The following is a 57,671-nucleotide window of genomic DNA, read 5'->3' as shown; positions in this document are numbered from 1 at the left end:
GGCCGGTCTCGGCGCTCGGCCGCGCCGCGCCGGTGCGTACACCTCGGGTTTGGGCAACCGCAACAGCCTACTGAAACGACCGTCCTGTCCGGCGTGCAGCGCCGCCACCGCCTCCGGCTCGTGCCTGGCCGCGTTCGCGATGATGCCGAACATGAACAGCGTGATGGCCAGCGACGATCCACCCGCGGAGACCAGCGGCAGCTGCAGTCCGGTTACCGGGAGCAGGCCGACGACGTAACCGATGTTGATCAGCGCCTGCGCCGTGATCCAGGTCGTCGCGGTGGCGGTGAGCAACCGCAGGAAGGGATCCACCGAGCGAGCCGCGATACGCAGGCCGGTGTAGACGAACAGCGCGAACAGGCCGAGCACCAGCGCGCAGCCGAGATACCCGAGTTCTTCTCCGATGATCGCGAAGATGAAGTCGTTGTGCGAGTTGGGCAGGTAACTCCATTTGGCCCGGCTCTGGCCCAGCCCGCGCCCCCAGATGCCGCCGTCGGCCAGCGAGTACAACGCCTGGCGCGCCTGGTAGTTGATGCCCTGCGGGTCGTCGCCGGGGTTGAAGAACGCGCGCATGCGATCGGAGCGATAGCCCGCCGACAGCGCGAGCACCCCGGCGGCGATCACACCGGACAGCGCGATCGTCACGAACAGTCGCACCGGCAGCCCACCGAACCACAGCAGCGCCGCGAGCACCACGCCCAGCGCGATCGTGGTGGACAGGTTCGGTTGCAGCACGACGAGCAGGCACACCAGCAGACCGGCGGGCACCAGCGGGACCAGGACGTCCTTGAGGCTCGCGTGCTCGGCGCGGCGTGAGGCCAGCAAGTGCGCCCCCCACACCACCAGCGTCACCTTCACGACCTCCGACGGCTGCACCGAGACCGGGCCGAGCACCAGCCAGCGGCGCGCGCCCTGCACCTGCGAGCCGATGCCGGGAATGAGCACCAGCAGCAGCGCGAGCACCGAGAGCGCGAACAACGGGAACGACCACTGCCGCAACCTGCGCAGCGGGATGCGCAGCGCCAGATAGAACAGCACCGTTCCGATCACGGCGAACATGGCCTGCTGGATGAACAGCGAGTAGGCCGATCCGCCGTCGGCGTACGCCTCGACGCTGGAGGCCGACAGCACCATCACCAGCCCGAGCACGGTGAGCAGGGTGGCGATGGTGACCACCAGATGGAACGACGCGAGCGGCCGCGCCAGCCAGGCCCAGAATCGAGGCACCGACTCGCGCTTGCGCCGCGCCGCTTCCGTCATAGCCGCCGTCCGATGTCACCGTCTTCCAGGGCGTGCACCGCCGCGGCGAAGCTGCGGCCCCGGTGCGTGTAATCGGCGAACATGTCCAGAGACGCGGCGGCGGGAGCCAGCAGCACGGTGTCGCCGGGACGGGCGAATCCGGCCGCCGCACGCACGGCGCGCGCCATCACCGCGTCGGCCGCGGCGCTCCGCGACGCTTCGTCACCCATCCCTGCATCGTCTCCCGTGACCAGCTCGACGACCGGGACCTCGGGCGCGTGTCGCGCCAGCGCGGCCGCGATCACCGGCGCGTCGGCGCCGATCAGCACGGCCGCGACCAAGCGGTCGGCGACCTCCTCGATCAGGTCCTCGACGTGCGCGCCCTTGAGCTGGCCGCCGGCCACCCAGATCACCTGCGGATGCGCGAGGATCGACGATCGCGCGGCATGCGGGTTGGTGGCCTTGGAGTCGTCGACGAATCCCACCCCGGCCAGCTCGCGCACGAACGCCGCGCGGTGCGGGCCGACCTTGTGCTCGATCAACCCCTCCCGGACGAACTGCGGCGCGACGTCGATCGCCCTGGTCAGCGCGGAGGCGGCGAGCGCATCGGCCACACCGGCGGGGCCGGGCGGGCTGATGTCGGCGACCTCGGCCAGGATCGCTGCCTTGGTGAACGCACGGTCGAGCAGTTTGCCGTCGACCACGCCGAGTTCGCCGTCGGCGGGCACCCCGACCCGGAACCCAACGGTCCGGCGGGCTTTGGACTTGCGGGCAAGCGAAGCAGCCACGGGGTCGTCCAAGCCGACCACGCCGACCCGGCCGACCAGCGCTCGCGCCTTCGCCGCGGCGTAGGCGTCCAGGCCGCCGTGCCAATCCAGGTGGTCCTCGGCCACGTTGAGCACCACGCCCGCCTCCGGGCGCACCGACGGCGCCCAGTGCAGCTGGAACGAGGAGAGCTCGACCGCGAGCACCTGGGGACCGGGATTGCGCCGCAACGCGTCCAGGATCGGAAGGCCGATGTTGCCGCAGGCCACGCTGGCGACACCCGCGGCGCGCAGGATCGAGTGGGTCATCTGCGTGGTCGTGGTCTTGCCGTTGGTGCCGGTGATGACCAGCCACTTGCGGACCGGGCCGTAGATCCTGGCCTGGTCGACCCACCAGGCGAACTCGACGTCACCCCACACCGGCGTGCCCTCGGCCACCGCGGAGGCCAGCACCGGCGAGTCCGGCCGCCAGCCCGGGCTGGTGATCACCAGCGCGAACCGGCTCCAGTCCGCGGATTCCAGCTCCGTGCAGGTGGCCACGTCCAAGCCGAGCCCGGCGGCCTCGGCCAGCGCGGCCGCGCCGCCGTCGGTGACCACCGGCCGCGCACCGATGTCGCGCAGCGGCTCGACCAGCGAGCGCCCGGACACGCCCCAGCCCGCGACCAGGACGTCCCGGCCGCGCAGGAATTCCAGCATGGGCCCCGGTGTGCGCAGGGCCCGCGGAGAATGTTCGACCATCTCGTTCACCCGACCGCGGAGAGGTATTCGCTGTAGAACAGACCGAGCCCGACGGCGGAGGCCATCGCGGCCAGCAGCCAGAATCTGATGATCACCGTGGTCTCGGCCCATTTGCTGAGCTCGAAGTGATGGTGGAACGGCGCCATCTTGAACAGCCGGTTGCGGGTCGTGCGGAAGACCGCGACCTGCAGCACCACCGACGCCGTCTCGGCGACGAACAGCGCGCCGATGACGATCATCAGCAGTTCGGTCCGGGTGGTGATGGACAGGCCGGCCAGCAGGCCGCCGAGCGCAAGTGAACCGGTGTCCCCCATGAAGATCTTGGCCGGGGCGGCGTTCCACCACAGGAACCCGACGCACGCCGCTGCGCCCGCGGCGCAGACCAGGGCGAGATCCAGCGGATCGCGCACGTTGTAGCAACCGGTCTCCGGCTTGGTCTCGCAGGCGTGGTAGTACTGCCAGAAGGTGATGATCACGTATCCGCCGAGCACCAGGCTCATCGATCCGGCGGCCAGCCCGTCCAAGCCGTCGGTGAGGTTCACCGCGTTGGACCAGGCGACCACCACGAAGCACACGAACACCAGGAAGACGACCACGCCCATGGTCACCGTGCTGATGTCGCGCACGTAGGACAGATGCCTGCTGGCCGGTGTGAGCCCGCTGCCGCCCTTGAACTGCAAGGCGAGCACGCCGAAGAGCACGGCCGCGGATAGCTGGCCGAGGTATTTGCCCGCCGCGGTCAAGCCGAGGTTGCGTTGCTTGCGGATCTTGATGAAGTCGTCGATGAAGCCCACCGCGCCGAGCGCCGTGGCCAGGCCGAGCACCAGCATCGCCGACGCCGACGGCCCGTCGGCGTTGTAGCCGATGCCGATCAGGTGGGAGCCCAGGTACCCGGCCCACATGCCCACCAGGATCGCGACGCCGCCCATGGTCGGGGTGCCGCGCTTGGCCTGGTGGCTGGCGGGGCCGTCGACCCGGATCTCCTGTCCGAAACCCTGCTTGGCGAACAATCGGATCAACAGCGGCGTGAGCAGGATCGAGACCGTCAGCGCGATCGCCGCGGCGAAGAGAATCTGTCTCATCCTGCTGCCTCCGTGTCCTGTCCCGCCCCGCTGTTCGCCGGGGCGCCGCGGCGTGCGGCCACGGCGCCCGGGGCGGTCAGATGCTCGGCGACCTCCCACAGGCCGACCGACTTCGATGCCTTGACCAGCACGACGTCGCCCGCCGCGAGTTCCTCGTCGAGCAGGGCGATCGCCGCCTCGATGTCCGGCACGAGGACCGATTCCTCGCCCCACGACCCTTCCATCACGGCTCCCTGATGCAGCGCGCGGGAGGGCCTTCCGGTGCCGACGACGACCACACGGCTGACGTCCAATCGCACGGCGAGCCGCCCGATGGCGTCGTGTTCGATGACCGACTCCGCTCCGAGCTCGGCCATCTCGCCCAGCACCGCCCAGCTGCGCCGCGGCGTATCGCCCGAGCGCGCCATGCTCACCAATGCCTTGAGGGCGGCGCGGACCGAATCCGGGTTGGCGTTGTAGGAGTCGTTGACGACCGTGATCCCGTCGGCGGTGGTTCGCACGTCCATCCGGCGGGCCGAAGCCGCGCGTGCACCGGAGAGCGCCGCCACCGCGGTATCCAGATCCGCGCCGCATTCCAGCGCGACCGCGATCGCCGACAGCGCGTTGCCGACCTGGTGCTCGCCATGGACCGCCAGACGCACCGGGGCGCTGCCCGCGGGCGTGTGCACGGTGAACTCGGCGCGGGCTTGGTCGTCGAGGCGGATGTCGGTGGCACGGATGTCGGCGGTAGTGGCCTGACCGACCGTCACCACCCGCGCGGGCGTGCGCGCGGCCATGGCCGCGACCTGCGGATCGTCGGCATTGAGCACGGCGAGCCCGGTCGGCGGCAGCGCCTCGACCAGCTCGCCTTTGGTCTTCGCGATGGCCTCGCGGCTGCCGAACTCGCCGAGATGCGCGGTGCCGACGTTGAGCACCACGCCGATGCTCGGTGGCGCGACCTCGGCCAGTGCGGCGATATGGCCCGGCCCGCGTGCGGACAGCTCGAGCACGAGGAAACGGGTGCCCGCGTCGGCGCGCAGCGCGGTCCACGGGTGACCGAGTTCGTTGTTGAACGAACCCGGCGGCGCCACCACCGGACCCAGCGGAGCCAGCACGGCGGCCAGCAGATCCTTGGTCGAGGTCTTGCCGGACGAGCCGGTGACGCCCACGACGGTCAGCCCGCCCTCAGCGAGGCGCGACACGCTCGCGCGCGCCAGCGCCGCGAGCGCGGTGAGCACGGCGGCGCCGGAGCCGTCCGAATCATGCGTCAGGGCTACCGAATTCGACGGCAGAGCAGCACGGCCCGGCGTGACCACGATGGCGGGCACGCCCACCGGCCGCGCCGCCAGCACCGCCACCGCGCCCGCGGCGACGGCCGCACCGGCGTAGTCGTGGCCGTCGGCGCGCTCGCCCGGCAGCGCCAGGAACAGGTCGCCGGAACCGATTCGGCGCGAATCGAATTCGACCGCGCCGGTCACTCGCACCTCCGGGTCTGCGACGTCGTGCAGCGTGCCGCCGACGACGTCCGCGATCTCCCGCAGTGTCATCTCGATCATGAAACCGTCAAGTCCTCCGCGTGGTTACCTTGCGGACTGCGTCTTTCCAATGCGGCCGCGAGGACGTCGCGGTCGTCGAACGGGTGCTTCACGCCCTGGATCTCCTGCCCTGCCTCATGTCCCTTGCCCGCGACCAGCACCACGTCACCGGGGTGCGCCCAGTCCACCGCGGCTGCGATCGCGTCCGCCCGATCACCGATCTCGCGCACTTCGCCGCGCTCGGCCTCGGGCACCTCGAGCGCACCCGAGCGCACGGCGGCGCGGATCGCCGCCGGGTCCTCGGTGCGCGGATTGTCGTCGGTGATGATCAGCAGGTCTGCCCCCCGTGCGCCCGCCGCGCCCATCAGCGGCCGCTTGGCCGCGTCGCGGTCGCCGCCCGCGCCGACGACCACCGCGAGACGCCCCCCGGTGTCCGCCGCGAGATGACCACGCAGCGTGGCGATCACGGATTCCAGCGCGGCCGGCTTGTGCGCGTAGTCGACGATCGCCAGGAAGTCCTGTCCGCGCTCCACCCGCTGCATCCGGCCGGGCACGTCCACGGTCGCCAGCGCGGGCGCGGCGACCGACGGCTCGACACCCGCGGCCGCGCACACGGCGAGAGCGAGCAAGCCGTTGGCGATGTTGTAGTGGCCCGGAAGCCGAAGGCGCACAGCGACATCCCCCTGCGGACCGGACGCGACGAAGTCCTGTTCGCCGCCGTGCGCCGACACCGCGCCGGTGACGCTCCACGCGGCGGAACGGGTGGTCGACACGGTGACCGGGCGCGTGAGCCCAGCGGCCAGCCGTCGTCCCCACTCGTCGTCCACGCAGATCACGGCGGTGCGCGCGGCTACCGGCGAATCCGGCTCGAACAGTTTGCGTTTCGCGGCGAAGTAGTCCTCGAAGTCGGCGTGGAAGTCCAGATGGTCTTGCGACAGATTGGTGAACGCGCCGACCGCGAACCGCACCCCGTCCACCCGGCCCAGCGCCAGCGCGTGGCTGGAAACTTCCATCACGACCGCGTCCACGCCCTGCTCGACCATGAGCGCGAACATCGCGTGCAACTGCGGCGCCTCGGGGGTGGTCAGCGCGCTCGGCACCCGCCTGCCGCCGATCCTGGTCTCGATGGTGCCGATCAGCGCGGTGGACAACCCCGCGGCCGCCAGTCCCGCCTCGACCAGATAGGAGGTCGTCGTCTTGCCGGAGGTGCCGGTGATCCCGACGATGCGCAGCCGCTCGGACGGGTTGCCGTAGATCGTCGCGGACAGCTCGCCCAGTACCGCCCTCGGGTTCTCCCGGATCAAGACCGGCACGTCGAGGGGACCCGCCAGCTCCGCGCCCGCCGCGTCGGTCAGCACCGCTACCGCGCCTCGCGCGACGGCGTCTCGCGCGAAACGCGCGCCGTGCGAGCGGGCGCCGGGCAGCGCCGCGAACAGATCGCCGGGCAGCACGGCATCGGAACGTTGCTCGATGCCGGTGACCGAGACGCCGCGCGCAGCGGTTCCTGGGCTCGTCACCGCCCCGGTGGCGGCGGCCAGCGACGCCAGCGGCGTCGATGGCGAATGCTCTGGCCGCAATGCGCGCGGTTGACCGGACTGCACAGAAACCAGGCTCCTTTCGGGGGCATCGATCGACGTGTCAGGTTACCGGCGACGTGTCACAGCGGGACCATGCGCCCCACCGCAAGGTCGGGTACCTCGCCCACCGCACCCTACGGGTTCGCGCCGCCGGTCCGGAGCACGCCACGCGCCGGTCGGACGCCGCCGGGCGAGACCGCGACGGGCACGGCCGATCGCCGACGCCCGCCGCGTCTCGAACACGTCGCTCACCTGCTGTTTCCTGTGCACAGTGCTGAAGCCTTCCTACCGATCACGCAGGCCGCACGCCGAGGGAGCGGTCGGATCACCCTGCCTGCAGCACGAATCGCCGGGACGGTTGCGGCGACGGCGGAACGCGGTCCCGCTGCAGCGCCCAGGAGGCGATGTTGTGGAACAGCGGAGCCACCGACACGCCACCGCTGCCGTCCGAGCTGCGGACCGGCGCGTCCAGCATGAGACCGATCACGTAGCGCGGATTGTCCGCGGGAACCATGCCCGCGAACGTGATCCAGAACGACGACGTGGAATAGCACCGGCAGTTCGGGTCCACCTTCTGCGCGGTACCGGTCTTGCCCGCCACCTGGTAGCCCGTGATGGCCGCGGGCCATCCGGTGCCGTTCTGGTTGGCGTTCATCGGGTCGCGCTGCACGACCGCCTGGAACATCGTCCGCAACGCGGCCGCGGTCTGCGGGCTCACCACCCGCACCCCGTCCGGCTGGGTCTCCTCGGCGCGGGTGCCGTCCGGCGCGATCTCGGCGCGGACGATGCGGGGCGGGATGCGGACGCCGTCATTGGCGATCGCCTGGTACATACTGGCCATCTGCAAGGTCGTCATCGAAAGTCCTTGCCCGATGGGAAGATTCGCGAACGTGCCGCCGGACCATTGGTCGCGGTCGGGCATCAGTCCCGCGCTCTCTCCCGGCAGGCCGATCCCCGTGCGCTGGCCGAGCCCGAACCGGTGCGCCATGTCGGCGAAGCGGTTCTCCCCCACCCGCTGTGCCAGCAGGAGCGTGCCGACGTTCGAGGATCGGCCGAAGATCCCCGTGGTGGTGTAGGGCTCGACGTCGTGCGACCACGCGTCGTTCACCGTGACCCCCGCCATCTGGATGGCGCTGGGCACCTGCACGACCTCGTCGGGATCGGTCAAGCCGTACTCGACGGCCGCGGCCGCGGTGACGATCTTGTTCACCGAACCCGGTTCGAACACGTCCGTGACCGACGGATTGCTCAGTTCGGCGCCGGCCCACTTCTGCGGTCCCAGCGCCGGGTTGAAGGTGTTGTCGTTGGCCATCGCCAGGACCTGTCCGGTCTTGGCGTCCAGGACGACAGCCGACGCGGAGCCCGCACCGGAGACGTCCTTCGCCTGCTGGACCTGTTGCTGCACGTAGTACTGCAGGTCCGAGTCCAGGGTCAGCTCGACGGCCGACCCGTTGACCGCGGGCTGTTCGTCCCGCCAGCTGCCTGGGATGACCGCGCCGTCGGAGCCGCGATCGTAGGTGTGCGACCCGTCGGTACCGGCCAGCACCGAGTCCAGCGACGATTCCAACCCGACCTGTCCGTGGCCGTCCCAGCCGGTGGCGCCGACGACGTTCGCCGCCAGCGAGCCGCCGGGGTACACCCGGATGCTCTGCTGCTCCGAGCCGACTTGGGAGAACTGCTCGGTGATCTCACCCGCGATACGCGGATCGACGTTGCGCGCCAAGTACACGAACGGCTCATCGCTGCGCAACTTCGCCAGCAGGTCCGCCTCCGCGGGCGCGTCCTTGCCCACCTTTTCGTGGATCGTGCGCGCGATGGCGCGCAGCCGCTCGTCCGGGTCGGGCGCCTTGTCGTTCTCGGCCTTGGCGTCCGCCAGCTCCTGCCGAACCCGGACCGGTTGGAAGGTCAAGGCTTTCGCGGAGATGGTGAACGCCAGCGACTTCCCATTGCGGTCGGTGATCGGTCCGCGGATCGCCGGGTCCGGTTGATGGGTGGTGCGCTGGCTGGCTGCCTGCGCCGACAGCCCCGGCGCCGCGACGCTCTGCACCCACAGCAGTTGCAGCGCGACCACGGCGAGCGCGACCAGCATGACCACCCGTCCGACGCCGAGGCGCAGCCGGAGGGGACCGTCCGAGACGGAAACCGTGGCCTGGCGGGGCCTGCCCGTGGCCCTGGGTGCCGAGGGGCCGCGGCGGCTGCGCTGCGCTTGCCTCGGGTGCGTCACCGCGGCACTCCGCCGGGTACGCCCTGCTGCTGCGGTGCCTCCACCTGCCGCTGCGGGGCCTGCGGCTGTGGCGCGCCGGCCGGTGGCGCCGCGGGTTCGTCCGACGGACCGGCCTGCGGCGGGCTGACCGGCGAAGGAGACACCGGTGCCGGGTTCCCCGGTGTGGGCGTCGCGTTCGCCTGAGCGCTGCTCTGCGGGCCGGTGCTCGGACGTCCCTGCGCCGGAGCGCCAGGCGTGGTGGTGACCGGGACCACCCGTTCGCCCATGGCCGCGCGCGACGGAGTGGGCGATGCGTTCAGCGGCGGCACCGGAGCGCCCTGCGCCGGGGTCGGCTTGCCGATCACCGTGACCGAACCGTCCGGGCCGACCAGCAGGCGGGCCGGGTCCTTGGCCGGGATCATGCCGAGTTCCCGTGCTCGAGCGGCCAGCTCGGGTGCCGAATCGGCGGCCTCCACCTCGCGCTGCAGCGCGGCGCGCTCGTCGGCCAGCCGCCGGTTGGTGGCCCGTGCGTCGCCGAGCTGGTAGCTGTCTTCGGCGGCGCGGGTGGTCAGCAGCAGGGTGAGCGCGAGGCCGCAGCCGAGCAGCGCGATGAGCGCGGTGACGAACGGGATGCGCGCGGCCATCGCCGAGCGCCGCACGGCAGGCAAAAAGGCCAGTTCCGAGCCATTCTCGGCGCGCATTCGCCGCCGCGCGTAGGCACGCTGCGCCGCACCTGATTTCACCCGCTCGGCATCCTGGACCCGTCGGGCGACCCGGCCCGGCGCTTCGATGGTCCGTGTCCGCACGCTCATCGGTTCCCCTCCTCCGCGCGATGGTTCGTCATCGCGCCTCCTGGATCCGCTCCGCGGCGCGCATCCGGACCGGTGCGGCCCGCGGGTTGTCCTCGATCTCCTGTTCGGTCGCTTTCTCCGCGCCGCGGGTCAGCAGCCGGAACTCCGGTCCCATGCCGGGCAGTTCGACCGGCAGGCCCACCGGGGTCCTGGACGTGGTGTGCGCGGCGAGCTCGTGCTTGACCACTTTGTCCTCCAGCGATTGGTAGGACATGACGACGATGCGTCCGCCGACACGCAGCGCGGCGAGCGCCGCGGGCAGCGCGACCCGCAGCGAATCGAGTTCTCGGTTGACCTCCACCCGCAGCGCTTGAAAGGTGCGCTTGGCCGGATGCCCACCGGTGCGGCGGGTGGCCGCGGGAATCGTGGCGTACAGCAGTTCCACCAGCTCGGCGCTGGTGGTGAACGGCTTGATCTGGCGACGCCGGACCACCTCGGCGGCGATCCGGCTCGCGAACCGCTCCTCGCCGTAGGTTTTCAGCACCCGGGCCAGGTCGCCGTGGCTGTAGGTGTTGAGCACGTCAGCGGCGGTGGGCCCGCTGGTCGGGTCCATCCGCATGTCCAGCGGGGCGTCGACAGAGTAGGCGAAGCCACGGTCGGCCTCGTCCAACTGCATCGACGAGACGCCCAAGTCCATCAGGATGGCCGAGACCGATCCGGTGGCGGGTAGTCCCGCCTCGGTCAGCGCGTCGGCGATGCCGTCATAGCGGGTGTGCACCAATGTGATTCGGTCCGCGAACGGCTCGAGCCGCTCGCCGGCCAGCTTCAACGCGGTGGTGTCGCGGTCCAGCCCGACCAGACGGATGTGCGGGTAGGTGCGCAGAAAGTGTTCGGCGTGACCACCGAGGCCGAGGGTGGCATCGACGTAGACCGCGCCGGGCTCGGACAGAGCCGGACCGAGCAACGCGTCGGCTCGTTCGAGCAGAACCGGAACATGGCGGGGGCCGCGCTGTTCACGGTTCACCTCGACCTCCCGGAGTCCTGCCTCGCGTCGTCGCGCACCGCACACGGGTCGCCTTGATACACAGTGATTTCTGATACCGAGCGCTTTCGATACGGATACGAATGCCCCGTGGTCTCTGACCGAACTTCGGCACCTGGCGTCGGGGAAGTACGTCAGGGTCCGCGTCCGGGCAGAGACCGCGCGGCACTCGTTCGCCCGCGGCTAGAAGATTCCGCCCAGCGACTCGTCTCTGGCTTGTGAGAAGTCCTCCTCGTGCTCGGCGAGGTAGGACTCCCACGCCTGCTTGTCCCATATCTCCAGGAAGTCGACCGAGCCGATCACCACGCAATCCCGTTTCAGGTTGGCGTAGCGACGATGGTCGGCCGACAACACGATCCGGCCCTGCGCGTCCGGACGCTGCTCGTCAGTTCCGGCCGCGAGTGCCCGGACGAACGCCCGAGCCTGCGGGTTGCTTCGAGACGCGGCCGCGGCCCGCCGGGCGAGCGCGGTGAACTCTTCCTTCGGGTACACGGCAAGGCTATGGTCCTGACCCTTCGTGACCATCAACCCTCCCGCCAGATCGTCTCGAAACTTCGCAGGCAACGTGAGTCGCCCCTTGTCGTCCAAGCGAGGTGTGTAGGTACCGAGAAACATCTCGATACCTCCCTGGTCGATCACCTCGATGGTCGGTTCTTCAGTACTGCGCGCTCCACATTACCCCACTTTCCCCCACTTTCAATCGAAACAGCCGGTGATCTGGCTCCCGACCCAGACGATTCCGCAGGTCATTCCAGCTATCACCGGCGTGGAGAACTTTTCGCGAGTTCTGCCGACACGCGCCGACCCCGGGGACAAACGCCCGAAAACACCCAGCAAACGCTCTGATCTGCCCCACCCGGGCCGCTCTGGGGGGCATGGTGGGGGAAGTTTGTGGGGAGGTGTGGGGGAAGCGGGAAGCCCCGCAGGAAGATCATCCGCGCGGCCGGTGTCCGCACGCACGAGCCAGCGACGCCGCACCACTGCGATGCGGCGTCGCCGGCTGTGCTGAAGCTGTCAGGCTACGGGCGAGCTACTCCTGCTCGAACCGTCGCCGGAAGCGGTCCTCCATGCGCTCGGAGAAGCCACCGGACTTGCGCTGGCGTCCACGTCCGCCCGAGCCGCCGCTCGCGGAGGCGTCACCGCCGCCGGACCGGTCGTTCTTGGCGACGCTCTTGGAGGTTCCGAGTAGCAGGAGCACACCTGCACCGAACATGACGATGAACCCGATCAGGCTGATGATCGGGAAGCCGCCGGGCTTCACGGGCGCTGCGATCCCTGCGACGAGGAGAAAAAGGCCGAGGACGAACAACGCCGCGGCCTGGAGTCTGCGACGACTCGAGGTCGAACGAAGCCGTCCGCCGCGGACGGACGAGGCGAACTTGGGATCCTCAGCATAGAGAGCGCTCTCGATCTGTTCGAGCATGCGCTGCTCGTGCTCGGAGAGTGGCACGGTACCTCCCCCGGCACTAGGACGTGGCTGTCGCCTCCGGGTAGGCGACAGATAGCCGACCTTGGCGGCTATCTGACACCAATGATACGAGTTCGATCAGGGCCAGACCACCTAATGGGCACAGTCGGACGTAGTCCGTCTTCAGCCCGCACGCGCGGCCGCTAAGCGCTCATGCCGCCGGTCCAGCCCGGCGCGGGCCGAAGCCGAGCCGACGCCGAGAGGAGATCTTCCACGTCGTGAAGGAATGCTCCGACCCGGGAAGCGAACTCGTCCGCCTCGTGATCGTCGACATTCCGATCCAGGCCGGCCTCCAACGCGGCCCGGATCTCCGAGCGGGCGCTGAAGTAGTCGGCCCACATCACGAACTCGGGCGCGGCGCGCTGCATGAGCACCCACGCGTTGCGCGAACGCGAACGCGGCGCGGCGTCGGCGCCCGTGAGCGCGAGCACAGCGCCAGCACCACGCAGCGCGGCCAGGTAGGCGGTGCGAAACCGCTCCCGCGGATCACGTTCCCCCGCCGCTTGCATGAGCAAACCGTCCGCTCGCTCCAGCAGCTTGCCGGCCCGGCCTGGCTGCCCCGGGTGTTCCACTCGACCAGACATCGCCGTCCCTCCACCTCGCACACCCTGGTCCGGGCATGCACTGGAGGCGGCGTGCCACACTGCATTCCAGCACCACTCGGACCGAACAGGTATTCGAACGTTTGAATTGAGCTTGAATATAGAGACGCCCACCGACAAACTTCCGCGTCCGCGCGACCGACGAGAGCCATGACCGCCGTCAAGCCCAATCACACTCCCGCACCTGCCGTCGTCGACCTCTCGGTGGCGGCGCTGCGCTCCCGGCTGCACGATGCGCTGGCGGTCTACGTCGCGGCGATGGACTATCCGCGCGGCACGGAACACCATCGCGCGCCGATGTGGACCGAGCACACCACCCGTCCCGGCTGGCAGGCCGTCGCCGCGGTGGTGCCCGACGACTCGGGCCGGATCGATCTGCGCAGCGCACCCATCGTGGCGATCGCCTACGGCTACCGCGGCGCTGCCCACCAGTGGTGGCACCAGCAGGTGCACAGCGGAATGCGGCGCTCGGGCTGGCCGGAAAACTCCACGCGCGAACTGCTCTCGGACTATTTCGAGCTGACCGAACTGCATGTGCATCCCACCGCGCAGGGCCGCGGCATCGGCGCCACGCTGCTGGAGCGATTGCTGCGCGACCGGACCGAGCGCGCCGTGCTGCTGTCGACCCCCGAGGTCGACGGCGAGGACAACCGCGCCTGGCGGCTGTACCGCAGGGAGGGATTCACCGACGTGGTCCGCAACTTCGTGTTCGCAGGCGACAACCGGCCGTTCGCGATCCTCGGCCGGCGGTTGCCGCTATGAGGGTGACGTGTCGGTAGTCGTCGTCGGCTCCGGGCACAACGCCCTGGTCGCCGCGTGCTATCTGGCCCGCGCGGGGAACGCGGTCGACGTGCTGGAACGCGACGACGTGCTCGGCGGCGCGGTGTCGACGGTCGAGCGCTTCCCCGGCCACCGGGTCGATCGCGGCTCGTCGGCGCACATCATGATCCGCCACACCGGCATCATCGAGGAGCTGGAGCTCGACCGCTTCGGGCTGCGCTACATCGACTGCGACCCATGGGGATTCACGCCCGCTCAGGCCGGCCGCCCGGCCATCGTGTTCCACCGCGACCTGGACGCGACGTGCGCGTCGATCGCGGCGGCCTGCGGCCCGCGGGACGCGGCGGCGTACCGCCGGTTCGTCCAGGTGTGGGGGCCACGCAGCGCCCGCGTGATGCGGGCCTTCGGCGGCGGGCCGACGCCGGGCAGGCTGGTGCGGTCGTTCTGGGGGCTTGACGCGGGCGGCGGCGGGAGCGCGCTGTCGCGGGAATTCCTGCAATCCGGAGACGCGTTGCTGGACACCTTCTTCGAGGACGAACGGCTGAAAGCGTCGCTGGCCTGGTTCGGCGCGCAATCCGGTCCGCCGATGTCGGAGCCGGGCACCGCGCCGATGGCCGGCTTCGCCGCGCTCATGCATACGCTGCCGCCGGGTCGTGCGGTCGGCGGCAGCGGCGCGCTCACCGAGGCCTTGGTGGCGCGGCTGCGCTCCGATGGCGGTGTGGTGCACGCGAGCGACGCGGTGACCGCCTTGCAGCGCGCGGGCGACGGCTGGCGGGTGCGCACCGCGTCGGGGCGAGAACTGCGCGCCGACATCGTGATCGCGGGCACCCACGTGCTCACCACGCTGGATCTGCTGCGCGACGGCGGGTTCGACGCCGCACCGCTGGACGACTGGCGGCGGCGCATCCGGGTCGGTCCAGGTATCGGGATGGTCGTGCGGGTCGCGGCCACGGCGCTGCCGCACTACCCGGGTAGCCCGACCGATCACTCCGCTCGCGGCCTGCAATTCCTCGTGTCCGATCGGGCGCAACTGCGCCGCGCGCACGGCGCGGCGCTGGCCGGGGAGCTGCCGCCGCGGCCGGTGGTGCTGGCGATGAGCTTCACCGCGCTGGACCCGACCATCGCGCCGCCGGGCGAGCACCAGCTGTCGCTGTGGGCGCAGTGGCATCCGTACCGGCTGGCCGACGGCCGCGACTGGGCCACGATCGCGCAGCGGGAGGGCGACCGGATCGTCGCCGAAGTCGACTCCTACGCACCCGGTTTCGCCGACGCGGTACTGCGCCGGTACGTGCAGACGCCGGTGGACCTGGAGCGCGAACTCGGGCTCGTCGGCGGCAACGTGATGCACGTGGAGATGTCGCTGGACCAGATGATGCTGTGGCGTCCGCTGCCGGAACTGTCCCGGCAGCGGGTTCCCGGCGCGCCGGGCCTGTATCTGACCGGCGCGTCCACTCATCCCGGTGGCGGCGTCTCCGGGGCGAGCGGCCGCACCGCCGCCCGGCTCGCGCTGCGCGACCTGCGGCGGCACCGACGTCCACGGTGGTTCGGGCGATGACGGGCGACGCGCCGCACGTGGCGGCGGGCCGGACCGACACGCGAACACCGCGCACAACCGGCCCCGACGCCCACGGCGGTTCGGCGATGAGACCCCGAAGACCCGCCGCGCGCGGCGGCGGGCCGAACCGAACCGGCACGCGAACACCCCCTGGAATCCGTGCCGGCATCCGTGGTGATTCGGCGATGACACGCACGGAAGACCCTCCGCACACAGCGGCAGACCGGACCGAACCGGCACGCGAACATCCCGCGGAAACCGCTGAGCATCTCGCACGCCGGTTCCGCTCCGCGCGATTTCTCCTTCCGGTGATCCTCGTCGTGCTGACGGTGGTCACGCAGGTCGGTTATCCGCTCACCGCGGGTGACGCGCGCGACCGGATCACGGCTGCGGTCGTGCTGCTCTCCGCCGGTGCCGCGCTGGCGCATGCGACCGCGACCAGGGGAATCCGGTACGCCCTCGGCTTTCTGGTGCTCGTCTCCGGCATCGGGCTGCTGGCCGAGGTGATCGGCACGACGACGGGCCTGCCGTTCGGCTGCTACGGCTACGCGAGCGACCGGCTCGGTCCCGCTCTGCTGGGCGTGCCGTTGATCGTCGCGCTGGCCTGGACCGGCGGGGTGTATCCGGTGTGGGTGGTGGCCGGGATGGTGTCACGGTGTACGGCGTCGCGGATCGCGCTCACCGCGATCGGCGCGGTGGGCTGGGACCTGTTCCTGGATCCGCAGATGGTCGCCGACGGGCAGTGGACCTGGTGCGACGCCGGCTCCGGCCTGCCCGGGCTGACGCACATTCCATACACGAACTATCTGGGGTGGTTCGGTGTCGCGCTCGTGATGGCGGCTTTGCTGGCGGCCTGGGAACACGCGGCGCCCGGTCCTGTCCCGGCGCGGCCGGCCAGCGGCCGCGCGGCCGAGCTCGCCGTGCCGGTCACCCTGTTCCTGTGGACCTGGCTGGGGTCGGCGCTGGCCCACGCAGTCTTCCTCGACCTGCCGTCGTCCGCGGGTTACGGCCTGGTCGGGATGGGTGTGCTCGGCGTGCCCCTGCTGGCCGTCATCGCTCGCGGGCGGCGCTGACCAGGCGTGATCCGCTCGCTGCGGCGGCACACGGCCGCCATCGAGCCGCTGTGCGGCCGACGCGCGTCGCGACTGGTGCGTTTCATTCCGGACGGATGGCCTGGCACGATGTCACCCGTGCAGCCGAGTCCCGTCACCACGATGCCCGATGCCCCGGATCGCCCGCAGCGCAGCGGCCCACGCCGCGGCGTGCGGGTCGCGGCGGCCGTCCTGCTGGCGGCGTTGCTGGTCCCGGTGCTCGCGAGCTGCCTGCGGGTGCAGGTGTCGATGGGTCTGTCGTCCAACGACCGGGTCTCCGGACGGATCGTCGCCGCCGTGGTGCCCACCGGCGGCGACGACAAGGGTCCGCAGCTGAAGGCGCCCGAGTCGCTCGCCGCGAAGGTGCGGGTGGAGCCGTACGCCCAGGACGGATACACGGGCAGTCAGGTGTTCTTCGAGGACTTGTCCTTCGGCGAGGTGCAGCAGCTGGGGCAGCTGTCCGAGCAGACCCAGGGCATGTTCCAGCTGCAGTTCCAGCGCACTGGCGACCTGGTCAGCCTCACCGGCCGGGTCGATCTGAAATCCGTTCCGCCGCATGGCTCCGATGTGCAGTTCACCATCGCGTTCCCGGCCCGCGTCGCGAAGACCAACGGCAGCCGCGAGGGCGACAACGTGGTCTCCTGGAAGCTGCCGCCCGGCGACGTCTCCACGCTCCGGGCCGAGGTCAGCTACGCCGATCCGAATACCCGCTCGTTCGCGGGCTGGGCGGGCATCGTCGGCGGCATCACGCTCGCGGTGGCCGCCATCATCGCCGCCCTGGCGTACCTGGACCGCAACCCCGCCGCGCCCGGCGCTCCAGTCGGGTTCTCCCTGAGCCGCTGGTGGCGCTCGGTAACGCAGAATCGCTGAGCGGACGGTCGGTGCGCCGGGATAGCGTGGCGCCCATGGTGAGTGCCGATCGGCCGAAGACGTTGCGCGCGACCTCCATCCTGCCCACCTGTGCCACGGCGCTGGCGGCGCTGGGCGCGGGTGTCGCGCTATACAACCGGTTCACCGTGCCGCGGTTGGCGAATACGCCGACGACGGTGATCGAACCGGTCACCGTCTGCGTCCCGGCACGCGACGAGGCCCACCGGCTACCCGGCCTGATCGCCGATCTACGCGCCCAAGTGGGCATCCCGCGCATGGCGGTGCGCATCCTCGATGACGGCTCCACCGACGACACCTCAGCCGCCGCACGCGCGGCGATCGATGGCGATCCCCGATTCACCCTGCTGCGCACCGAGTCCGACCCGGATCCTGGCTGGACCGGCAAAGCGGCGGCCTGCGTCCGGCTGGCCGAGGGTGTGACGACGCCGGTGCTGATCTTCCTGGACGCCGACGTGCGCTTGGCCCCGATGGCTCTCGCGGCGTCGGTGGGCGCTCTGCGCAGGAGTGGCGTCGCGCTCGTCTCACCGTGGCCGCACCAGCTGGCCGGGTCGGCGGCCGAGGCGGTGGTGCAGCCTCTGCTGTGCTGGTCGTGGGCCTCGACGCTGCCGATCAACGCCGCCGCTCGGAGCCTGCGCCCGTCGACGGCGGTGGCCTGCGGCCAGTTCCTCGTGTTCGACAACGCCGCGTACCGCGCGGTGGGCGGCCACGCCGCGGTGGCCGGGAGCGTCACCGAGGATCTCGAGATCGCGCGCACGCTGCGCCGGGCCGGTCACTACACGGCTTTGGCGGCGGCGGGTCCGCTCGCGCGAACCAGGATGTACCAGGGTGCGGGCGAGCTGGACGCGGGCTACACCCGCTGGCTCTGGTCGGCTTACGACGGCACGATCACAGGCGGAGCCGCGGTGGGAGCGCTTGCCGCCCTTGCCTATTTGCTGCCGCCCGCTGCCGCTGTGCTCGGCAGCGGACCGGTCCGGCGGACCGGTCTGCTCGGCTATCTCGCAGCCGTCGCAGGCCGCCTGCTGGCCCGCTCGACGGAAACCGGCGGACCGCTCCGGCACACGGATGTCCTTGCCGCCCTGGCGCATCCACTGTCAGTGGGCGCATACCTGCTGTTGTGGGCGCGTTCGCACGGCGCCCGACGCCGGGGCACGGTCCGCTGGAAAGGTCGCCCGCTGGAATAGCGCTCACGAGCGCGCCTCGCCGAGCGCTCGCTCATGCCTCCGACTCATCAACGCTCGGCTCCGGCACGAGCGAGCGCTCGGCCGCGTAACTGCTCGTCCACTGCGCTCACTCAGGCCCGCGCCCCGGCGACCGTCGCCATGGTCAGAACACGGGGCTGCCGGTCGAACCTCATGACACGGTGGTGATTCCGACCGTCGGCAAGAAGTGGCAGGATTTGCCGCCGTTCTGGACCGTGCCGAACACCGCGGCGAGCACGGTGCCACGGCCGGTGTCCACCGGGACCGCGCGGACGCCGCCCATCGGGAGCGACGCGAAGAGGAAGTCCCGGATCGCCTCCTCCGCGGCGGGCCGCAGCTCCGGCGGAACGGCAGCGGGGATCATCGCGCGGGAGACCTCCGACAGCGGTCCCATCTTGGCCGCGCCGCTGCGCCCGGTGTTCAGGTTGACCCACGCGACCTGCATACCAGTGGTGTTCGAACCGTCCGGCCCGAGCCCGTAGGGCACGAAGGTGAACATGGCCTGCCCGGCCTTGACGGCGTTGAGGTCGAGGCCGGGGATCTGTACGGTGTTCTTCGGCCATGGGCCCGGAATGGAGCCGGCCACCGCGGGCGCCAGGCCGAGGGTCGTGTTGTCGAGGCACAACGCCGCCGCGGCCGGATACAGGAACGGTTCGATGCCCAGCGTGCGGAGTGCGTTGACCGCGGAGTTGTAGACGCCCAAAAGGTCACCGGGCGCCGCGGTCTGGGTGGTTTGTTCGGAGAATGCGGGAGCCGGGGCGTCCGGTGCCGCGAGCGCGGCGCCCGGTCCGGCGAGCGCGAGGGCGACCGAGCCCGTCGCGACAGCGGACAACATGGTCAGACGGCGCAAAATGATCACGAAACCTCCTCATCGGCGGAACGATCGAGGGGCACAGTACTCCGGCAAACGCCCTCAACAGCCGAGATTGCCGACAGCAATTTCATAGCAGTCCGGTTTGCCCGGGTCGGATGGGCCGCGCTGATCCGATCCGGCGGGCGAGGCCGTATGCTGCACCGGGTCGCCGCCGTTCGGCGCCACGCGTCCGCCATTGATGACATGGCGGAACCACGCCGGGACCGATCCGGCAGCGCATGCCTGGCTACTACAAGGATCCGATAATCCGGGCGCGACAAGATCTGCGCTCACGGTGATTACTTCTCTTGTCCGAGGGTTCGCTTGCTGGGCATCATGATTCGGCTCGACCCTGACATCGTCTGACGGGGCTCGGCACCAACCATCCAGAGCGACCGAGAGACCTGGCTCGTCGACGTCGCAGCAACCCCCCGGTGACCGGGTGCGGGTGCTTCCGCCGGGACCGATGGAGGAAAGCACTTGCCCGCCGCCATTTTGGGAGCGACCGCATGAAGTTCTTGCTGTTCACCCTCGTCACCCGCGTGCCGGACCCGTCGACCCCTGTCGCGCCGGTCCGCGCCGAACGTGATGGCCGTGTCGGGAGGTCGGCGCGCGGGCGGCGCACCGCCCTGTGGCAGCGGGCCCTGCTCCTGGCGCCCGACGTGGCTGGTGCCGGCGCGCACCCAGCTCTGCGCCGGCAGATCGACGCGGAGGGCACGGCCTGATGGCGTGCCGCTCGGTCGCCGTCGAGAACACCGCAACAACCCGCGCGACCAGCCCGGCCTGCGCACCCCCCACCACCGCCCGCGAAGGAGCCGAAGCCCCATGACCACCAGCATCACCAGCGTTTTCGAGACCGAGTGGGCGCGCTGGCACCACGCGCGCGAGGACCAGTTGCGTGACCCGCTCGGCTTTCTCAGCCTGACCGCACTGCACTGGCTGACCGACCGTCCCGAGCGGCTGCCGGACGTGCCGGGCACCTGGTGGGTCACCGACGACAAGGTATTCATCACCGCGCAGCCCGCCGACCGGCTGGAGTACGACGGCCTCGGCATCGCGGGCGTGCAGATCGTCACGCCCGCCGAGGGTGCGCCGGGACTGCTGGTGCGGCAGGAGAATCGGATGCTGGAGGTGATCCGCCGCACCGGCCGCTACGCCGTCCGGGTGCACGATCCGGCCGCGCCCGGCCTGCTGACCTTCGCCGGAATCCCGGCATACGCGCCGGACCCGCGCTGGGTCGTGCACGGCCGGTTCACGCCCTTCGATCAACCGCGGACCGTGACCACCGGAGCCGTGGTCGACGGCCTCGAGCACCACCACAACGCCTCGGGCACCATCGAATTCCACATCGGCGAGGTTGCCGAACGCGTCGTCGCGTTCGGCGATCCCGGCAACCTGCGCGTGCTGTTCACCGACGCGACCAGTGGTGTCACGACCTACCCCGCGGCACGCTCGCTCGCGGTCGGCGCACCGGACGCGGACGGCACGGTGGTGCTGGACTTCAACCGGGCGGCAAATCTGCCCTGCGCGTTCACCGATTTCGCGACTTGCCCGGTCGCGCCCCCACAGAACCGGCTGCGCGTGGCCATCGAGGCGGGCGAACAGGATCCCCGGCAGGGGCGGGCGGCGTGAGCGAGCGAACCAGCAACACACCGCGCACCGCGCATGACGGAGCCCAGCGCCGCCGAGGCGGAGTCATGGGCGGTCCGGACCAGAGGCGGCAGCGCAGCCGTCGCCACGGAGGGCACAGCTCACACCGGAAAGGAGACGCAGCATGACCGTTCCACTATCGATCCTGGACCTCTCCCCGGTCAGCACGGGCTCGACCCCGCAGCAGGCGCTGCACAACACCATCGATCTGGCCCAGCACGCCGAACAGTGGGGCTACCACCGGTACTGGCTGGCCGAACACCACTTCGTCGCGGTGGCCAGTTCGTCGTCGATCACGCTCATCGGGTTGGTCGCGGCGGCCACGACGCGTATCCGGGTGGGCTCGGCGGCCGTGCAGGTCGGCCACCACACGTCGGCATCGATCGTGGAGGCATTCGGCACGATCGACGCGCTGTACCCGGGGCGGCTCGACCTCGGGCTCGGCCGCTCGGGTCATCGGCGCATTCAGTTCGGTGCGGAGGCCGCACGGCCCAAGGGCGGCAAAACGGTGGGCGATTCCGTCACCGGCCGCACCGAGATCCGCGACGGTGTCGTCGTTCCGCCGCCGTTCGATCCGAGGCGCATTGTGGACCGGTCGAGGTTCATCGCCTCGCTGAGCACGCTGCAGCAGCGCGGCGCGCAGCCGCTGGATTTCGCCGAACAGGTCGAGGAGGTACGGGCGCTGCTGGACGGAGCCTTCGTCAGCCCGGAAGGCGTTGCGCTGCATGCTGTTCCCGGTGAGGGCGCGCAGGTGCAACTGTGGCTGTTCGGCAGCACGGCGGGCGAGAGCGCGGAACTGGCCGGGCGACTGGGTCTTCCGTTCGCCGCGGCCTATCACGTCTCGCCCGGCACCGCGCTGGACGCGATCGAGTCCTACCGTGCGGCGTTCCGTCCCTCCCCGATCCTGGCCGAGCCGTACGTGGTGATCTCCGCGGACGTGGTCGTGGCGCACGACGACGCGACCGCACAGCTCCTGGCCGCCGGCTACGGCCACTGGGTGCACAGCATCCGCAGCGGCGCGGGCGCGGCCCCCTACCCGGACCCGGCCACGATCGAGCCGCTCACCGCGGATCAGCAACGCCTGGTCGACGACCGCCTGGCCACCCAGTTCGTGGGAGCACCGAGCACCGTCGTGGAGCGGCTCGCCGCGCTGCAACAGGTCAGCGGCGCCGACGAACTGCTGGTCACCAGCGTCACCTACCGGCACGCCGACCGGCTGGAATCGCACCGCCTGCTCGCCGAGGCGTGGGGCCTGCGCGCGGCGCGCGCGGCGCGAATCCCAGCTGGGTGAAATGGATGTGACTGCCGCCCACGCACGATGATCCGGTTTCGACCGGGCGCGCCATCGGCCGCGCATCGGTCGGAGCTGCGGGCCTTCGCCGAGTCGCCATACCGCCCCGCTGAGCAATCAAGCCACTACGAGATCGGACTCGGACGCCGCATGTTTCGTCGGCTTACCGCATCGCGCGGGCTGTCGGAGACTGTTCCCGTCGAGTAGTCCAGCTCACCGCGAAACCTCCCTTGCTGGCACGATCAAACCCTCATCCACGAGCAGCCAGAATGCGTCGTTTTTTGCGCCGCAAGTATTCACATCACAATCGATGCGCCTACGGAACACCCGCTGCGCTTCGGCGATGCTGTACGGCTGGTCCGGTGCTCGGTGGCATTGGTCGCGCTACCCGCGCAAGCACTTCGGCGACCGGCAGCTGGCCATCAACACGTCCCGGCCGGTCGACCACGTATGGCAACATGTAGAAGATTGCGATGCCGAGCAGCAGAACAATGGCGATGGTCGCGCACACGAGTTGTGTCGTCGACATGGTCATGACCGCGCTCTCTCAGGCCGCGGGAAGAACGCCCTGCCTCGCGTGACGAGAACGCTGCGCCCGCGCGCCGTGATCTCATACCGCGCATCCCGCCGTCCGCGACCGCAAACGACCAGGCCGCGCGAGCACAGCGCTGAGACCGCTGCCCGTGCGCGGTATTGTGTCAGCTCACAGTCACGTGCGAGTTGCGCGATCGTCAGCATTCCGCCTGGTGCGAGCACGGCGGCTTGTGATTCGTTGAGTGTTCCCCTCATCGCTCACCGCCTCGGCGCGAGCGGCCGTGCATGCTCTTCAGCAGATAGACCCCGACCGCCAGTTGGGCCGGTAAGTGTTGAACCGCCATTTCGACTACCTCCCCTGATCGCAGCACTGGTGATGCTTGCCAGGACGTTAGGGCGGGTACCGTCGAGTAACCCGAACTGTCAGTTCGGGTGGACTACCGGTTCAACTTTCACGCCAACAGACCGATACGCAGGGCAAGCCGCGAAGCTTCTGTGGCTACCGGCCGACGACCGCGCTTGACTACGGTGCGCAAGACGGCGTGAGCCGCCGAACGAAACCGCATGTCTTCCGGTGCCTCTCGCTCGGCAGCATGGAGCAATGTGACCCTGCGGAATGGGAGTCGCTTGCCCTGCAGCCCGCAAGGTTGACCCGGAATTCTTGTGTCGGCATACAGGAGCACACGCTTGCGCTGGCCGAGATCACCTGGCAAGACTATTTCCCATGCCAGCGAGGGAAGGGTCTGTTGGGGAGTACAGGCTGATGCGTCAGGGGGGTGGTCGTGGTGGTTTCGCACACGTCCGGGTGGTTCTCGCTCACGCCGATCCAACTGGCGGTTGCGCTGTCGTCTGGGCGGTCGATCCAGCCGACGCTACGTCCGCGCAACCGGAACGGGACGGGGAGGAAGCAGCCGCAGCGCTCGCAGGAGCAGCTGATGCTATAGATGCGCTTGGCAAGCTCGGTATCGACGCTTCCGACTGGACGGTGCGGTTGATCTGGGCCGGCATGAACTTGGTTGATACCGAGCCGACGGCCATGCGAGCGGCGGCCTGCGCTGCCACCGCAGCCGCTTTCGGTGCGGCTGACCAGTTCCAGGTGACATACGACAACGGTTGGAAGTGCCATCCCTTGACCTGACCGCTGCCGCAGGGCCAGCCGGACGAGAGCAGCAAGCAACCACGCCGCCAACCAGCAGCCCGTAGTTGGCCGAACCACGGGTAGCAGCCCTTCCCGCCGGCCGCTCGACGTCTTCAGAAGCCGCGACCTATGTACAACCTCCGCAAACTCACCTCTTGGAATTACTCGACTAGCCGTTCAGAGACGACGTGGCCGCGATAACCCCACGACCACCCGGCACGCACCGCGCCTCGACCTCGGCGGGTTGGAAACCTCTCCCAAAGCACCAGGTGTCGACTACTCGTCTACTCAGAGATTCGGCTACCCACACAGAAGCGCGGAGCGCGAGCAGCCCGCCGCGCAGGATGGCGGCCTTACTTCCCGGCCCTGCGCGGGCCGCGGCGCATGTCGCTACTCATGCGCTTATCGGTGCGGCGGTGACGCCGTAGCCCAGGTTGGTGAGCACCTCGCTGGTCGCCTTGGCGAAGTTGAGCGTGATGAAGTGCAGGCAGGGAGCGCCCTCGTCGATCAGGCGCTGGGCCATCTCGGTGGCGATCTCGATGCCTGCCGCGCGCACCGCGGCCGCGTTCTCCTCCGGGCCGTCGCCTGCCGCCGAGTGCAGCCGGTCCATGACGGCGGCGGGCAGCGCCCGGCCGCACAGTTCCTCGGCGCGCTTGACGGTGCGCAGCGAGGTGATCGGCATCAGTTCCGGGATGATCGGCTTGGCGGCCTCGATCGGGTCGAACGCCGCGAGACGGTCACGCAGGCGCAGGTAGTGCTCCACGTCGAAGAACATCTGGGTGATCGAATACTCCGCGCCGGCACGCAGTTTCGCGGCCAGGAACGCGGTGTCGGTCTCCAGGTCCGGCGAGCGGTGGTGGCCCTGCGGGAAAGAGGCCACGCCGACGTGGAAATCGCCGAGGTCGCGCACGATGCGCACCAGCTCCTCGGCGTAAGAGACGCCGTCGGGGTGCTTGTGCCACTCGCCGAGCGGATCGCCGGGCGGGTCGCCGCGCAGCACCAGGATGTTGCGGATACCCGAGTCGGCGTAGGCGCCGACCAGCGAGCGCAGCTCCGCGACGCTGTGCTCAACCGCGGTCAGGTGCGCCACCGGCAGCAGCGTGGTCTCCTGCGCGAGCTGACCGGTGACGCGCACGGTGCGGTCGCGGGTGGAACCGCCCGCGCCGTAGGTCATCGACACGAACGCGGGGTGCATGCACTCGAACTGCCGCACCGCGCGCCACAGCCGCGCCTCGGCCGCGGCGTCGCGAGGCGGATTGAATTCCACCGAGAACGGCACCGTGGGCCCCGCGTGGGCCCGCAGACTCTGGACGACCGATGGCGTGGCAGAGACGTTCGGTTGCGTCCGGGAGGGCCGGCCAGGGGTCGAGCTTCCCCGCACGTTGTCGAAAGTCACCGGTTCAGTGTAAAGGTGACCGGTGGCAGCGCCGTCGGGTCGCTCGGACGGCCCGCGTATTGTTCGGACCGAGGTGGCATGTCCGCCACGCCGGACGACACGCGCGACCGATCTCGCTCGGCCGCGAATCACCCGCAGCGCTCGGGCACCCCGCAACGGAGTGCGTCCACCATCCGCACGACCTTGGAGGCTCCCCTGTCCGCCGGAACCGGTACTCAGACGCCGCAGACCGCCGTGCCGCGGCCGGGCACCCCCGCCTTCGTCACCGCCGTGGAAGACGCGCTGACCAGCTTCTTCGCCACCCGCCGCGACACCGTGGAGCGCCTCGGCCCGGTCTTCGTCGAGGCCGCGGACGCGCTGGAGCAGTTCGTGCTGCGCGGCGGGAAGCGCACCAGGCCCGCGTTCGCCTGGACCGGATGGCTCGGCGCAGGTGGCGATCCGCACGGACCGGAGGCCGCCGCGGTGCTCACCGCCTGTTCGGCGCTGGAACTCGTCCAGGCCTGCGCGCTGATCCACGACGACATCATCGACTCCTCCCGCACCCGCCGCCGCTTCCCCACCGTGCACGTCGACTTCGAGCAGCGCCACCGCGACCGCGGCTGGACGGGTGACGCGGCCCACTTCGGAACCAGTGTGGCCATCCTGATCGGGGATCTGGCCTTGTCCTGGGCCGATGACATGGTGCACTGCTCCGGTCTCGCGCCCACGGCCATCGCCAGGTTCGCGCCGGTGTGGGCCGATATGCGCACCGAGGTGCTCGGCGGCCAATTGCTCGACGTCAACGGCGAGGCGGGCGCCGACGAATCGGTCGAGGCCGCGCTGCGGATCAACCGGTACAAGACCGCCGCCTACACCGTCGAACGCCCGCTGCACCTGGGCGCGGCCATCGCCGAAGCCGAACCGAGGCTGATCGAGGCGTACCGCACGTTCGGCACCGCCATCGGCATCGCCTTCCAGCTGCGCGACGACCTGCTCGGCGTGTTCGGCGATCCCGCGGTGACCGGCAAGCCCTCCGGCGACGACCTGCGCGAAGGCAAGCGCACCGTGCTGCTGGCCGAGGGGCTGCGCCGCGCCGACTCCGCCGACCCCGCCGCGGCCGCCCTGCTGCGCACCAGTATCGGCACCGATCTGAGCGCGGAGGCGGTGCAACGTCTGCGCGCGCTGCTCATCGAACTCGGCGCGGTCGACGAGGTGGAGCGCCGGATCACCGAGCTGACCGACAACGGCTTGGCCGCCATCGAGTCCAGTTCGGCGACGCCCGTGGCGAAAGAACGGCTGCGCGCGATGGCGCTGGCCGCGACCAAGCGCGCCGCGTGATCGCCCCGGCGTCTTCGACCGCGCACGGCCCGGCGAGGAGGTGGACCGAGTGAGAACCGTTGCGGGACCGACCGATCGCGTGGTGGTCGTCGGCGCCGGCCTGGCCGGGCTGTCGGCCGCGCTGTACCTGACCGGCGCGGGCCACACGGTCACGCTGCTCGAGCGCGCCGACCACCCCGGCGGCCGGGTCGGACGCTATCGGGGCGCGGACTACGACATCGATTCCGGCGCCACCGTGCTGACGCTGCCCGAGCTGATCACCGACGCGCTCGCCGCCGTCGGCCGCTCCCCGGAAACCTGCGTGCCCCCGCTGCGAATTCAGCGGCTGGCGCCCGGCTATCACGCTCGGTTCGCCGACGGCGCCGAGATCAGGGTGTTCGATGACGCGGACGCGATGGCAGCGGAGGTCGAGCGGACCTGCGGCCCCGCCGAGGCGCGCGGATATCGGCGCCTGCGTGACTGGCTGGCCCGCGTCTACGCAGCCGAGTTCACCGAATTCATGGACACCAACTTCGACTCCCCGCTGGACATGGTGCGCAGCGCCGAAAAACGCAGCGCGCTGGTCGAATTGGTGCGGATCGGCGGCTTCGGGCGGCTCGGGCCGAGGGTGCGCCGGTTCCTGCGCGATCCGCGCCTGGCCCGCCTGTTCACCTTCCAGGCGCTCTACGCGGGCATTCCGCCCGCCCAGGCGCTCGCCGTGTACGGCGCGATCCCGCATATGGACACCTCGTTGGGCGTCTATTTCCCCGAAGGCGGCATGCGGGCGATCGCCGTGGCGCTGGCGCAGGCGTTCACCGACGCGGGCGGCCGACTCGAGCTCGGCGCCGAAGTGGTCGGGATCGATTACGCGGGTCGCCGGGCCCGCCGCGCCCGCACCGCCGACGGACGCTCCTTCGACTGTGACGTGCTCGTGCTCACCGCCGACCTCGGGTCGTTCGACCGTTTCGGCGTGCGGCGCAGACGCGGACTGCGCGCCTCCCCCTCGGCGGTCGTCGCGCACGGCACCGTCCCCGCCGCGGTCGCGGCGGGCTGGCCGGTGCAGGCACACCACACCATCGAGTTCGGGCACGCCTGGGAAACCACCTTCGCCGAGATCACCGCGCGCCGCGGTCGTGGCGCGCTGATGAGCGATCCCTCGCTGCTGCTGACCAGGCCCGCGCTCACCGATCCGAGCCTGTTCATCGACCGGCGCGACGGACGGCACGAACCGTTCTCCGTGCTCGCGCCGTGCCCGAATCTGGTGGCCGCGCCGCTGGACTGGCACCGGCTCGGTCCCGCCTATCTGCGCGAGCTGCTCGCGGTTCTGGAAGCGCGCGGGTACCGCGGCATCGCCGAGCACTTCGCCGTCGATCAGCTCGACACGCCGCGGACCTGGCTCGACCGCGGAATGCTGGCGGGCACACCATTCTCCGCGGCGCACCTATTCCGGCAAACCGGTCCGTTTCGGCCGAGCAATTTCCCGCGCTCCAGCGACAACGTGGTTATCGCGGGTTGCGGCACGATCCCCGGCGTCGGCGTGCCGACCGCACTGCTGTCGGGAAAACTTGCCGCAACCCGCATTCCGGACAAATCCGGCCCGCTGCGCGTGGAACCGCGCGCACCAGCCGGATAGTGTTCGAGGCGACGCCGTAAACTAAGCGCCGACCTATTCGCTCGCGGTTGCGACCGCCGACCATTCGGGGGGACCGACACCAGATGGCATCCCCCGAAACGCGCACCGCAGAGGCCGCCTCCACCGGCATCATGGAACACGCAACGCCCACCTCCGCACGTCGCGAATCGGCCGCCCCCCGTGGTTTCCTGTGGTGGATGCGCGCCTACGCCGACTTCGCCAGAAGCCCCGAGGGCCACGCCGCCCTGCTCGGATTCTTCGGCGCCATCATGATCACCTTCGGCGGATTCGGCGCGGGCAGCGTCCGCAAGCGCGACCCGCTGCTGGAGGCCATGCACCTGTCCTGGCTGCGGTTCGGGCACGGCTACGCGCTGTCCACCATCTGCATCTGGATCGGTGTGCTGCTGATGATCACCGCCTGGGTCCGGCTCGGGCGCGCCACGATCGGCACCGGCGACCGGATCGGCGCCGGGGTGACGCTGAACGAGCTGCGAGCGATCGTCGGCATCTGGATCGCCCCGCTGCTGTTCGCCGTGCCGATGTTCAGCCGCGACGCCTACTCCTATCTGGCGCAGGGCGCGCTGCTGCGCGACGGCTTCGACCCCTACCAGGTGGGGCCGGTCGCCAATCCCGGTGTGCTGCTGGACAACGTGAGCCCGGTCTGGACCACGACCACCGCACCCTACGGCCCGGTGTTCCTGCTGCTCGGACGCGCGATCACCGCCGTGACCGGCGACAACGTGGTGACGGGCACCATCGTGATGCGATTGGTCATGCTGCCCGGCCTGGCGCTGATGATGTGGGCGGTGCCGTATCTGACCAAGCATCTCGGCGGCAAGCCCACCGTCGCGTTGTGGCTGGCGGTGCTCAACCCGCTGGTGCTGATCCACCTGATCGGCGGCGTGCACAACGAGATGCTGATGGTCGGCCTGATGTGCGCGGGCATCGCGCTGGTGCTGGAGCGCCACCATGTGGCGGGCATCGTGGTCGTCGCGATCGGCGTGGCCATCAAGGCGACCGCGGGCGTGGCGCTGCCGTTCCTGGTGTGGATCTGGATGCTGCACGAACGCGAGCGCCGCGCGGCGCAGCGCGTCGGGCGCGACCCGGCGCACCTGCCCGCCAGCGAGCAACCCGGCGACGCCGCCGAGCGCACCGAGGACATGCCGCATCCCGCGCTGATGTTCGCCAAGATCGCCGGTCTCGGTCTCAGCGTGTTCGCGGCCGTGTTCGTGGCCGCCTCGGCCATCGCCGGTGTCGGTATCGGCTGGCTGACCGCGCTGTCCGGGTCGAAGAAGATCATCAACTGGCTTTCGCTTCCCACCGTGATGGCGCACTCGGTCACCTGGGTGACCCCGCTGCGGCTGGAGTCGGTGCTCGAGGTGACCCGCGCGATGTGCGCGCTGGCCCTGGTCGCGGTGCTGGCCTGGACATGGTGGCGGTTCCGGCACAGCGAGCGGGAGGCGGTGCTCGGCATCCTGATCGCGTTCGTCGCGATCGTCATCCTCTCGCCCGCCGCACTGCCCTGGTACTACTCGTGGCCGCTGGCGCTGGCCGCCGGGTTCGCGCTGTCGACCACGACGCTGATGGCGCTGGTGGGCGTGTGTACCTGGCTCATGCTGGTCTTCCAGCCGGACGGTTCGATCGGCCTGTACAGCTTCTGGCACGTCGCGGCCGCCACCTTCGCCGCCGTCGTCGCGGCGCTGTCGCTGCGCACCGTGGACCCGCTGCGCTTGCGCGCCAACCCGCCGAGCCCCGCACAGACCACCAGCGTCACCCCCTCGCCCGCTGCTCCATGACCGACGATCACCTACCAGCCGACGTCCTGCTCGCACTCGCCTACCGGGAATGCCGACAGATCGCGGCCACCCACGGCCGCACCTATTTCCTGGCCACCCGGCTCCTGTCGGCCGAGCGGCGGCCCGCGGTGCACGCGCTGTACGCGTTCGCGCGAATGGTGGACGACATCGTCGACCGCGCCGATCAGCCGGGCAAAACAGAGGGGGTACAAGTTCTCGGTCCCGGACCGGCGGACGCACTCGACCTGATCGAGCGGGAGCTCAGACGCGCGCTCGAACCGCACACCAGCGCGATGCCGCCGATCGACGATCCGGCCTCGGCCACCGCGAACCCGGCATCCGAGCGCACCTGGGAGGCCGGTGCGCGGCCACGCACGCTCATCCTGGCCGCCGTGACCGACACCATCCGGCGCTACGACATCGCCCCGCAGCACTTCTGGACGTTCCTGGATTCCATGCGGATGGATGTGCCCGGCACCCCGGGTTTCCGGAACCGGTACGCCACCATGGCCGAGCTACACGAGTACATGCGCGGCTCCGCGGCCGCGATCGGATTGCAGCTGCTCCCGGTGCTCGGCACGATCGCCCCGGTGGCCGAGGCGGAACCAGCCGCGGCCGCGCTCGGCGAGGCGTTCCAGCTCACCAACTTCCTGCGCGATGTCGGCGAGGACCTCGATCGCGACCGGGTCTACCTGCCCGCCGACGCGCTCACCGCGTTCGGCGTCGATGACGACCTGCTCTTCGAGTGTCACCGCACCGGACGCACCGACCCGCGCGTCCGCCGGGCCCTGGCCCACCTCATCGCGGTCAACCGCGACCTCTACCGCCGCGCCGAGCCCGGCATCGCCCTGCTCGAGCCGCGCGTCCGCCCCGCCATCCGTACCGCGACCACCCTCTACGCCGACATCCTGCGCCACATCGAGCGCGGCGGCTACGCCGTCTTCGACCACCGCGCCGTCGTCCCCCGCCACCACCGCCTCCGCGTCGCCGCCACCGAATTCACCACCGCCACGCTCCGCGACGCACTCGGCCGCTGACCGGAACCGCCCGACGCAGCCCCGGCCCGCGCAAGGCGACCATCGGCCGCTCCAACCTACCCCGCAAAACCCCTGCTCGCACCAGCTACCGCCCACGCAACCGCGTCGGCACAACTCCTGCTTTCGAGCGCAGCGAGAGCGAGCATTCCCTGTTCCCGGCCCGGCTCGCGTCCGAGCGGCCGTCGCGTTCGCGACGAAGTCGCCAGCGGCGGTCGCTCGGACGCGAGCCACAAGGGGGCCGCGAACACGCAGCGCCGCAGGCGCTGCAAATTAAAACGGATCCGCCGCGGCTCGGCGCAGTACCTCACGGGCAAGCGGGCCGTGCAGGGCGTCGATCGGTTTGCCGGGCAGGCTGTCGTCCTCAGTGAAGACCCATTCCAGGATCTCCTCGTCGGTGTACTTTGCGTCGCGCATCACCGTGATCAGGCCCGGGAGCGGCTTCACCACCGCGCCGGTGTCGTCGAAGAAGCGCTCCGGGATACCCGCGACGCCGTTTCTGCGCACGGCGATCAGTTGGTGGTCGCGCAGCATCTGATGCACCCGGGTCACCACCAGCCCGAGTCGGTCGGCCACCTCCGGCAGCGGCACCAGGGTCACCGACTGGGGAAGGACGTCCTCACTGCAGGGAAATGCACTCACCCGCACAACGGTAGACCGTCTGGCCTCGCACGTCGTGAGACACCCGGTGCGGCGGGAGTCGATACCATCGTGAGGGCCGCAAAGAGCGGCCGATCGCTCGGCGCAGGTAGTGCGCGAGGGGTGCGAGCTTTGGGAAAGCCGGAGGAAGTCACTTGATCGGCCAGATGCTGGAAGGGCGCTATCGGATCGACGCGCCGATCGCCCGCGGCGGCATGTCGATGGTCTTCCGGGGGGTCGACACCCGCCTGGACCGCCCGGTCGCCATCAAGGTGATGGACCCCAAGTTCGCCGGTGACCCGCAGTTCCTGTCCCGGTTCGAGTTCGAGGCGCGCGCGGTCGCCAAGCTCAAGCATCCGTCGCTGGTCGCGGTGTACGACCAGGGCGTCGACGGCGACCACCCGTTCCTGATCATGGAGCTGGTCGAGGGCGGCACGCTGCGCGAACTGCTGCGTGAACGCGGGCCGATGCCGCCGCACGCCGTGCGCGCGGTCGCCGAGCCGGTGCTGGCGGCCATCGGCGTCGCGCACGCGGCGGGGCTGGTGCATCGCGACATCAAGCCGGAGAACGTGCTGATCTCCGACGCCGGCGAGGTGAAGATCGCCGATTTCGGCCTGGTCCGCGCGGTCGCCGCGGCGAACACCACCTCGGCGAGCGTCATCCTGGGCACCGCCGCCTACCTCTCCCCCGAGCAGGTCACCAGCGGCACCGCCGATTCCCGCAGCGACGTGTACTCCTTCGGCCTGCTGATCTTCGAAATGCTCACCGGCCGTGTGCCTTTCACCGGCGACACGGCACTGTCGGTGGCCTATCAGCGGATCGAGAACGACGTGCCGAGCCCGAGCGGTTTCATTTCCGGGGTGCCGCCGGAGTTCGACGAGTTCGTCGCGAAGGCCACCGCGCGCGAGCCCGCGCACCGGTTCGCGGACGCGACCGAGATGGCGGCCGCGCTGCGGCAGCTCGCCGCGGCCCTGCAACTGCCCGCCTATCGGGTGCCGGCGCCCCAGGAGTCGGCCGAACATCTCAGCGCAAGCTACCGGGCCGTCGCGCCGGAGCCCGACGGCCGCCAGGGTCTCGCCGGCGCGTCGGTGCGTGAGCCGCACCCACCGCAACAGGTGCAGCACACCAAAGTGGTGACCGCACAGCGCCCCCGCGTCGACTATGGACCTCCGGACGGCTACGACCGGACGGACGGCTACGACCAGCCACCCGTGCGCCAGGCTCACCCGGCGCCGCCGTATTCGCCCTACGCCGACGCACTCGATCGGTCCCGGCGCACCGTGTGGATGTGGGTGGCCATCGTCGCGGTCCTGACCCTGCTGGTCGGCATCGGCGGTTGGTGGCTCGGTTTCGGCCGCTATTCGCCCGTTCCGCCGGTCGCGGGGTTGAGCACCGACAAGGCGATCGCCACGCTCCAGGAGGCCGGGTTCCAGACCGAGGTCCGGCAGAAGGCGTCCGACACCGTCCCCGTGGGCGGCGTGGTCGGCAGCGACCCATCGGCCGGGTCCAAGGTCACCAAAGCGTCGACGGTCGCCGTGCTGGTCTCCAACGGCAAACCCAAGGTGCCGGACGTCCAACCCGGTGACCAGGTGTCGAAGGTCAATCAGTTGATCCGGGACAACGGCCTGCAGCCGGTCGACGCCGGGGAGGAATCCAGCACCGCGCCCAAAGGCACCATCGCCAGGGTGGAACCGAGGCCGGGCACCGTGCTGCCGCTCGGAGCGCAGGTGAAGGTGTTCCGCAGCAAGGGGTCTCAACCCGTGCGGGTGCCCGACGTGCGCGGCCGCCCCGCCGCGGAGGCGGTGAAGATTCTCACCGCGGCCGGGATCACGGTGCGAGAGAACCGGAGTCAGTTCGATCGCGGCGTCGAGGCCGATCATGCCATCGGCACCGAACCCGGTGCGGGAGCGACGATTCAGTCCGGCGACGGCGTCGTCTTGCTGGTCTCCAACGCGTTGAAGATGCCGAGTCTGCTCGGCGCCACCGTCGGCGACGCCAGGACACGGCTGACGAGCCTGGGTTTGCAGGTCCAGGTCAGCCAGCTCACCCGGTCGGACTCGTCGGTGATCATTTCGCAGACACCCGCCATCGGGGCCAACGTCGAGCCCGGTAGCACCGTGTCACTGGTCGCGCTTCCCTGATCTCGGCGCACCGGATGCCGACCGGTGCGCCGGAACTCAGCGCAGCATCTCCGCGACCAGGAAGGCCAGCTCCAGCGACTGCTGGGTGTTCAGCCGGGGATCGCAGGCGGTCTCGTAACGGCCGGACAGATCGAGGTCGGAGATGTCCTGGGCGCCGCCGAGGCATTCGGTGACGTCCTCGCCGGTCAGTTCGATGTGCATGCCGCCGGGATGCGTGCCGAGCGCGTGGTGCACCTCGAAGAACCCCTGCACCTCGTCGACGACGCGGTCGAAGTGGCGGGTCTTGAACCCGGTGGACGACTCGTGCGTGTTGCCGTGCATCGGGTCGCACTGCCAGATCACCTGGTGGCCGGTGGCCTGCACCTTTTCGATGATGGGCGGCAGCACGTCGCGGACCTTGCTGTGGCCCATGCGGGACACGATGGTCAGCCTGCCGGGTTCGTTGTTCGGGTCCAGCCGCTCGACGTATTCCACGGCCTGCTCGGGCGTGGTGGAGGGGCCGATCTTCAGGCCGATCGGATTGGCGATCAGCTCCGCGAACGCGATATGCGCACCGTCGAGCTGACGGGTGCGCTCGCCGATCCAGAGGAAATGCGCGGACAGGTCGTAGAGCACCGGCTCGCCGATCGCGTTCTCGCTCAACCGCAGCATGGCGCGCTCGTAGTCCAGGACCAGCGCCTCGTGGCTGGCGTAGATGCGCGCCGATTTCAGGCTGGGATCGTTGACCCGGCACGCCGTCATGAACGCGAGGCCGCGGTCGATCTCCTCGGCCAGCGCCTCGTACCGGGCGCCTGCGGGCGACTGGGCCACGAAGTCGCGGTTCCAGTCGTGCACCTTGTGCAGGTCGGCCATGCCCGCGCCGGTGAGGGCCCGCACCAGGTTCATCGCGGCGCTGGCGTTGGCGTAGGCGCGGACCAGGCGCGACGGGTCGTGCTCGCGCAGTGCCGCGTCGGCGGTCAGCGCGTTCACCATGTCGCCGCGGTAGGACTTGAGGCCGAGCGAATCGAGGTCCGAGGAGCGCGGTTTGGCGTACTGCCCCGCGATCCGCGCCACCTTGACCACCGGCAGGCTCGCGCCGTAGGTGAGCACGACGGCCATCTGCAGCAGCGTGCGGATGTTGCCACGAATGTGCGGCTCGGTGTTGTCGGCGAACGTCTCGGCGCAGTCGCCGCCCTGCATGAGGAAAGCCTCGCCGCGGGCGACCTCGGCCAGCTGCGACCGCAGCTCCTCCACTTCGGCCGGCACGCAGATCGGCGGCACGCTCTCCAGTACGGTGCGCATCATGGCCGCCTGTTCCGGATCCCAGGACGGTTGCTGCAGCGCGGGGCGCGCCAGCGCGTCGTCCAGCCGTCTGCGCAGCTCGGCGGGCAGCGGCGGCAGTTCCGGCAGGCGATCGATGGGTACGTCGACGGTCCAGTTCACCAGTTCAGAATACGGACCGATCGCCCTCCAGGGATACCCGGTGGTAGTGGTGGAAGCTCGCACCAAGGTGGCGGAAATCTCCACCGTATGGGCCCTTGCGAGCGGGCATCAGCCGTCACCATAGGGTTTGCTGGGAACTCGTCATCTGCCGCAAAGGCACCTGGAAGCCGAGGAGAGACCGATCTCGCTGAGATATTTTTACGACTGCGAATTCATCGAAGACGGAGTGACCATCGATTTGGTCTCCATCGGCGTCGTCTGCGAGGACGGCCGGGAGTACTACGCGGTGTCCACCGAGTTCGATCCCGATCGTGCGGGGCCGTGGGTGCGCAAATTCGTGTTGCCGCTGCTGCCGCCGCCGTCCTCACCGCTGTGGCGCAGCCGTGCGCGGATCCGCGACGAGCTGTACGCCTTCCTGGTGCCGAGGCCGAGCGTGCAGCCGGAGCTGTGGGCCTGGGTCGCCGCCTACGACCATGTGGCGCTGTGCCAGCTCTGGGGGTCCATGGTCGACCTCCCCAACGCGCTGCCCCGCTACACCAACGAATTACGCCAGCACTGGGAGGCGCATGGCCGTCCCGAGCTGCCGCCGATCCCACCCGACGCCCACGACGCGCTGGCCGACGCCCGGCACAACCTGGCCAAATTCGAAGCCATCGAAGCCGCCCGCCGCGCGGCGCCGCGCCTGTGACGCCCGCCGTGTGACGCACGACGGCCCCGAGTCGGATTCGACTCGGGGCCGTCGCGTGGGGGGTCAGTGGCCGTGCTTGCCGTTCGACGCCTCCTGAGCCCTCTGCAGCACCTTCAGCTGCTTGTGCTCTTCCTCGTGCTCGATCTCGAAGTGCCGGTCGCTTTCCTCCTGCGGGTCCGGCCGCAGGAAGCTACCGGTGCCCGGCTGGCCGGCCGAGCCCAGCTGGTTCATCCGCTTCGGGACCGGGGCGCCCTGGTACTCCAGCGGAATCGGGTGACCGTGCTCGTCCACCGGGCCGAGCGGCTGATGCACCTCGATGTACTCGCCGTGCGGCAGACGCTTGATCACACCGGTCTCGATGCCGTGCTCCAGCACCGCGCGGTCGCTGCGCTGCAAGCCCAGGCAGAACCGGTAGGTCAGGAAGTACGCGATCGGCGGCGCGACGAGCAGGCCGATGCGGCCGATCCACGTGGTCGCGTTCAGCGAGATGTCGAACTTCAGCGCGATGATGTCGTTCACGCACGACAGCGTCAGCACCACGTAGAACGCGATCGCCATCGCGCCGATCGCGGTGCGGACCGGCACGTCACGGGGGCGCTGCAACAGATTGTGATGTGCCGCTGTGTCGCCGGTGAGCCGCTTCTCGATCCACGGGTAGGCGATCAAGACGGTGAACACCAAGCCCATGATCAGTGCCACCCAGAAGACCGCGGGCACGGTGTAGTTACCGATGTACAGCTCCCACGGCGGCATCAAGCGAGCCATACCGTCGGTCCACATCATGTAGAAGTCCGGCTGCGAGCCCGCCGACACCTGCGAGGGGTTGTACGGGCCCAGGTTCCAGATCGGGTTGATCTGGAAGACGCCGCCCATGATCCCGACGATGCCGAGAGTGAAGGCGAAGAACGCGCCCTGGTCCGCGGCGAACACCGGCACGATGCGGGCGCCGACCACGTTGTTCTCGGTGCGGCCCGGGCCGGGGAACTGCGTGTGCTTCTGGTACCACACCAACGCCACATGCGCGGCGATCAGCGCCAGGATGATGCCCGGGAACAGCAGCACGTGCGCGATGTACAGGCGCGGGATGATGATGTCGCCGGGGAAGTCGCCGCCGAACATCAGCCAGTGCATCCACGTACCGATGATCGGAATCGAGATCGTGATGCCGGAGAACGCCGCCCGCAGACCTGTGCCCGAGAGCAGGTCGTCCGGCAGCGAGTAGCCGAAGAAGCCTTCGAACATCGCCAGGATCAGCAACAGCGAACCGATCACCCAGTTCGCCTCACGCGGCTTGCGGAAGGCGCCGGTGAAGAAGATCCGGAACAGGTGGATGATGATCGACGCCGCGAACAGCAGCGCCGCCCAGTGGTGCACCTGGCGGACGAACAGACCGCCGCGCACCTCGAAGGAGATGTTCAGCGCCGTCTCGTACGCCCGCGACATCGTCACGCCGCGCAGTGGCTGGTAGGCGCCGTCATAGACGACGTGACTCATGGACGGGTCGAAGAACAGGGTCAGATACACACCCGACAGCAGCAGGATGATGAAGCTGTAGAGCGCGATCTCCCCGAGCAGGAACGACCAATGTGTCGGGAAGACCTTGTTGATCGACCGCTTCATAAAGGCGGCGGCCCGGTACCGCTCGTCCGCCTCGCTGGCTTGGGCTGCGACAGAAGGACTCATGAACGGCGCTCCCAGTAGGCCGGGCCGAGCGGCTCGATGAAGTCGCCGTTGGCGACCAGGAAGCCCTCAGCGTTGACGGTGATCGGCAGCTGCGGCAGCGCGCGAGCGGCGGGACCGAAGACCGGCTTGCCCCATTCGGTCGCGGAGAACTGCGACTGGTGGCAGGGGCACAGGATCCGGTTGGTCTGCTGCTCGAACAGCGAGGTCGGGCAGCCGAGGTGGGTGCAGATCTTGGAGTAGGCGAAGTAGTCGCCGTAGTTGAAGCTCTCCTGACCCTTGCGCTTGATCGCCTTCTGCGCGTCTTCGGTGCGCAGGCGGATCAGCATGACGGCGTTGCGGATACCGCGCAGCGACTCCAGCGTGGCGTGCTCGTCGCCGCGCCACTTCTCCTTCCACGGGAACACCGTCTCCATGGCGCCCGCGTCCAGGTCCTCCGGACGCACCAGCACGACGTCGTCCGGGCGACCGGTGTCGCGGCGGATGTAGATGGTCTCGCCCGGGTAGTCCGGGGTCCAGCCGGAGACCCACAGCGGCGACTTGTCGCCCTTGGCCCACGGGTTCTTGATCATGCCGCCGACGAACACCAGCAGCGCGCCGATACCGAGCACGCCGACACCGGCGCCCGCGGTACGGGTGATCATCTTGCGGCGGCCCAGGGTGGAGGTCTCCAGCGCGTCCTGCAGCTCGGCCACCAGGGTGCGGCGCTCGACCTCAGGCGATGGACCGTCGTGCCGCTCCTGGATGGACAGCTCGGCGGGGATGAACAGCTTGCGGATCAGCACCACCGCCACGCCGATGACCAGCACCGAGATGCCGAAGGTCAGGCCGATCAACGGGGTGAACAGGGAGTAGAGCCCGTGGCCCTCCTCTTCCTTGCCCTTGAACTCCCACGGCCAGAACAGGAACACGCCGACCAGCGCCGCGGCCGCGATACCGGACACGGCGAACCAGAAGGTCACCGCGCGCTCGGCCCGCTTCTCCGCGCGGGTGCCCGGGATCGGGAAACGCTCGCGCCGGTAGGCGACGTCGACGCCGTCGCGCTCGGTACCCAGCTTGACCAGCTCATCGCGCGACATCGCGTCGAGTTCCGCCTCGGTCGGCTCCGCCGGAGTGGCGGGCACCGACTGCTCCTGCGACGGTCGCGTGTCGCGGCCCTCATCCGGCCGACCCATGTCGTCTCGCTCCTTATCCATCATGACCTCGATCCGATCCACATCGCGGCGCCGACCACGAGCGTGATGCCGACCACCCAGATGGCCAGGCCCTCGGTCGCGGGACCGAACCCACCGAGATCCCAGCCGCCCGGGCTGCGCTCCTCGGTCGAGTTCTTGACGTAGGCGATGATGTCGCGCTTCTCCTCCGGGCTCAGCTGACGGTCGGAGAACTTCGGCATGTTCTGCGGACCGGTGAGCATCGCGGCGAGGATCTGCTGCTCGTTCGCGGGTTCCAGCGGCGGCGCGAACTTACCGGAGGACAGCGCGCCGCCCCGTCCGGTGAAGTTGTGGCAGGACGCGCAGTTCATCCGGAACAGCTCCGAACCGCGGGCGATGTCCGCACCGCGCAGCGACTCCTGGGCGACCTCGCCGTTGGCGTCGCGGACCACCGTCGGACCGCCGCCGTTGGCCGCCACGTACGCGCTCAGCGCGTCGGTCTGGTGGGCGTCGAACTTCGGTGGCTTGCGCTGCGCCTGGGCCTCGTTGCGGGCCATCGGCATGCGGCCGGACGACACCTGGAAGTAGACGGCGGCCTCGCCGACGCCGATCAGGCTCGGACCACGGTCGGGCACACCCTGCAGGTTCGCGCCGTGGCAGGTGATGCAGGACGTGTCGTAGAGCTGCTGGCCCTCGCGGATCAGCGCGGACTGGTCCTCGTTCGCGGTCGCGCGCTGAGGGTCCGGCGTCAGGGCCGATGCCAGGAAGCCTGCTCCGACGAGGCCCACCAGCAGCGCAAGCCCGCCCGCGATGCGACGGCGAACGCGGCGCTGCCTGCGCGTCTTGCTGGCCTGGCCGTTCCCGGGGCTGGCGGGCTCTGGCGCTGACGGGGGAGATGAACTCATCTGTGTCCCTTTGGAGTAGACGGAACCGACTTGTGCGAAAGATCTGGGGTGTCGCCGCGCCTGCTGCACGGCGGCGCGACGTCCACGCTCAGCGGACGAAGTAGATCGTGGCGAACAACCCGATCCACACGATGTCGACGAAGTGCCAGTAGTAGGAGACGACGATCGCTGCGGTGGCCTGCGCGGGAGTGAACTTGCTCACCTTGGTGCGGGCCAGCAGGAACAGGAACGCGATGAGACCGCCGATGACGTGCAGACCGTGGAAGCCGGTGGTGATGTAGAACACCGAGCCGTACGAGCTGCTGGCGATCGAGGTGCCCTCACCGACGAGGTTGTAGTACTCGTAGCCCTGGCCGCCGACGAAGAACGCGCCCATCAGGAAGGTGATGACATACCAGCGGCGCAGGCCGAACACGTCGCCCTTCTCCGCGGCGAACACGCCCATCTGGCAGGTGAACGACGACGCGACCAGCACGGCGGTGACCGGCACAGCGAGCTTCAGGTTCAGCTCGGTCGGCTCCGGCGGCCAGTGACCGTGCGCCTGGGCGCGCGCGACGAAGTACATCGCGAACAGGCCGGCGAAGAACATCAGCTCGCTCGACAGCCAGATGATGGTACCGACGCTGACCATGTTGGGCCGGTTCAGCGAATGCACACGCTGGGTAATGGCCGATCCTGGGGTCCCTACTGCGGTCGTCACGGGGGTAAGTATGACTCGTCGTAGTACGACAGCAGTACCCGGGTACGAAACTCGTTCTTCCGTGTTGGAAAACGCACCGGAGGACGGGCTCTCGACCAGGCGCGGACCAGGGGACGCCGTGTGCGCGTATCCCCGAACCGGTCGCACTGGCGGACGAACGCGCTGCCAGCATGACAGGCACGGATAAGGAGAAGCTGAGATGGAGGCGAAGGTGGCACCACGGCTGTGGCGGCGGCTCTTCCGGCGGGACCGGCCGGTGGAGCTGGATCCGAACCGTGCGGATCTGGTGGTGGTCGTCTCCAGCTTCGACGACGCGGAGGCGTGTTCGACGGCGCTGGCGCGCGCGACCGGACTGACGCCGGACGCGCCCGCGGTGCTGCGCCACCACCTGCGCATCCCGCCCCGGCACGTCGAGACCGTCTGCGCGATCGCCGCACAGGACGGATACGCGCCGGCGCCCCCGGTCGGCGGGCCGGGCACCGACGCTTTCGAGGCGGTGATCCTCCAGCGGGTCCAACTGCTCGACGCGCTGCACTGCGCACAGGAGCGCTCGCGCATGGCCGGTCTCGCACAGCGCCACGACGGCAACGCCGACGGCTGGGACGCCCTGCAACCAAGCTGTGTTTGATTGCAATGCTCGATCTCGCTCCGCTCGAAAGACGGTGTCGGGCCCAGTGGTCACGCGCAGCGCCAACCTCGGGGCCTCGAGGTTCGCCGACCCCGGCGTAGCCACGGCCTGGTTACTGCCGCCTGCGCTGCGTATTCGCTGCTCGCTCATGTGGCGGGGGCGGCGAATGCCCGGTATCGGTGCGCTGGAAGGCAGTGGTGGGCCTAGGCTGCTTGCGGACGAACTGGTGCGCGAGACCAGTGTGACGGGAGAAGTGTGGAATGAGCGTGCGCAGCTGGCCCCAGGTGCTCGGGACCCTCGCCGACGGTGGCGACCTGGCGGCGGACGACACGGCGTGGGCGATGAACGAGATCATGTCCGACAACGCCACCTCCGCGCAGATCGCCGCGTTCGGTGTCGCCATGAAGATCAAGGGCCCCACGCCCGCCGAGCTGACCGGTCTGGCCGCGGGCATGCTCCACCACGCGCGGCTGGTGCCCATCGACGGCGACGCGGTCGACATCGTCGGCACCGGCGGCGACCGCTCCGGCTCGGTGAACATCTCCACCATGTCCTCGATCGTGGTGGCCGCCGCCGGCGTCCCGGTCGTCAAGCACGGCAACCGGGCCGCGTCGTCCAAGAGCGGCGGCGCCGACGTGCTGGAGGCGCTCGGCGTGAAGCTCGTGCTCGGTCCCGAGGCGGTGGCCCGCTGTGTGCGGGAGGTCGGCATCGGATTCTGTTTCGCGCCCGTCTTCCATCCCGCGCTGCGGTACGCGGGAGCGGCGCGCAGGGAGATCGGCATTCCCACCGTCTTCAATGTGCTCGGGCCGCTGACCAACCCGGCGCAGCCCCGCGCGGGCCTGGTCGGGTGCGCGTTCCCCGATCTGCTCCCGGTGATCGCGGGCGTGTTTGCCGAGCGCGGCGCCAGCACGCTGGTCGTGCGCGGTAACGACGGTCTGGACGAGATCACCACCTCCGACACCACCACCGCGTGGATCGTGACCGGCGGCCGCACCCGCCAGACGACCATCGATCCCACCCGGATCGGCATCCCGCGGGTGGAGCTGGACGCGTTGCGCGGCGGCGACGCCGAGGTCAACGCGGGCGTGGCGCGGGAGGTGTTCGCCGGCGGCGGCGCGGCGGTGCGTGACGCGGTGCTGCTCAATTCGGCTGCCGCGATCGTGGCCTACGACTGGTCGCGCGGCGAGGGCGATCCCGACGCCGACCTGCACGACGCGCTGGCCGCGGGCATCGACCGCGCCGCCGATGCCATCGACAGCGGCAAAGCGGCCGCGTTGCTGGAGCGCTGGGCGAAGCTGACGCAGACGCTCGGCGACAACTGACCAACCACCGCGGCACGGTACGCCGCGTCGGCGGGACGCCCGCGCTCGCGCCGGAACTCGTAGATCACGCCGTCGGTTTACCGGTGCGATGGTGGTGCGTCGCCACCTGGCTGTTGAGTTCGCCGAGCGATCGGCCGAGGCGATCCCCTCCGCCGCGCTGGCGTCCAACACGCCGTCTCGAGCGATCGCGCTGGTCAGCGTGGGTGCGCCGGATAGGGTCACCCCGCAATCCGGCGCACGGCGCACAGCTCAGCTAATCGGGCGCCGCGCGGTCGATTCGACCGACGAGGAGCACAGACATGCGATACACGTTTTCGGCGCTGCTCGGTGTAGTCGCCGCGGCAGGCATCGTCGCGGCCGCGCCTTGCGCGGGGGCGGCCACGGGGGTTCTGATCATCGACGACACGACCTATCGGGAACCGAGTGGCTGCCTGCATGTCGGCGATGGATCCGACGTGGAGGTGCGTAACTACACCGACAGCGTCGTGCGGATCTACGACTCGCCCGAATGCTCCGGCGACGTGGTCGACATACTCGGACCGGGCGAGCGCAACGTCTTTCCGGCCTACAGCGTCGAGATCGAAGACTCCGAAGGCTGAGCCGGACTACTCACCCAGCGAGAAACCCGCCTCCACCTCGGCGCGCGAGTACGACTTGAACGCGATGTGCGTCGTCGTTCGCAGGACACCGGCCGTCTTGTCGATCCGGCCGGTCACCACTTCCGCGATCTGCTCGTGATCACGCACCCGCACGATCGCGATCAGGTCCACGTCGCCCGCGCACGAGTACACCTCGGCGACGCCCTCGGTGTCCGCGACCGCCTGCGCGGTCTCCGGGATGCGGGCGTTGTCGGCGTGAATCAAGACGATCGCGGTAATCATGGTGCTCAGCCTAAGCGGTCCAGGTACGCCTGCTCGGTCGGTTGGGCACGCGCCGCGGCGTCGGCCAGCTCGACCCAGCCCAGCCACCGCGCCGCGCCGTACATCGGCTCCTGATACCCCTCGCTCGTCCGGACGATTCGCACCCCGGGTCGCGCCAACCAGCGCACCACCAAGGCGACCTCCTCGGGCGAGGCCCCGCGCAACGGTGGGGCGTTTGCGGGCGAGCAGTCGTGCTCGGACACGTCGGCGTGGAGGCCGATCGAATCGTTCGCCACGCAAGAGACCGGGGCGAACGCCGTATGCGCAACGGGCTGTCCAGCGTGCACGGACGACTCTGCTTCACTTGCACGCTCTTCGGGCCGCCGCAATCCGGCGAGCGGTACGACCGGCGAGTTCTCCGCGCCGCTAGCGCCTCTCGAGTCGACGGAATCGGCATCCGGCATCGACGCGGCCGAGCCCGAGCCTTCGGGCGACGCCGTCGCGCTGGATTCCACGATCGGCTCGGCGTGGCGGCGCGCGGCGACGGGGGCTTCTCCATCCGCAGGCGCATGCTCGAGGTGGTCGAAACCACCTCTAGGAACAACCGTTTCGGCGGCGGCAACAATCTGTTCCACGATCGGCATCGGCGGCACCGCGCGCGGCGCGGTACCGGAGCCGGCGAGGCGACCGTATCGGATGACCGCGAATTCCCAACCGCCGTTGCCGTCCGGGTGCGCGGCGACGAGCTCGGCGATTCGCGCCACCGCGGTGAGTCGCTGGGTGCGATGCAGCGCGCGCAGCACCCGGACGGCACGGTCGCGTAACCTCGCCGCGGCCTCGAAATGTTCGGCGCGCGAGTGGGTTTCGATTCGGTCGAGCATGGCCCGCAGCGGCGCGTCGGAGCGTCCGGCGAACAGTGCGCGCACGAGTGCGGGCGCGGACGCGTAGTCGGCTGTGCTCAGCGAGCTCCCGTCCGAGCCCGCTGGGCAGCCGCCGACGACCGCGGGCGGGCATCGGTGGACCGCGCCGCGGGGCAGCCGGGCGGTGCAGGTGCGCAAGCCGGTGAACTCCGCGATGATCACGCCCAAATCCGCGGCGTCGTTGCGGGAGTTGAACGGCCCGAGCGCATCCCAGGCCGGTTCCCGCACCACGGAGAAGCGCGGGAACGGCTCGTCGGTCAGGGTGAGCCACCATGCCCGCTTCGGGAATTTCGACCGCCGGTTGTACGGCGGGGTGTGCGCCACCAGCAGCCGCAGTTCTCGCACCCCCGCCTCGAGCGCGTGCGCGCACACCACGTGGTCGACCCGAGTCGCCAGGGACACCATCTCTTTCATCCGGCCCCTGGTCTCCGAACCGGTGAAGTAGTTGCGGACGCGGCGGCGCAAGTTCACGGCCGTCCCTATATAGAGGACTTCGTCGGAGGGACCACGGAACAGATACACCCCGGGGGCGGCGGGCAGATCCGCGGCGAGGAAACGCTTGGAACGCTGCCGGGGCGTCACGTCGGGCAGATAGTCGAGCAGCTCGGTGAGGCTGTGCACGCCTTGGTTGCCGACGCGGCCGATCAGGGCGTGCAGCACGTCCACGGTCGCACGCGCGTCCTGCAGGGCGCGATGGGTCGGCTGGGTGGTCGCGCCGAGCAAACGGGCCAGCGCGCTGAGCCGTACCGAGGGTGCTTCGTCGCGTCCGAGCACCCGCCGCGCGAGCTTCACGGTGCACAACACCTGCGCCGCCGGCCACGGAGTGTCGCACTGCGCGGCGGCGGCGCGCAGGAACGCCATGTCGAACCGGGCGTTGTGGGCGACGAGCACCGCACCGGCGGCGAATTCCAGGAAGCCGGGCAGCACCGCCTCGATCCGCGGGGCGGCATACACCATCGCGGTGGTGATCCCCGTGACGTGCACGACCGCGGGCGGTATCTCCCGTCCGGGATTGACGAGTGTGCCGAACTCGCCGAGCACCTCTCCGCCACGCACCTTGACCGCGCCGATCTCGGTGATGCAGTCCGAGCCCGGGCTGGTCCCCGTGGTCTCCAGGTCGACCACCACGAAGGTGGTCTCGTACAGAGGCGTGTCGAGTTCGTCGAAGGCCAGTTGCTTGGCGGCCGTCGCGTGCGGCGCTGGGTCGGGCACGGCGTGCAGCGTAGGACCACGGTCCGACAGGAAACCGCACGTGCGATCACGGCACGAAATGTCCGAATAACACCGTGCGGATTCGGTGGCGATTCCCGGGAAATGATCTAGAAATGCACAAAAGAGATCCAGATCACACGATAGGCGAAAACTGTATCAAACATTGAGGCGCGTCGGGCAATGCCCGAGCCGTCGCACCCGGGCGTGTCGACCAGCCCCGGGAGCACGGCGCACGCAGGCGTCACCATACCCGTCCTTATGCCCGTTTTATGCCTCCTACCTGGCGAAATACTCCCGAATGCGGATTGGATACGAGGTGGACCCCACATGCTCCGGCACGGCCGTCGAGCCTGCCATTTCGCCGTCGTTATCTTTTCGTGATTACCTGGGACGCATCTCACACCCATTCGCCCGCAAATTGCGCGGACAACGGCTTTTCACATTCCGCGGGCTTTACAAATGACCGTGATGTCTTCGTAACCTTTTCGAGACCTCACGGAGTCCGACGAAGTCCGCGGCACCACCGGGTGCGGCGTCGTGAGGCAGATGAGGAGTACCGCATCATGACGACCAACGCCGTCAAGCGTCAGGCACAGCGCGCTGTTGCCGCCGGGGCCGTCGGCGCTGCCACCCTCGGCGCGCTCCTGCTGCCGGCCGCCCCCGCGTCGGCCCAGCCCGTGTCCATCCCTGGCATCGGAACCATCGATGTTCCGAACGAGATCCCGGTTCCGCAGGGCGCCCCGGGTCTCGAGCTGCCCGGTCCGGCTCCGCTGCCCTTCGCCGCCCCCAAGCCGGCGGGCGAGATCGCGCTGGACGCCGCCCTGAGCAAGGTGGGCTCCCCCTACGTCTACGGCGCCGCGGGCCCCAACGCGTTCGACTGCTCCGGGCTGGTGCAGTGGTCCTACCGGCAGGCCGGCGTCGAGCTGCCGCGCACCAGCGGCGCGCAGCTCGCCGCGGGCAGCCCGGTCTCGCTGAACGACCTCCAGCCGGGCGACCTGGTCTCGTTCTACGGCGGCGGCCACTCCGGCCTGTACGCCGGTGACGGCAACATCGTGCACGCCTCCACCTCAGGCACGCCCGTGCGGGTCGCGCCGATCTCCTCGATGCCGATCGCGGGCGCCCGCCGGTTCTGAGCCGCCGCTGGTCGGGCCGCGCATCGTGGCCCGACCGCAGCGAGGACGGCGTGATCAATTCGTTCTCTACTGGACAGCGATACACGCCGTTCCGTAACCTAACCGAGACCTTTCGCTGAGTACCCCGGGTTCGCGTCTGGCAAACTTCCGGGTTCGACGAAGGCCTCCGCGTCGGTTTCACGAGAGATCGCTTCACGAGAGAACGGGGCACTACGGGCTGTGGCTGAACATCACCGGAGACAGCGCACGAAACGTCTGGTGGGAGCGACGCTCGCAGCCGGGATTCTGACCGCCGGGCTCTGCGGCGGCACTCCCGCCGGAGCCGATCCGGTCGCGCTTCCCGCGACGGCCTCCGAAGCCGTGCAGCGCATGATCGACTTGTCCCGCCAGTCCGAACAGCTCAATCAGCAAGCACTGGACGCGGAGACGGAGTTGGACGTCAAACTCGTCGTCCAGCGTGACGCCGAGGCCAAGCTGGCCGCCAGCACCGACGCGGTGGACCGCGCCCGCGACGAGGTGCGCCGGTATCAGCCGGTCATCGACCGCACGGCGATCGCCGCCTATCAAGGCGCACGCACCAACCGCCTGTTCGCCGTGCTGGTCAGCGACTCACCGCAGCAACTGCTCGACCAGATGTCCACGCTGGACGTGGTCACCGCGCAGACCTCCGCGCAGCTCGACAAGTACAAGAAGGCCACCGACGCCGCGACCGCCGCCGAATCGACAGCCCGTGCCGCCGCGGACGCCGCCCGCTCGGCCGCCGACAAGGCCGACGCGGTGCGCAGCGATCTGGAGAAGAAGCGCAACGACCTGGGCAGCGCCATCGCCGAAGTGGTGCAGGCATGGAGCGGGCTGTCGGCCACGGACAAGTCGGCGCTGGCGGGTTCGCCGTTCCCGCCCGGCTACGACCGCGACACCCTGCTGCAGGGCTTGGTCCCCGGCAGCGGCACCAGCGCCTTGGCCGCCGGGCTCACCCGTGTCGGAGACCCGTACGTCTGGGGCGCCACCGGCCCGAGCCAGTTCGACTGCTCCGGCCTGGTCCAGTGGGCGTTCAAACAGGTCGGCAAGGCCGTGCCGCGTACCAGTTCCCAGCAGGCCGCCTACGGCACACCCGTCCCCAAGAAGGACATGCAGCCCGGCGACGTGGTCTTCTTCTACTCCGACGCCTCACACGTCGGCATCTACGCGGGCAACGGACTCATGCTGCACGCCTCCACCTTCGGCGTCCCCGTCGCGGTCGCCCCCCTCGGCTCGACACCGTTCCACTCGGCTCGGCGATACTAGGCGCCGTGAGCGAGCGCCAGCGAGCGAACCGAGGACACAGCGCGCTCTCGCGCACGACGGAGCCGAGCGCCAGCGAGGCGCAGTCGTGAGCGAGCGCCAGCGAGCGAACCGACAACACTGCGCGCCCTCGCGCACAGCCGACTCCACAACCCCGCAGCAGCATGTCCCGGTCCTGATCGGGGAGCGGAAAGTCTCGGTCGTGCACGGGGCAGTCAACCGCCGCGTCGCCACGATGGGCGAGCGGCCCGGAATCCATACTGGCGGACACCAGAGCTACGCGGCCAGCGCTGAGCCGCGACGCAACGACAGCGGACTGCGATGCCCGGCAGCGGCGCGACCTACTCGAACATCGGCGAGGCGCGGTGCGCCTGCGCCGCACGGTCCGCTTGCTCGCCGAGAGGCGGATCCCCAGTCCGAGGCGCGCCGATGACCGGCTTGCGGAGATTGCGTGAGTGGTGGTCGGCGCGGCGGCGCTTCGAGTTCTGTCTCACCGTCGCGGTGGTGGTGACGCTGACCGGGCTGGGTGTCGCCCTGCTCATGCTGCCCAATGCGGTGCTGCCGAAAATGCGTGCAGCCCAACCGGGGTCGACCGATGTCGTGGGCCAGACCGTGGCCGCTGATCCGCGGCTGGCCGAGGTGCGGCGCATCGTCGAACCGTTCGGGCCGATCGTCGCCCGCCAGGTCCCGACCGGTGCGGGACGGCAGTCCCTGGTCGTCGGCCATCCCGCCCAGCGGTCCGACATCGACATCCTCGAGCGCGAGCTCCCCGCTGCCATCGCCGCGGTGACCGACGTGTGGGGCACCGGTTGGGCGCAGTCGGCGCTGGTGGTCGTGGCCTCGTCCCCGTCCGAATTCGCCGGCCTGGTTCGCGCGAGCGGCCTCGTCCCCGCCGAGGTCGCCGCCGCGTCGGTGTCCGACCCGTTCACGCCCGGCAGCCGGCCCACCGGCCAGCGCGTCGTCTTCGGACCCGACACCGGCCGCCGCCTCGATCCCGCGGGCATGGCCACCCTGCTGCGTCACGAACTCACCCATATCGCCGCCCGCGCCGACACCGTCGACGGCGCACCGCTGTGGATGCTGGAGGGCTTCGCCGACTACACCGCCAACCACGGGCAGGGCCGCCGCTTCGCCGACGTGGCTCCCACGGTCACCGCCAACGCGCACGCGGGCGACATCCCCGGCGACCTCCCCACCGACGCCGAATTCTCCGGCCCCAACGCCGCGCTCGCCTACGAACAGGCCTGGTCGATCTGCGCTTTCGTCGCCGAGAAGTACGATCGGCCCCGCCTGGTCCAGCTCTACCACCGCATCGCCGCGGCCGAGCAGACCCCCACCACCGAAGACCGCGTCCTCCGCGACGTCCTCGGCGCCACCCGCACCGACTTCATCACCGACTGGCGCTCCTGGCTCAGCGTCCGCACAACCTGACCACCGCCCAATCCCCTGCCGCCCCAAACTCCGCACTCCGCACTCCGCACTCCGCACTCCGAGGGCCTGCGAATCACCCTCGGCTCACACCCGGCCAGCCACCACGCGCACGACAAACCACCGGCGGGCAATCAGCCGAGCCCAACCCATCGAACACCGCAACCCCGGGTACGGCGGTTACCGCCCGGCGCGGCAATATCGGCCCCGCTCCCGTTTTCGAGCGCAGCGAGACCGAGCATTCCCGTTCGCGGCCCGGCTCGCGTCCGAGTGGCCGCCGCGTTTGCGACGAAGTCGCCAGCGGCGCTCGCTCGGACGCGAGCCATCAGGGGGGCCGCGAACACGCCGCGACGGAGTCGCGGCCGAACAAACACAGTATTTTGTTCCGCATGGCCCGAACTTTGCTGGTTACCAATGATTTCCCGCCGCGGCCGGGCGGTATCCAGTCGTATCTGCAGGCATTGGCCGGTCAGCTGCCGCCCGATGACCTGGTGGTCTATGCCCCGCGGTGGCGCGGCGACAGCCATCTGAAGTTCGATGCCAAGCAGAAGTTCCAGGTGGTGCGCCATCCCACCACCCTGATGCTGCCGACTCCGCTGGTGCTGCGCCGCGCCGCGCGCCTGCTGCGCAGCGAGCAGTGCGACACGGTGTGGTTCGGCGCGGCGGCGCCGCTGGCGCTCATGTCTCCGGCGCTGCGTCGTGCGGGCGCCGAACGGATTCTGGCCAGCACCCATGGCCATGAGGTCGGCTGGTCGATGCTGCCCGGTGCACGGCAGTCGCTGCGCGCCATCGGCGAGCACACCGACGTGGTCACCTACGTCAGCCGCTACACCCGCCGCCGGTTCGCGTCCGCCTTCGGGCCGAACGCGGCGCTGGAGTACCTGCCGCCCGGCGTGGACTCCGAGGCGTTCCGCCCGGATCCGGCGGCGCGCGCCGAGTTGCGGGAACGCTACGGTCTGGGCGATCGCCCGACCATTCTGTGCCTGTCCCGGCTGGTTCCGCGCAAGGGTCAGGACGCGCTGATCCTCGCGATGCGCGATATCCGGGAGCGGGTCGAGGGAGCCGTGCTGGTGATCGCGGGCGGCGGCCCGTTCGAGGCGAAGCTGCGCGCGCTGGCGGTGGCCGCGGACGTCTCCGATGACGTGGTGTTCACCGGTCGGGTCCCGTCCGGCGAGCTGGCCGCGCACCACACGCTGGCCGACGTCTTCGCGATGCCGTGCCGCACCAGGGGCGCGGGCCTGGACGTGGAGGGCCTTGGCATCGTCTACCTGGAAGCGTCCGCGTCCGGCGTTCCGGTCGTCGCGGGCAATTCCGGGGGCGCGCCGGAAACCGTCATCGAGGGCAAGACCGGTCGCGTGGTGGACGGCCGCTCCGTGCAAGCGATCGCCGACGCCCTGGTGGAGATCCTGTCCGATCGGGACGCCGCCGCGCGGATGGGCGCGGCGGGGCGCGCGTTCGTCGAGCAGCAGTGGCGCTGGGACAGCCTGGGCGCACGCCTGCGACAGCTGCTGCGGTGATCCGCGTCGCATCTACTACGCTCAGCGGAGTGAGCAGTATCCAGGTCGCAGATCAGACCTTCGTCGCCGCATCGGGAGCCGCCGTCGCCGAGCTGCTGGCGGGACCGGACACCTGGCGCCGCTGGTGGCCGGACCTGGTCCTGGCGGTCCGGGAAGACCGAGCTGAGAAGGGGATCCGCTGGTCGGTGACCGGTGCGCTGACCGGCACCATGGAAGTGTGGCTCGAGACCTCCCTCGACGGCGTGATCCTGCACTACTTCTTGCACGCCGAGCCGGTGCCCGCGCTGCCGGCGGGCAAGCTCGCCGCGGCGAACCGGGCGCGCCGCGTGGCGGGCAAGAACATGTCGTTCGAACTGAAGTCCCGGCTGGAAGCGGGTCGCCCTGCCGGTATGGCGCCCGCGCACCTGTCTTGACGCCCCAGCACCGACGCTGAAAGGAAGCGCTGTCCGCATGGCCGACCGGACCCAGAGATCGATCGTCATCGAGGCTCCGTCGCAGCAGGTGATGGCCGTCATCGCCGACCTGGAGTCCTACCCGCAGTGGGTGGCGGCGGCGAAATCGGTCGAGGTGCTCCAGAAGCGGCCGGACGGCTTGGCCGAGACCGCGCGGTTCGTGCTGGATACCGGGGTGGTGAAGGACACCTACGTCCTGTCCTACGACTGGCGGGCCGATCACAAGGCGGTCAGCTGGACGCTGCTCAGCGGTGAACTGCAGAAAGCGCAGCACGGTACCTACGAGCTGATCGATCTCCCCGACGGCAAGACCGAGGTCGTCTACACGCTGACCGTCGACTTGAACATTCCGATGATCGGCATGTTCAAGCGCAAGGCCGAGAAGGTGATCACCGATACCGCGCTGAAGGAACTGAAGAAACGGGTCGAAGACTGATCGCGCACAAGACCCGGGTCGACCTGTTCATCGGCAAGGGAGGGGTAGGCAAGACCACGCTCGCCTGCGCCGCCGCCATGGCCGAGGCCGAGTCGGGCCGCCGCGTGCTGATCGCCTCGCTCGATCAGGCGCACTCGCTGGGCGACGCGCTCGGCTTCCGTTTCCCGCACGATCCCGGCACCGTGACCGGCATCGCGACCGTGCTGCCCGGGGTGGACGTGATCGAGGTGGACTCGCTCGCGTTGCTCGAGGACCGGTTCCGCGACGTGGTCCGGATGATCTCGACAGGTCGCCACCAGCACGGCATCGATCTCGCCGCACTCGACCCGGCGGAACTCACCGGGCTGCCCGGCGTGCAGGAACTGCTGATGCTGGTGGAGATCACCCAGTTCACCGCGGAGGACACCTGGGACCTGATCGTCGTCGACTGCCCGCCGTCGGCGGACATGCTGCGCATCGTCACCGCGCCGGACACGCTGCTGGGCTATCTGGAGCGGATCTGGCCGCCGCACGCGCGGGCGATGAGCGCCGTCGGCACCGATCTGCGCCGCGCGGTGCTCGCCGCCACGGTCGACCGGATCGTCAAGGCGGTCACCGAGGTTCGTGATCTGCTGACCGACCACGGGCGCACCGGGGCGCGGCTGGTCACGGTCGCCGAGCGGGTGGCGGTGGCCGAATCCGAGCGGGTGCGCTCCGCGGCGGCGCTGCTAGGCCTGCGGCTGGACGCCGTGGTGGTGAACAAGGTGCTGCCCGACCTCGCGCCCCCCGATGCGGACGGAGCCGAACATCCTGCGGTGCAGTGGTATTCGAACCGGCGCGGCGAACAAGCGGACGTGATCGCCGAGTTGCGGCGCAAGATGCCAGGCGTCCCGGTGCTGATCGCGCCGCACACCGGCGCCGAGCCGATCGGCCTGAATTCGCTGGCCGCGCTGTCGTACGTGGTGGACTCGGCGGGCAACACCCGCGACGCTGCGCTTATGCTGAGCGACAATCAGACGGAGGTCGACGCGGGTTCCGGCGAACCGCTGGTTCGACGGGAATCCGGCACCGGGTTGCAGTCGGTGTACGCGCTACGCATGCACCTACCGGTGGTCGACGCCGCGACGCTGCGCCTTGGCCGAGTGGAGGACGATTTGATCGTGGGAGCGGACGGTGTGCGGCGCCGGGTGCGCCTGGCGCCGGTATTGCGGCGGTGCACGGTCGACGGCGCCGAACTCGACGACGGATACCTGGTGGTGCGATTCCGGCCCGATCCGCGGGTCTGGTCGATGTCCGAAAGCGCCGACTATGACGGGTGATCCGCGTCCGCCCGTGGACGACGAGGCCGGCGGCCACGCCGGGCCCGATGGCATCGCCGAATTCACGGAGGAACTGAAACTGCTGGCCGAGGCGGTGCTGGAACGCGTCGAGCCGGTGTTGCGGCGCGCCGCCGAAGGACAGGTCGAATGGTCCAGTTGCAGCTGGTGCCCGGTGTGCGCGGCCGCGGCGCTGGTGCGCGGCGAGCACCACGAGGTGCTGGCCGCGGTCGCCGAGCACAGCACCGCGATCGTGACCGTGCTACGCGAGGCGCTGGCCGGGGTGCCGGTCGATCCCGTCATGCCTGCCGACGCCGACCCCGAAACCGGTGCGCCGCATCAGCACGGCCCGCGCGAGGACGCGCAGGACCAGGAGCGCTCCCGCTACGTCGACATCCCCGTGACGATCAAGGCATGACGCACCAGATGGCCGGCGCGCGACCGCTGACCGCCGGTATCGACGTCGGCGGCACCAACATTCGCGCCTCCGTGATCGATGGCGACGGCGAAGTGCTCGACACCGTCCAGGCGCCGACGCCGCACTCCGCGCGGGCACTGGAGGACGCGCTCGATCGTGCCGTGCGCGACCTGTGCGGCAGGCACCCGATCAGCGCGGTGGGCTTGGCCGTCGCCGGATTCATCAACGGCGACCGCTCGACCGTCCGGTTCGCCCCGCACCTGCCCTGGCAGGACGCGCCGGTCGCGCAGCGGCTCAGCGAACGCCTCGAGCTGCCGGTGATCCTGGAGCACGACGCCAACGCCGCGATGTGGGCCGAGTACCGGTTCGGCGCCGCGGCGGGCGGGCACAACGTGGTGCTCATCGCGATCGGCACCGGCATCGGCGCCGCCCTGCTCATCGACGGCCAGCTGTACCGGGGCGCGCACGGCGTCGCGCCGGAACTCGGTCATCTGCAAGTGGTTCCGCAGGGGCGGCCCTGTCCGTGCGGCAAGCAGGGGTGCTGGGAGCGTTACTGCAGCGGAACGGCGCTGGCCGACACCGCGATCGAGATGCTGGCCACCGACCCGGTGCGATCCGTGCTGGCCAGGGACGTGGCACGCGATCCGGGGTCGCTGACCGGACGCCGGGTCGCCGGCGCCGCGCAGGACGGCGACCCGCTGGCGGTGCGGGTGATGGCCGACTTCGCCCGCTGGCTCGGGCTCGGGCTCGCGTTCGTCAGCGACATCTTCGATCCGGACCTGGTGGTCATCGCGGGCGGCGTGAGCAGTTCGGCGCCGCTGTTCTTGGACGAGGCGCGCGAGGAATACGCGCGTGCGGTCACCGGCGCGGGGCACCGGCCGCTTGCCCGCATCCGGACCACCCAGCTCGGCGAAGCGGCGGGCATGATCGGCGCCGCGGACCTGGCCAGGGCGGCGTTGCCCGCGGGCGCGCGTAAGTCGGCGCGGGTGGCGCGGACGAGCCATTGACTCCGGTATGACCTTCGTGGCCTGCGGCGCACGTTGCCGAATCGCGATCTTCCGGCGCCGCGCCGAAGTGTGGTGAGATTCGCCGCTGCGCTTGGATGTGATCTTGCACCAGCGGTAAAGTCGGCACTTGACGCAGGTGCCCGCAACTATCCCGGCTTCGGGGGAAGGACGTCATGTTCTACTGGCTGCTGAAGTTCGTGCTGCTGGGACCATTCATTCACCTCTACAACCGGCCTACGGTCGAGGGTGTGGAGAACATTCCGGCGCATGGGCCGGCCATCATGGCGGGTAACCATCTCTCCTTCGCCGACTGGCTGTTCGCGCCGCTGTCGAGCCCGCGGCGGATCAACTACCTCGCCAAGGCCGAGTACTTCACCACCCCTGGCATCAAGGGCCGGTTCCAGAAGTTCTTCTTCAGCGCCACCGGCCAGTATCCGATCGACCGCAGCGGCGCCGACGCCGCCGAGGACGCGCTCATCGCCGCCCGCAAGCTGCTCGATCAGGGCCGCCTGGTCGGCCTCTACCCCGAGGGCACCCGCTCCCCCGACGGCCGCCTGTACAAGGGCAAGACCGGTCTCGCGCGCCTGGCGCTGGAGACCGGCGTCCCCGTCATCCCCGTTGCCGTCATCGGCACCGACAAGGTCTCCCCGCCCGGTCCCTTCAAGTGGCGCCGCCGCAAGGTGACCGTCAAGTTCGGTGAGCCCATCGACTTCTCCCGCTACGACGGCATGGGCGGCAACCGCTTCGTCGAGCGCGCCGTCACCGACGAGGTCATGTACGAGCTGATGCAACTCACCGGCCAGGAATACGTCGACGTCTACGCCCACAGCCTCAAGAAGGGCACCCCGAACGGCAGCCGCCCCGAGGCCGTCCCCGTGCGCATCCCCGACACCGCCGTCGGCTGACCCGAAGCCCAGCCCCGGGCCCGAGACCACTTTGGTCTCGGGCCCGGCTGCATATGCGGGTCCCCGTTCCCGCTACGCGAATAGGAAAGCGACAACGGGGACACGGTCGCCGTGAATGCGCGCCGCACCTGCGTCGCCCGCCAGTGCATGGGTGCTGGCAATGACCGGAAGGCCATCGCGAACAGCGATTCGCAGCGCGGCGAGCGACTTTGTCGGAGGACCGAATACGCCATTGCGAACACCGGTTGGAAGGCAGTCGCAGCGAATGCTGCCACCCGGGAAATGAGGTTGCTCACAGCGTAAGGAAACGCCAAGGTTTTGTTCGGGCGAGGCGGGGAGACTGCGGGGCATGTTCAAGAAATTGCTGGCGGCGGCCGGGGTCGGTGGGGCCGAGGTGGAGACCGAGTTGTTCACGCCGGGGGTGCAGCCCGGGGGCACGGTCGAGGGCGTGGTTCGGTTGCGGGGTGGGCAGGTCGCGCAGGAGATCGCGTCGGTGGGCGTGGAATTCGTGACGCGGGCCGAGCAGGAGTACGAGGATCACGAGGGTCTGCGGGATATAGCGTTCGGCCGCACAGGGGTGTACGGCCCGCTGCACCTGCCCGCGGGCGCGGTGCTGGAATTCCGTTTCGCGGCCCGCGCGCCGATGGAAACGCCGATCACCTTCTACAACGGCAGGCACCTGCCCGGCACGGTGGTCGCGCTGCGCACGATCGTGGAGATCCAGGGCGCGGTGGACGCCGCCGACACCGACCCGATCGGCGTCGGGGCCCTGCCCGCCCAGCACGTGCTGCTGGAAGCGGTGGAACGCTTGGGATTCCACCTGCGCAGCGCGGACGTGGAGTTGGGCACGGTGCACAACACGCCCCAGACGCTGCCGTTCTACCAGGAGATCGAATTCGCGGGCTCACCGCACTACCCGCGCCTCAACCAGCTCGAGGTGACGTTCGTCCCCACCGAGACCGGCATGAGCGTGGTCCTGGAAGCGGACAAGCGCGGCGGATGGATCTCCGAGGGCCGCGACGTCTTCGACGCGCTCTGGGTGGACTACCAGCACCTGGGCGGCGTGGACTGGACGGGCGAACTGCACCACCGCGTGGAACGCTTGGCGCACTGAGGGCCGACAACGCCATCCGCCGCTACACCCGGAGTACCGGGCTGTTCATGCCGCAATCGGCCCAGTTGTTGTCACGGATCTGCCGAAGGCGGGGCGACCAGGCGCTTTTCCGCCCGACGGAACCGTCACCCTTCGATACCACCAGGTAACTCAAATGCCGGGCTCGGCCACCGCATCCGGCAATGCCTGGAGCCGTCGCCGTCTGATTCGCTGTGCCGCCGACGGTCTTCTCCGTTTCGTTTCGGAACCGATGTGGGCCAGGAAACCGGCCCGCAGCGGATCGTCCACATGTTGGCCGCTCGGACCCAGCCCGTTCACGTTGCGTTGAGGTATTCGCACCAGGATTGCCTTCATGACCGGCTCGGACTTCGGACTCTCCCGGCGCACCGTGCTGCGCGCCTCCGCCCTGGGACTCGTCGCCGTGCCCGCGCTGGCCGCGTGCTCGTCGGACGGCCCCGGCCTGGTCCGTCAGCGCCCGGTTCTGACGCACGGCGTCGCGGTGGGCGACCCGCGCACCGACGGCGCCCTGATCTGGGCGCGCGCCGACCGTCCCGCCACGCTGATCGTGGAGACCGCCGCCACCGAATCGTTCACCGACGCCAAGCGTTTCACCGGGCCGCTGCTCACACCGGATTCCGACGGCACCGGCCGGGTGCGGGTCAACGGCCTGCCCGCGGGACAGCAGGTGCACTACCGGGTGACCCTCCAGGGCGAGGACGGCGCCGTCTCCGAACCCGTCACGGGCGTGTTCCGCACCGTGCCCACCGCCGCGGCGGACATCAAGCTGCACTGGTCCGGCGATGTCGCGGGCCAGGGCTACGGCATCAACCCGGACCTGGGCGGGATGAAGATCTTCGCCACCATGGCCGCCCGCGACCCGCACCTGTTCCTGCACTCCGGCGATTCGATCTACGCCGACGGACCGCTGAAGGAATCGGTCGCCCTGCCCGACGGCAGAATATGGCGCAATGTCGTGACCGAGGCGAAAAGCGCTGTCGCGCAGACTTTGGCACAGTTCCGCGGCAACTACGCCTACAACCTCACCGACGACAACTACCGCCGCTTCAACAGTTCGGTCGCGCAAGTGGTGCAGTGGGACGACCACGAGACGGTGAACAACTGGTACGCGGGCGGTCTGGTCGCCGAGTCCAAGGGGTACAGCGAACGCAGCATGGACACCCTGGCCGCCCGCTCCTGGCAGGCATTCCACGAATGGATGCCGCTGGAACCCGAGGAGGCGGTGGACGGACGGCTGTA

50 protein-coding genes and 1 riboswitch (2 of these 51 cut by a window edge) are annotated in these 57,671 nt (G+C 69.9%); of the genes, 29 read left to right on the top strand and 21 right to left on the bottom strand.

All coding sequences use genetic code 11. The features are described 5' to 3' along the window. The 11 genes from ftsW to IU459_RS22895 form a co-directional block, all read right to left on the bottom strand. A protein-coding gene (gene ftsW / locus IU459_RS22945) for a putative lipid II flippase FtsW (protein ID WP_195131610.1) crosses the window boundary here: on the bottom strand, nucleotides 1–1,260 show its 5' portion. 168 nt of this gene lie to the left of the window's left edge; 1,260 of the gene's 1,428 nt are visible here — the first part of the coding sequence; it begins with the start codon at nucleotides 1,258–1,260; its stop codon lies off the left edge, out of view. Continuing rightward, entirely contained in the window at nucleotides 1,257–2,699 is a 1,443-nt protein-coding gene (gene murD, locus IU459_RS22940) for a UDP-N-acetylmuramoyl-L-alanine--D-glutamate ligase (RefSeq protein WP_195131648.1), read from the bottom strand. The genes ftsW and murD overlap by 4 nt, the downstream gene beginning before the upstream one ends. Before the next feature lie 47 nt (nucleotides 2,700–2,746). Continuing rightward, nucleotides 2,747–3,823 (bottom strand): phospho-N-acetylmuramoyl-pentapeptide-transferase, encoded by a 1,077-nt coding sequence (gene mraY / locus IU459_RS22935; protein ID WP_040776879.1) that lies wholly within the window; start codon nucleotides 3,821–3,823, stop codon nucleotides 2,747–2,749. Continuing rightward, entirely contained in the window at nucleotides 3,820–5,358 is a 1,539-nt protein-coding gene (locus tag IU459_RS22930) for a UDP-N-acetylmuramoyl-tripeptide--D-alanyl-D-alanine ligase (RefSeq protein ID WP_195131609.1), read from the bottom strand. Before IU459_RS22930 ends, mraY begins: the two co-directional genes overlap by 4 nt. After that, complete coding sequence (locus IU459_RS22925) at nucleotides 5,355–6,938, bottom strand: UDP-N-acetylmuramoyl-L-alanyl-D-glutamate--2,6-diaminopimelate ligase (protein WP_195131608.1); 1,584 nt, start codon at nucleotides 6,936–6,938, stop codon at nucleotides 5,355–5,357. The genes IU459_RS22930 and IU459_RS22925 overlap by 4 nt, the downstream gene beginning before the upstream one ends. A gap of 301 nt (nucleotides 6,939–7,239) precedes the next feature. Then, the gene (locus IU459_RS22920; protein WP_195131647.1) at nucleotides 7,240–9,003 is read right to left on the bottom strand and encodes a peptidoglycan D,D-transpeptidase FtsI family protein; all 1,764 of its coding nucleotides are present in this window, start codon (nucleotides 9,001–9,003) and stop codon (nucleotides 7,240–7,242) included. Between the two features lie 131 nt (nucleotides 9,004–9,134). Continuing rightward, nucleotides 9,135–9,929, bottom strand: a complete 795-nt coding sequence (locus IU459_RS22915; protein WP_195131607.1) for a hypothetical protein — start codon at nucleotides 9,927–9,929, stop codon at nucleotides 9,135–9,137. A 28-nt stretch (nucleotides 9,930–9,957) separates the two neighbouring features. Continuing rightward, complete coding sequence (gene rsmH / locus IU459_RS22910) at nucleotides 9,958–10,932, bottom strand: 16S rRNA (cytosine(1402)-N(4))-methyltransferase RsmH (protein ID WP_195131606.1); 975 nt, start codon at nucleotides 10,930–10,932, stop codon at nucleotides 9,958–9,960. Between the two features lie 201 nt (nucleotides 10,933–11,133). Further along, nucleotides 11,134–11,565: a division/cell wall cluster transcriptional repressor MraZ gene (gene mraZ / locus IU459_RS22905; protein WP_040776870.1), complete on the bottom strand. Its 432-nt coding sequence runs from the start codon at nucleotides 11,563–11,565 to the stop codon at nucleotides 11,134–11,136. Nucleotides 11,566–11,980: 415 nt separating this feature from the next. After that, nucleotides 11,981–12,400, bottom strand: a complete 420-nt coding sequence (locus IU459_RS22900; RefSeq protein ID WP_067480375.1) for a DUF3040 domain-containing protein — start codon at nucleotides 12,398–12,400, stop codon at nucleotides 11,981–11,983. A 161-nt stretch (nucleotides 12,401–12,561) separates the two neighbouring features. Further along, nucleotides 12,562–13,002 carry an SAV_6107 family HEPN domain-containing protein gene (locus IU459_RS22895; RefSeq protein ID WP_195131605.1) on the bottom strand — a complete coding sequence of 147 codons (441 nt, stop codon included), beginning with the start codon at nucleotides 13,000–13,002 and terminating at the stop codon, nucleotides 12,562–12,564. 168 nt (nucleotides 13,003–13,170) lie between these two features. On the opposite strand from IU459_RS22895, the gene IU459_RS22890 reads away from it, so the two are divergent. The 5 genes from IU459_RS22890 (at nucleotide 13,171) to IU459_RS22870 (ending at nucleotide 18,518) form a co-directional block, all read left to right on the top strand. After that, complete coding sequence (locus IU459_RS22890) at nucleotides 13,171–13,782, top strand: GNAT family N-acetyltransferase (RefSeq protein ID WP_195131604.1); 612 nt, start codon at nucleotides 13,171–13,173, stop codon at nucleotides 13,780–13,782. Between the two features lie 7 nt (nucleotides 13,783–13,789). Further along, nucleotides 13,790–15,355, top strand: a complete 1,566-nt coding sequence (locus tag IU459_RS22885; protein ID WP_195131603.1) for a phytoene desaturase family protein — start codon at nucleotides 13,790–13,792, stop codon at nucleotides 15,353–15,355. A gap of 185 nt (nucleotides 15,356–15,540) precedes the next feature. Continuing rightward, entirely contained in the window at nucleotides 15,541–16,428 is an 888-nt protein-coding gene (locus IU459_RS22880) for a carotenoid biosynthesis protein (RefSeq protein WP_195131602.1), read from the top strand. Nucleotides 16,429–16,569: 141 nt separating this feature from the next. Further along, the gene (locus IU459_RS22875; RefSeq protein WP_195131646.1) at nucleotides 16,570–17,316 is read left to right on the top strand and encodes an LppM family (lipo)protein; all 747 of its coding nucleotides are present in this window, start codon (nucleotides 16,570–16,572) and stop codon (nucleotides 17,314–17,316) included. Between the two features lie 35 nt (nucleotides 17,317–17,351). Continuing rightward, on the top strand, nucleotides 17,352–18,518 hold the full coding sequence (locus IU459_RS22870) for a glycosyltransferase (RefSeq protein ID WP_195131601.1): 1,167 nt from the start codon (nucleotides 17,352–17,354) through the stop codon (nucleotides 18,516–18,518). Between the two features lie 169 nt (nucleotides 18,519–18,687). Here the strand turns inward: IU459_RS22870 and IU459_RS22865 are convergent, their stop codons facing one another. Continuing rightward, nucleotides 18,688–19,395, bottom strand: a complete 708-nt coding sequence (locus IU459_RS22865) for a hypothetical protein (protein ID WP_195131600.1) — start codon at nucleotides 19,393–19,395, stop codon at nucleotides 18,688–18,690. Nucleotides 19,396–19,768: 373 nt separating this feature from the next. Then, nucleotides 19,769–19,862, top strand: a riboswitch (SAM riboswitch). Between the two features lie 36 nt (nucleotides 19,863–19,898). Here IU459_RS22865 and IU459_RS22860 point away from each other — a divergent pair. The 3 genes from IU459_RS22860 to IU459_RS22850 all read left to right on the top strand — a co-directional run bounded on the left by IU459_RS22860 (nucleotide 19,899) and on the right by IU459_RS22850 (nucleotide 22,330). Continuing rightward, nucleotides 19,899–20,114, top strand: a complete 216-nt coding sequence (locus tag IU459_RS22860; protein WP_195131599.1) for a hypothetical protein — start codon at nucleotides 19,899–19,901, stop codon at nucleotides 20,112–20,114. 100 nt (nucleotides 20,115–20,214) lie between these two features. After that, nucleotides 20,215–21,021 (top strand): DUF1684 domain-containing protein, encoded by an 807-nt coding sequence (locus IU459_RS22855; RefSeq protein WP_195131598.1) that lies wholly within the window; start codon nucleotides 20,215–20,217, stop codon nucleotides 21,019–21,021. A 142-nt stretch (nucleotides 21,022–21,163) separates the two neighbouring features. Continuing rightward, complete coding sequence (locus tag IU459_RS22850) at nucleotides 21,164–22,330, top strand: LLM class flavin-dependent oxidoreductase (protein WP_195131597.1); 1,167 nt, start codon at nucleotides 21,164–21,166, stop codon at nucleotides 22,328–22,330. Between the two features lie 2,066 nt (nucleotides 22,331–24,396). Here the strand turns inward: IU459_RS22850 and IU459_RS22845 are convergent. Next, complete coding sequence (locus tag IU459_RS22845; protein WP_195131596.1) at nucleotides 24,397–25,398, bottom strand: methylenetetrahydrofolate reductase; 1,002 nt, start codon at nucleotides 25,396–25,398, stop codon at nucleotides 24,397–24,399. Between the two features lie 183 nt (nucleotides 25,399–25,581). Here IU459_RS22845 and IU459_RS22840 point away from each other — a divergent pair, with 183 nt between their 5' ends. The 4 genes from IU459_RS22840 (at nucleotide 25,582) to IU459_RS22825 (ending at nucleotide 31,160) form a co-directional block, all read left to right on the top strand. After that, the gene (locus tag IU459_RS22840; protein ID WP_195131645.1) at nucleotides 25,582–26,715 is read left to right on the top strand and encodes a polyprenyl synthetase family protein; all 1,134 of its coding nucleotides are present in this window, start codon (nucleotides 25,582–25,584) and stop codon (nucleotides 26,713–26,715) included. 40 nt (nucleotides 26,716–26,755) lie between these two features. Beyond that, a complete protein-coding gene (gene crtI / locus IU459_RS22835) occupies nucleotides 26,756–28,327 on the top strand; it encodes a phytoene desaturase family protein (RefSeq protein WP_195131595.1) in 1,572 nt (523 codons plus the stop codon). Nucleotides 28,328–28,458: 131 nt separating this feature from the next. Further along, entirely contained in the window at nucleotides 28,459–30,123 is a 1,665-nt protein-coding gene (locus tag IU459_RS22830) for an alpha-(1->6)-mannopyranosyltransferase A (protein WP_195131644.1), read from the top strand. Next, complete coding sequence (locus IU459_RS22825; protein WP_195131594.1) at nucleotides 30,120–31,160, top strand: phytoene/squalene synthase family protein; 1,041 nt, start codon at nucleotides 30,120–30,122, stop codon at nucleotides 31,158–31,160. The genes IU459_RS22830 and IU459_RS22825 overlap by 4 nt, the downstream gene beginning before the upstream one ends. 270 nt (nucleotides 31,161–31,430) lie before the next feature. Here the strand turns inward: IU459_RS22825 and IU459_RS22820 are convergent, their stop codons facing one another. After that, nucleotides 31,431–31,799 carry an Rv2175c family DNA-binding protein gene (locus IU459_RS22820; RefSeq protein WP_195131593.1) on the bottom strand — a complete coding sequence of 123 codons (369 nt, stop codon included), beginning with the start codon at nucleotides 31,797–31,799 and terminating at the stop codon, nucleotides 31,431–31,433. A gap of 152 nt (nucleotides 31,800–31,951) precedes the next feature. On the opposite strand from IU459_RS22820, the gene pknB reads away from it, so the two are divergent. After that, the gene (gene pknB / locus IU459_RS22815) at nucleotides 31,952–33,937 is read left to right on the top strand and encodes a Stk1 family PASTA domain-containing Ser/Thr kinase (RefSeq protein ID WP_228838336.1); all 1,986 of its coding nucleotides are present in this window, start codon (nucleotides 31,952–31,954) and stop codon (nucleotides 33,935–33,937) included. A gap of 36 nt (nucleotides 33,938–33,973) precedes the next feature. Here the strand turns inward: pknB and IU459_RS22810 are convergent, their stop codons facing one another. Beyond that, the gene (locus IU459_RS22810) at nucleotides 33,974–35,359 is read right to left on the bottom strand and encodes a class II 3-deoxy-7-phosphoheptulonate synthase (RefSeq protein ID WP_195131592.1); all 1,386 of its coding nucleotides are present in this window, start codon (nucleotides 35,357–35,359) and stop codon (nucleotides 33,974–33,976) included. A gap of 187 nt (nucleotides 35,360–35,546) precedes the next feature. Here IU459_RS22810 and IU459_RS22805 point away from each other — a divergent pair, with 187 nt between their 5' ends. Beyond that, complete coding sequence (locus IU459_RS22805; RefSeq protein WP_195131642.1) at nucleotides 35,547–36,047, top strand: polyadenylate-specific 3'-exoribonuclease AS; 501 nt, start codon at nucleotides 35,547–35,549, stop codon at nucleotides 36,045–36,047. A gap of 63 nt (nucleotides 36,048–36,110) precedes the next feature. Here IU459_RS22805 and qcrB read toward each other — a convergent pair whose 3' ends face one another. From qcrB to ctaE, 4 genes are all read right to left on the bottom strand, one after another. Next, on the bottom strand, nucleotides 36,111–37,730 hold the full coding sequence (gene qcrB / locus IU459_RS22800; protein WP_195131591.1) for a cytochrome bc1 complex cytochrome b subunit: 1,620 nt from the start codon (nucleotides 37,728–37,730) through the stop codon (nucleotides 36,111–36,113). Further along, entirely contained in the window at nucleotides 37,727–38,902 is a 1,176-nt protein-coding gene (gene qcrA / locus IU459_RS22795; protein WP_195131590.1) for a cytochrome bc1 complex Rieske iron-sulfur subunit, read from the bottom strand. The genes qcrB and qcrA overlap by 4 nt, the downstream gene beginning before the upstream one ends. A 20-nt stretch (nucleotides 38,903–38,922) precedes the next feature. Beyond that, the gene (gene qcrC / locus IU459_RS22790; protein ID WP_195131589.1) at nucleotides 38,923–39,786 is read right to left on the bottom strand and encodes a cytochrome bc1 complex diheme cytochrome c subunit; all 864 of its coding nucleotides are present in this window, start codon (nucleotides 39,784–39,786) and stop codon (nucleotides 38,923–38,925) included. Between the two features lie 88 nt (nucleotides 39,787–39,874). Continuing rightward, nucleotides 39,875–40,486 carry an aa3-type cytochrome oxidase subunit III gene (gene ctaE / locus IU459_RS22785; RefSeq protein WP_195131588.1) on the bottom strand — a complete coding sequence of 204 codons (612 nt, stop codon included), beginning with the start codon at nucleotides 40,484–40,486 and terminating at the stop codon, nucleotides 39,875–39,877. A 199-nt stretch (nucleotides 40,487–40,685) separates the two neighbouring features. Here ctaE and IU459_RS22780 point away from each other — a divergent pair, with 199 nt between their 5' ends. From IU459_RS22780 to IU459_RS22770, 3 genes are all read left to right on the top strand, one after another. Beyond that, nucleotides 40,686–41,114 carry a hypothetical protein gene (locus tag IU459_RS22780; protein WP_195131587.1) on the top strand — a complete coding sequence of 143 codons (429 nt, stop codon included), beginning with the start codon at nucleotides 40,686–40,688 and terminating at the stop codon, nucleotides 41,112–41,114. Nucleotides 41,115–41,374: 260 nt separating this feature from the next. Further along, entirely contained in the window at nucleotides 41,375–42,436 is a 1,062-nt protein-coding gene (gene trpD / locus IU459_RS22775; RefSeq protein ID WP_195131586.1) for an anthranilate phosphoribosyltransferase, read from the top strand. 299 nt (nucleotides 42,437–42,735) lie between these two features. Then, complete coding sequence (locus IU459_RS22770) at nucleotides 42,736–43,035, top strand: hypothetical protein (RefSeq protein WP_195131585.1); 300 nt, start codon at nucleotides 42,736–42,738, stop codon at nucleotides 43,033–43,035. 6 nt (nucleotides 43,036–43,041) lie between these two features. Here the strand turns inward: IU459_RS22770 and IU459_RS22765 are convergent, their stop codons facing one another. Both IU459_RS22765 and IU459_RS22760 read right to left on the bottom strand, forming a co-directional pair. Then, the gene (locus tag IU459_RS22765; RefSeq protein WP_195131584.1) at nucleotides 43,042–43,317 is read right to left on the bottom strand and encodes an Lrp/AsnC family transcriptional regulator; all 276 of its coding nucleotides are present in this window, start codon (nucleotides 43,315–43,317) and stop codon (nucleotides 43,042–43,044) included. Nucleotides 43,318–43,322: 5 nt separating this feature from the next. Further along, nucleotides 43,323–45,428 (bottom strand): DEDD exonuclease domain-containing protein, encoded by a 2,106-nt coding sequence (locus tag IU459_RS22760; RefSeq protein ID WP_195131583.1) that lies wholly within the window; start codon nucleotides 45,426–45,428, stop codon nucleotides 43,323–43,325. Between the two features lie 563 nt (nucleotides 45,429–45,991). Here IU459_RS22760 and IU459_RS22755 point away from each other — a divergent pair. From IU459_RS22755 to IU459_RS22700, 12 genes are all read left to right on the top strand, one after another. Next, nucleotides 45,992–46,561, top strand: a complete 570-nt coding sequence (locus tag IU459_RS22755) for a C40 family peptidase (RefSeq protein WP_195131582.1) — start codon at nucleotides 45,992–45,994, stop codon at nucleotides 46,559–46,561. A 258-nt stretch (nucleotides 46,562–46,819) separates the two neighbouring features. Next, nucleotides 46,820–47,845 (top strand): NlpC/P60 family protein, encoded by a 1,026-nt coding sequence (locus IU459_RS22750; protein WP_324198990.1) that lies wholly within the window; start codon nucleotides 46,820–46,822, stop codon nucleotides 47,843–47,845. A gap of 426 nt (nucleotides 47,846–48,271) precedes the next feature. Then, the gene (locus IU459_RS22745) at nucleotides 48,272–49,273 is read left to right on the top strand and encodes a hypothetical protein (protein WP_195131580.1); all 1,002 of its coding nucleotides are present in this window, start codon (nucleotides 48,272–48,274) and stop codon (nucleotides 49,271–49,273) included. A 386-nt stretch (nucleotides 49,274–49,659) separates the two neighbouring features. Further along, nucleotides 49,660–50,787 (top strand): glycosyltransferase family 4 protein, encoded by a 1,128-nt coding sequence (locus IU459_RS22740; RefSeq protein ID WP_195131579.1) that lies wholly within the window; start codon nucleotides 49,660–49,662, stop codon nucleotides 50,785–50,787. Between the two features lie 29 nt (nucleotides 50,788–50,816). Then, the gene (locus IU459_RS22735) at nucleotides 50,817–51,200 is read left to right on the top strand and encodes a polyketide cyclase / dehydrase and lipid transport (RefSeq protein WP_195131578.1); all 384 of its coding nucleotides are present in this window, start codon (nucleotides 50,817–50,819) and stop codon (nucleotides 51,198–51,200) included. A 37-nt stretch (nucleotides 51,201–51,237) separates the two neighbouring features. Continuing rightward, the gene (locus IU459_RS22730; RefSeq protein ID WP_195131577.1) at nucleotides 51,238–51,675 is read left to right on the top strand and encodes an SRPBCC family protein; all 438 of its coding nucleotides are present in this window, start codon (nucleotides 51,238–51,240) and stop codon (nucleotides 51,673–51,675) included. Beyond that, a complete protein-coding gene (locus IU459_RS22725) occupies nucleotides 51,672–52,973 on the top strand; it encodes an ArsA family ATPase (protein WP_324198995.1) in 1,302 nt (433 codons plus the stop codon). The genes IU459_RS22730 and IU459_RS22725 overlap by 4 nt, the downstream gene beginning before the upstream one ends. Next, nucleotides 52,963–53,388 carry a hypothetical protein gene (locus IU459_RS22720; RefSeq protein ID WP_195131576.1) on the top strand — a complete coding sequence of 142 codons (426 nt, stop codon included), beginning with the start codon at nucleotides 52,963–52,965 and terminating at the stop codon, nucleotides 53,386–53,388. The genes IU459_RS22725 and IU459_RS22720 overlap by 11 nt, the downstream gene beginning before the upstream one ends. Next, a complete protein-coding gene (locus IU459_RS22715; protein WP_195131575.1) occupies nucleotides 53,385–54,395 on the top strand; it encodes an ROK family protein in 1,011 nt (336 codons plus the stop codon). Before IU459_RS22720 ends, IU459_RS22715 begins: the two co-directional genes overlap by 4 nt. Before the next feature lie 173 nt (nucleotides 54,396–54,568). Next, a complete protein-coding gene (locus IU459_RS22710) occupies nucleotides 54,569–55,300 on the top strand; it encodes a lysophospholipid acyltransferase family protein (protein ID WP_195131574.1) in 732 nt (243 codons plus the stop codon). A 349-nt stretch (nucleotides 55,301–55,649) separates the two neighbouring features. Further along, nucleotides 55,650–56,414, top strand: coding sequence for a sporulation protein (locus IU459_RS22705; RefSeq protein WP_195131573.1), 765 nt, complete (start codon nucleotides 55,650–55,652; stop codon nucleotides 56,412–56,414). A 352-nt stretch (nucleotides 56,415–56,766) separates the two neighbouring features. Next, nucleotides 56,767–57,671 carry the 5' portion of an alkaline phosphatase D family protein gene (locus IU459_RS22700; RefSeq protein WP_195131572.1) on the top strand. 658 nt of this gene lie beyond the right edge of the window, so the window shows 905 of its 1,563 coding nt (coding positions 1–905); its start codon is at nucleotides 56,767–56,769; its stop codon lies beyond the right edge, outside the window.

Source organism: Nocardia amamiensis (assembly GCF_015477605.1).
GTDB lineage: Bacteria > Actinomycetota > Actinomycetes > Mycobacteriales > Mycobacteriaceae > Nocardia > Nocardia amamiensis_A.
Note: the sequence above shows the minus strand (reverse complement) of the source record. Positions and strands in the feature narration are given on the sequence as shown.

Coding starts and splice junctions, on each gene's coding strand:
- IU459_RS22930 (WP_195131609.1), bottom strand. CDS start 5,358: ATGATCGAGATGACACTGCGGGAGATCGCGGACGTCGTCGGCGGCACG.
- IU459_RS22780 (WP_195131587.1), top strand. CDS start 40,686: ATGGAGGCGAAGGTGGCACCACGGCTGTGGCGGCGGCTCTTCCGGCGG.
- IU459_RS22890 (WP_195131604.1), top strand. CDS start 13,171: ATGACCGCCGTCAAGCCCAATCACACTCCCGCACCTGCCGTCGTCGAC.
- qcrB (WP_195131591.1), bottom strand. CDS start 37,730: ATGAGTCCTTCTGTCGCAGCCCAAGCCAGCGAGGCGGACGAGCGGTAC.
- IU459_RS22770 (WP_195131585.1), top strand. CDS start 42,736: ATGCGATACACGTTTTCGGCGCTGCTCGGTGTAGTCGCCGCGGCAGGC.
- IU459_RS22745 (WP_195131580.1), top strand. CDS start 48,272: ATGACCGGCTTGCGGAGATTGCGTGAGTGGTGGTCGGCGCGGCGGCGC.
- IU459_RS22855 (WP_195131598.1), top strand. CDS start 20,215: ATGACCACCAGCATCACCAGCGTTTTCGAGACCGAGTGGGCGCGCTGG.
- IU459_RS22765 (WP_195131584.1), bottom strand. CDS start 43,317: ATGATTACCGCGATCGTCTTGATTCACGCCGACAACGCCCGCATCCCG.
- mraZ (WP_040776870.1), bottom strand. CDS start 11,565: ATGTTTCTCGGTACCTACACACCTCGCTTGGACGACAAGGGGCGACTC.
- IU459_RS22740 (WP_195131579.1), top strand. CDS start 49,660: ATGGCCCGAACTTTGCTGGTTACCAATGATTTCCCGCCGCGGCCGGGC.
- IU459_RS22915 (WP_195131607.1), bottom strand. CDS start 9,929: ATGAGCGTGCGGACACGGACCATCGAAGCGCCGGGCCGGGTCGCCCGA.
- IU459_RS22860 (WP_195131599.1), top strand. CDS start 19,899: ATGAAGTTCTTGCTGTTCACCCTCGTCACCCGCGTGCCGGACCCGTCG.
- IU459_RS22850 (WP_195131597.1), top strand. CDS start 21,164: ATGACCGTTCCACTATCGATCCTGGACCTCTCCCCGGTCAGCACGGGC.
- qcrC (WP_195131589.1), bottom strand. CDS start 39,786: ATGAGTTCATCTCCCCCGTCAGCGCCAGAGCCCGCCAGCCCCGGGAAC.
- murD (WP_195131648.1), bottom strand. CDS start 2,699: ATGCTGGAATTCCTGCGCGGCCGGGACGTCCTGGTCGCGGGCTGGGGC.
- trpD (WP_195131586.1), top strand. CDS start 41,375: ATGAGCGTGCGCAGCTGGCCCCAGGTGCTCGGGACCCTCGCCGACGGT.
- IU459_RS22730 (WP_195131577.1), top strand. CDS start 51,238: ATGGCCGACCGGACCCAGAGATCGATCGTCATCGAGGCTCCGTCGCAG.
- IU459_RS22710 (WP_195131574.1), top strand. CDS start 54,569: ATGTTCTACTGGCTGCTGAAGTTCGTGCTGCTGGGACCATTCATTCAC.
- IU459_RS22875 (WP_195131646.1), top strand. CDS start 16,570: ATGCCCGATGCCCCGGATCGCCCGCAGCGCAGCGGCCCACGCCGCGGC.
- IU459_RS22715 (WP_195131575.1), top strand. CDS start 53,385: ATGACGCACCAGATGGCCGGCGCGCGACCGCTGACCGCCGGTATCGAC.
- IU459_RS22920 (WP_195131647.1), bottom strand. CDS start 9,003: ATGCTGGTCGCGCTCGCCGTGGTCGCGCTGCAACTGCTGTGGGTGCAG.
- IU459_RS22825 (WP_195131594.1), top strand. CDS start 30,120: ATGACCGACGATCACCTACCAGCCGACGTCCTGCTCGCACTCGCCTAC.
- IU459_RS22705 (WP_195131573.1), top strand. CDS start 55,650: ATGTTCAAGAAATTGCTGGCGGCGGCCGGGGTCGGTGGGGCCGAGGTG.
- IU459_RS22755 (WP_195131582.1), top strand. CDS start 45,992: ATGACGACCAACGCCGTCAAGCGTCAGGCACAGCGCGCTGTTGCCGCC.
- IU459_RS22895 (WP_195131605.1), bottom strand. CDS start 13,002: ATGTCTGGTCGAGTGGAACACCCGGGGCAGCCAGGCCGGGCCGGCAAG.
- IU459_RS22880 (WP_195131602.1), top strand. CDS start 15,541: ATGACACGCACGGAAGACCCTCCGCACACAGCGGCAGACCGGACCGAA.
- IU459_RS22720 (WP_195131576.1), top strand. CDS start 52,963: ATGACGGGTGATCCGCGTCCGCCCGTGGACGACGAGGCCGGCGGCCAC.
- mraY (WP_040776879.1), bottom strand. CDS start 3,823: ATGAGACAGATTCTCTTCGCCGCGGCGATCGCGCTGACGGTCTCGATC.
- qcrA (WP_195131590.1), bottom strand. CDS start 38,902: ATGGGTCGGCCGGATGAGGGCCGCGACACGCGACCGTCGCAGGAGCAG.
- IU459_RS22870 (WP_195131601.1), top strand. CDS start 17,352: ATGGTGAGTGCCGATCGGCCGAAGACGTTGCGCGCGACCTCCATCCTG.
- IU459_RS22830 (WP_195131644.1), top strand. CDS start 28,459: ATGGAACACGCAACGCCCACCTCCGCACGTCGCGAATCGGCCGCCCCC.